Here is a 40,830-nt window from a genome sequence, read left to right on the forward strand (position 1 = left end):
CGGGTGGGTGGCGCAGGACACGCCGTAAACCCGTCCATGGGGGCTCGATGGCGCCATCCATGGCGCCAACGGTCCTGCGCCACCCACCCGCCCGGCCTCTGAAAGTTTCCGGGTGCCGTCCAGCCACGGAGAAGAAAAAGAAAATCAAAATCAAAATCAAATGCTGGTCGCTTCGCTCGCATCCACGCATGGCGTGGATCAAGCGTGTCGACCAAGGTCGACACCTACCGGAAATCGAAGGTCACCGACCGTCACCGGGAAACTGTCAGGGGTGGGGCGGGGGGGGGGGGGGGGGGGCGGGGGGGGCCGCGGGGGGGGCCCCCCCCCCCCCCCGGGGGGGGGTTGGGGGGGGGCCCCCCCCCCCCCCCCCCCCCCCCGCCCAACAAACAGAAAAGCCAGAGCCGGCTGTTGCTCCGGCTCTGGCTTCGGCTGTTGCCTCTGCAGGTGCCGGGCCGCAGGCCCGGCCGATCAACTCACACCACTGGTTCGCGCAGGACGGGGTTGTCCCAGCCCGGGCGTGGTGCGAAGCGGTCACCGTGGCGCTGCTGCAGCGCCTTCAGGCGCTCCACGATGGCATCGGCACCCACCGCACGGATGTGCTGGATCGGACCGCCGCGGAACGGTGCGAAACCGGTACCGAAGATCACGCCCGCATCCAGCAGGTCCGCGTCGGCCACCACGCCTTCGTGCAGGCACGCCACCGCCTCGTTCAACAACGGCAGGATCAGGCGATCTTCCAGATCGGCAGGCGCCTGATAGTCGCGCGCCACGTCCGGCTTCTTGGCCCGGCCGTTCTCCCAGGTGTAGATGCCCTGGCCATCCTTCTTGCCGCGCTTGTCCGGTTCCACTGTCTGCAGCGCCGCCGGAATCTGCAGGCCCAGGAACGGGGCCAGTTCCTTGCCCACGCCAGCGGCCACGTCCAGGCCCACGGTGTCGATCAGTTCGATCGGGCCCATCGGCATGCCGAACTTCACCGCCGCCTTGTCGATCACCGGGCCCGGAATGCCTTCAGCGTATGCGGTGGCCGCTTCCAGCATGTACGGGAACAGCACGCGGTTGACCAGGAAACCGGGCGTGCCGGCCACCGGCACCGGGAACTTGCCCAGCGCCTTGCAGAAGGCTGCCAGGCGACGCTCGGTTTCGGCCGCCATGCCGTCGTGATGGATGATCTCCACCAGCGGCATCTGGGCCACCGGGTTGAAGTAATGCAGGCCGGCGAACTGCGCCGGGCGCTGGATGTGATCGCGCAGCTCCACCAGCGGAATCGACGAGGTGTTGGTGGTCAGCAACGCGTCGAGCTTCATCTTCGGCTCCAGCGTCTGGTACAGCGCACGCTTGGCTTCCGGGTTCTCGATGATCGCTTCAATGACCAGATCGGCCTGCGCCACGCCATTGCCTTCCAGGTCCGCACGCAGGCGCGCGGCGACGGCCGGGCGCTTGCTCTCGTCACGCACCTTCTTGGCGAACAGTGCCTGTGCACGTTCCATGGCCGGGTCGATGAAGCGCTGCTCGCGGTCCTGCAGGGTCACTTCAAAACCCTTGTAGGCGGCCCACGCAGCAATGTCACCGCCCATCACGCCGGCACCGACCACGTGCACGTGGCGGATGCCGGAATCGCCACCGCCCAGGCCCTTCAGGCGTTCGGTGAGGAAGAAGATGCGGATCAGGTTGCGCGCGGTCGGCGTGCTGGCCAGCTTCACTACGGCGCGTCGTTCGGCATCCAGGCGTGCCTGCACCGGCTTGCCGCCGCTGCGCTGCCAGGTGCTGATCAACGCATACGGCGCCGGGTACTGGTCCTTCTTCGCCTTGCGCGCGACCTGCTTGACCATCTGCGGGGCCAGCAGCTGGCGTGCCGGCCAGGTATTGGTCGCCCAGGCCAGCGCACGCTGCTTGAACGGGCGGGTGGTGCCGGACAGTGCCAGCGCCACGGCGGTATCGAGCACGACGGCCGGTGCCACCACCTTGTCGACCAGCCCGATGCCGCGTGCGGCCGAGGCCGACAACGTGCGTCCGGTCAGCATCATGTCCATCGCCGCCGGTGCGCCGACCAGCTGCGGCAGGCGCGCGCTGCCACCCCAGCCCGGGAAGATGCCCAGTTGGGTTTCCGGCAGGCCGATGCGGGTGGAACTGTCATTGGATGCAACGCGATAACGGCAGGCCAGGGCCAGCTCGGTACCGCCGCCCAGGCAATGGCCATGGATGGCGGCCACGGTCGGGCAGGGCAGTTCTGCCAGCTTCTGGTAGGTCGACTGGCCGCGGCGGATGGCGTCGTTGACGGTGCCGCGGCGATCGAACTCCTGGAACTCCTTCAGGTCGGCACCGGCGATGAAGCCTGCCTTCTTGAGGGACTGGATCACCACGCCCTTCGGTGGGTCCATGGCGATGCGCTCCAGCAGGTCGCCCAGCTCCAGCAGCACATCCTGCGACATTGCGTTGACACTGCTGTCCTGACGATCCAGGGAGAGGACCACCACGCCATCGTCGCGGATCTCGGGGTGCCAGTGGCTGAAGCGGAGACCATCGAAGCTTGAGAGCATGGACGTTCCATCCGGTTGTGTATGGAGAAGGGGGCTATGATCCAGAGGTTGTTTCCCCCGCGTCAAATCCCAATAGCAGGGGTGTGGCGCCCCGGATCGCAGGCCTTGGACCGGAACGTTAACGGAACGGTGGTTAAAAGCTGGTGCGGCGCCAGGTGATCGGCGACTGAACTTTTCCCGGGATTGGCAGTCTCATTGCCCGACGTCGGTTGGGCTGACAGGAGTGCGGCCCCTCATGGCCGATGTTGATACACCTCAGGAGCTGGATCTGGAACTGGTCCGGCGCGTGCAGCACGGCGAGAGTGCCGCCTTCGATGTCCTGGTGCGCAAGTACCAGCATCGGGTCGTGGCCCTGGTCGGTCGCTACATCGCCGACTGGAGTGAATGTCAGGACGTGGCCCAGGACACTTTCATCCGTGCCTACCGTGCGATTGGAAGCTTCCGCGGCGACGCCCAGTTCTCAACCTGGTTGCATCGGATCGCCGTGAACACCGCCAAAAACCACCTGGCTTCGCACAATCGCCGCCCGCCGACCGATGACATCGACATCGGTGACGCCGAGCAGTTCGACAGCGGCACACGCCTGCGCGACACCGACACGCCCGAGCGCGAGTTGATGCGCCAGGAACTGGAACAGACGGTGATGAAGGCCGTCAACGCGCTGCCGGAAGAACTCCGGTCGGCAATCACCCTGCGCGAGGTGGAAGGCCTGAGCTACGAGGAAATCGCGCAGAAGATGGGGTGCCCGATCGGCACCGTGCGTTCCCGGATCTTCCGGGCGCGCGAGGCGATCGACACCGAACTCCGGCCGCTGCTGGACATCGGCAGTGCCACCCGCGAGAAGAACCGTATATGACCCGCATTCCGAACAACGAATCGCACAACCACCAGTCTCCCGCCGGGCAACGCCTGGACGAACGCCATCGCCAGCAGTTGTCGGCGCTGGTCGACGGCGAGCTGGGGGCAGACGAGGCGCGCTTCCTGGTGCGCCGCATGGAACACGATCCGGAACTGGCTGGCTGCCAGGAACGCTGGCAGCTGCTGGGTGATGTCATGCGCGGTCAGGCGTCGCTGCTGGCACCGGCCGGTTTCAGCGCCGCCGTGGCTGCCGCCATCGCCGCCGAGCCCGCACCGCTGGCCGAGCCGAAGCGTCAGGCCCGCCGTAGTGGTTGGCGTGCATGGGGCGGCGGTGCGCTGGCCGCTTCGGTTGCCGCCGTAGCGCTGTTCGTCGGCCGCGAAAAACTGCAGGAGGCGCCGCCGGTGGATGTCTCCGTACCGCAGGTGATCGCCAGCCAGGCGCAGTTGCCGCCGGCATCGGAGCAACCGGCTGCCGTCACCGAGGCGTCGGTGGACACTGCTGCGATGGCCGTGGCCAGCGTGCCGGCGGTGGCCATGGCCGCCGCCAGCCGTCGCCAGGATGTGCGCCGCGCCAGCGCCACCCGCAGCCAGCAGGCCGCACGCGTGGCCCAGCGCGATGACGCACCGCTGCGCGCGGTTGCCAGCCAGGCGCCGCTGACCCCGACCATGCCCGCCGGTAGCGCGCGCAATCTGCCCTTTGGCGAGGTCGGCAATCTGCAGGCACGGCCGTGGCCGCGCTCCAGCCTGGCGCCCGCCGCCGGTGGTGCCCTCAATGCCAGTTTCCCGGCCCATGCCGGTGGCGCTGCGTTCTATCCGTTCGAGCCACGCCTGCAGGACGACCTGCCGGCGCCGCAGCGCCCGCGCGACTGAGCCGGGTAACGTCACACGCCCCGCCGCCAGCGGGGCGCTTCTTTCCCTTTCCATCCGACCCGGAGGTTGCCGTCCGATGACTCCCCGACTCCGCACGCATGCCATTGGCCTGTTCGCCCTGACCCTGCCGCTGGTGGCCTGTGCCCAACCGGCGGCGCCTGCCGCCCAGCCGCAGGCCGCCGCCGCTGCTGCGGCCCCACGCGCACCGGCGCAGCCGTTGGTCAGCGGTCTGCCTGACTTCACCAACCTGGTTGAGCAGGTCGGCCCCGGTGTGGTCAACGTCGACACCACCATCGTCCGCAGCAACCGCCAGGCGCGGGGCGGCATGGGCCCGGGTGATGACGAGATGCCCGAGTTCTTCCGCCGCTTCTTCGGCCCGGATTTCCCGATGCCCGGGCAGGGCCCTGGCGGGCAGGACGGCGGCCCCAGCATCAAGGGCCGCGGCATGGGCTCGGGCTTCATCATTTCGCCTGACGGCTACGTGCTGACCAATTACCACGTGGTCGCCGACGCCAGCGAAGTGAGGGTCAAGCTCGGCGATCGTCGCGAGTTCACCGCCAAGGTGATCGGCAGTGACCAGCAGTACGACGTCGCCCTGCTGAAGATCGACGGCAAGAACCTGCCGACCGTGCGCGTGGGGGATTCCAACAGCCTGAAGCCCGGTCAGTGGGTTGTCGCGATCGGGTCACCGTTCGGCCTCGACCACTCGGTTACCGCTGGCGTGGTCAGTGCCCTCGGCCGCAACACCGGTGGACCGGACCAGCGCTATGTGCCGTTCATCCAGACCGACGTGGCGATCAACCAGGGCAATTCCGGCGGCCCGCTGCTCAACACCCGTGGTGAAGTGGTCGGCATCAATTCGCAGATCTTCTCGGCCTCGGGTGGCTACATGGGCATCAGCTTCGCGATCCCGATCGATCTGGCGATGAGCGCGGTCGAGCAGATCAAGAAGACCGGCAAGGTCACCCGTGGCCAGCTCGGCGCGGTGGTGCAGGAAATCGACGGCTTGAAGGCGCAGGCGATGGGCCTGCCCGACAGCCGCGGTGCGCTGGTCAACCAGATCGTGCCGGACAGCGCTGCGGCCAAGGCCGGGGTCAAGATCGGTGACGTGATCCGCACGGTGAACGGTGCGCCGGTCAACAGCTGGTCCGATCTGCCGCCGCTGATCGGTGCGATGGCACCGGGCAGCCGCGTCAACCTGGGCGTGATCCGCGATGGCAAGCCGCGTGACCTGAGCGCGACCCTGACCGCTCTGGCCGAGGACGCGCAGGGCAATGCCCGCAGCCCGTCCGCAGGCAATGACACGGCGGCTCCGCAGGCCGGCGCCAATGCCCTGCTGGGGTTGGACGTTGCCGACTTGACTGCGCCGCAGCGCAAGCAGCTGGGCCTGGAGGCGGGCGAAGGTGTCCGCATCACCGCCGTGAAGGGCGAGGGCGCCCGTGATGCCGGCCTGTCCGGGGGCATGGTGATCCTGCAGGTGGCCAGTACCCCGGTCGGCAGCGTTGAAGCCCTGAACCGCGCGCTGTCCGGCTACAAGAAGGGCGATGTGGTCATGCTGCTGGTCCGTACCGGCAGCGGCAACAGCGCCTTCGTCGCGGTCAAGGCCGGCCCGTAACAACCGATGGCCGCCTTCACGGCGGCCCTCGTGGTGTCCCCGAAGCCCCGCCCTGGCGGGGCTTCGGCCATTCCGGGGCCGTGCCGGCAGGCTAACCACGCGGCTGCCCTCCGGGCATGCGATAATCGACCGTTACCCTGACGACGCCGCGCGCCGCCGCCACCTCTCTATGTCCTCTGATTCGATGCGGAACATCCGCAACTTCTCCATCATCGCCCACGTCGACCACGGCAAGTCCACGCTGGCCGACCGCATCATCCAGCTCTGTGGCGGCCTCCAGGCCCGCGAGATGGAAGCGCAGGTGCTCGACTCCAACCCGATCGAGCGCGAACGTGGCATCACCATCAAGGCGCAGTCGGTGTCGCTGCCGTACGTGGCGAAGGACGGCCAGACCTACCACCTGAACTTCATCGACACCCCCGGCCACGTCGACTTCTCCTATGAAGTCAGCCGCTCGCTGGCCGCCTGCGAGGGCGCGCTGCTGGTGGTCGATGCGGCCCAGGGCGTGGAAGCGCAGTCGGTGGCCAACTGCTACACCGCGGTGGAGCAGGGGCTGGAAGTGGTGCCGGTGATCAACAAGATCGACCTGCCCACCGCCGATATCGAGCGCGCCAAGGCCGAGATCGAGGCCGTGATCGGCATCGATGCCAGCGACGCCGTGCCGGTCAGCGCCAAGACCGGCCTGAACGTGGTCGACGTGCTGGAAGCGATCGTGCATCGCATTCCGCCGCCGGTGCCGCGCGATACCGACAAGCTGCAGGCGCTGATCATCGACTCGTGGTTCGACAATTACCTGGGCGTGGTCTCGCTGGTGCGCGTGATGCAGGGCGAGATCAAGGCCGGTGACAAGCTGCAGGTGATGTCCACCGGCCGCAACCACCAGGTCGACAACGTCGGTGTGTTCACCCCCAAGCGCAAGGTGCTGCCGGCACTGCGCGCGGGCGAAGTGGGCTGGGTCACCGCCAGCATCAAGGACGTGCACGGCGCTCCCGTCGGCGACACCCTGACCCTGGCCGGCGATCCGGCACCGAAGCCGCTGCCGGGCTTCCAGGAAATGCAGCCGCGCGTGTTCGCCGGCCTGTTCCCGGTCGATGCCGAGGATTACCCGGACCTGCGCGAAGCGCTGGACAAGCTGCGCCTGAACGATGCCGCGCTGCGCTTCGAACCGGAAAGTTCCGAAGCGATGGGCTTCGGTTTCCGCTGCGGCTTCCTCGGCATGCTGCACATGGAAATCGTGCAGGAACGCCTGGAACGCGAATACAACCTGGACCTGATCAGCACCGCGCCGACGGTGGTGTATGAAGTCCTGAAGACCGATGGCACGATCATCAACATGGACAACCCGGCCAAGCTGCCGCCGGTGAACCATGTGCAGGAGATCCGCGAGCCGATCATCCGCGCCAACGTGCTCACCCCCGAGGAGTACATCGGCAACATCATCAAGCTGTGCGAAGAAAAGCGTGGTAGCCAGCTCGGCATCAACTACCTGGGCAGCCAGGTGCAGATCAGCTACGAGCTGCCGATGGCCGAAGTGGTGCTGGACTTCTTCGACAAGCTGAAGTCGGTCAGCCGTGGCTATGCTTCGCTGGACTACCACTTCGTGCGCTTCGATGCCGGTCCGTTCGTGCGCGTGGACGTGCTGATCAATGGCGACAAGGTCGATGCGCTGTCGCTGATCGTGCACCGCAGCCATGCCGATCGTCGTGGCCGCGAGCTGTGCGAGAAGATGAAGGACCTGATCCCGCGCCAGCAGTTCGACGTGGCCATCCAGGCCGCCGTCGGCTCGCAGATCATCTCGCGCACCACGGTCAAGGCCATGCGCAAGAACGTTCTGGCCAAGTGCTATGGTGGCGACGTTTCGCGCAAGAAGAAGCTTCTGGAAAAGCAGAAGGAAGGCAAGAAGCGCATGAAGCAGGTCGGCCGCGTGGAAATTCCGCAGGAAGCCTTCCTGGCCGTGCTGCAGATGGACAACAAATAAGCCCCGAAACCGGCCTTCGGGCCGATCGTCCGGTGACGTTGCAAAGGACCCTGAATGAAACTGTTTGAGATCCTCCTGGTCGTGCTGACCCTGGCCTCCGGCCTGATCCTGCTGGCCGACAAGCTGTACCTGGCCAAGCGTCGCGCCCAGCGCGCCGGCCTGCTCGACACCGAGCCGGTGCTGGTGGACTACTCGCGAGCGTTCTTCCCGGTGCTGGCGATCGTGCTGATCGTGCGCAGCTTCATCGCCGAGCCGTACAAGATCCCGTCCAGCTCGATGATGCCGAACCTGCTGATCGGCGATTTCATCCTGGTCAACAAGTTCTCCTATGGCCTGCGCCTGCCGATCACCAATACCCGCTTCGTGCCGGTCGGCGATCCGGCCCGTGGTGACGTGGTGGTGTTCCACTTCCCCGGCCATGGCGACAACGACCCGGCCAAGGGCGAGAACTTCATCAAGCGCGTGATCGGCGTGCCAGGCGACACCGTCGTGTTCGAAGGCGACGGGGTGATCCTCAACGGCGAACCGCTGAAGTACGACAACAAGGGCATCTACGCTGGCCACAAGGGTCAGGGCGAGGGCGCCAACCTGCTGGTCGAGCACCTGCCGGGCCGCACCCACACCGTGCTGGAGACCGATTATCCGCGTGGCCAGGGCCAGTGGACCGTGCCGGCCGGCAAGTACCTGGTGATGGGCGACAATCGCGACAACAGCGACGACGGCCGTTTCTGGGGCCTGCTGCCGGAAGAGAACCTGCGCGGCAAGGCATTCCTGATCTGGCTGAACTGCCAGGGCTGGTTCTGCAAGGACGGCTTCGAACCGTCGCGGATCGGCTCGAGCATCAACTGACTTCACATCCACTCGCGTATCTGGGGAGAACGCAATGAAGACGATGAACACGCAGCGCGGCATGACCCTGACCTCGTTCCTGACGGTCCTGATCGTGGTTGGCTTCTTCCTCTACATCGGCATGAAGCTGTTCCCGATGTACCAGGAGTATTACGCGGTGCGCTCGGCGATGAAGAGCCTGGCCAAGGAACCGGGCATCGGCAGCATGGCGCCGGCCAACATCCAGGAACTGTTCTTCAAGCGGCTGTACATCAACTACTCGGACAACGTGAAGCCGGCCAACGTCAAGTTCGACCGTCGCGACAATGGCTGGACCCTCAAGGTCAACTACGAAGTGCGCCGCCAACTGGTCGGCAACCTGGATGTGGTTGGCAAATTCGATTCTTCCCAGGACCTGACCCGTAGCGGTGCCGAATAAATCTTTCCAACGTGAAGACCTGATCGGTCACGCCTTCCGCGATCCAGACCTGCTCAAGCAGGCGCTGACCCATCGCAGTGCCGGCGCGCCGCATAACGAGCGGCTGGAGTTCCTTGGCGACAGCATCGTCAACATGATGGTCGCCGAGGCGTTGTACCTGCGCTGGCCCAAGGCGGACGAAGGCGCGATGACCCGCGCCCGCGCCGAGCTGGTGCGCGAGGGTGCGCTGGCGGTGATCGCGCGGACCCTGCAGCTGGGTGACCGGCTGACGATGGGCCCCGGCGAAATGAAGTCCGGCGGCCATCGCCGCGACTCGACCCTGGCCGATGCATTCGAGGCCGTGGTTGCTGCGATCTACCTGGACGTGGGTTTTGAAGCCTGCCGGGCGATGGTCCTGCCCTGGTTTGCCGCCTCGATGGAGGCGCTGCCGGCCACCGGGCGACCGGAGAAGGACCCCAAGACCCGCCTGCAGGAATGGCTGCAGGGCCGACAGAAGGCGTTGCCACAGTACGAACTGGTGTCAGAATCCGGTGACGACCACGCCAAACACTTCCGGGTACGCTGCAACGTAGCCGACCCCGCCGCCAGCACCGAGGGCGAAGGCTCCTCGCGGCGGATTGCCGAACAACAAGCGGCTGCGGCCGTCCTTGAACAACTGGATTCCAAGTGAGCGAACAAACTCCCCATCATTGCGGCAGCGTGGCCGTCATCGGCCGCCCCAACGTGGGCAAATCGACCCTGACCAATGCCTTGGTCGGGGCCAAGGTCAGCATCGTGTCCAACCGGCCGCAGACCACCCGTCACCGCCTGCTGGGCATCGCCACCTATCCGGAAGGGCAGCTGGTGCTGGTCGACACGCCCGGCCTGCACAAGGTGCAGAAGCGGGCGATGAACCGGGTCATGAACCGCGCTGCCCGCGGCTCGCTGGAAGGCGTCGACGCCGGCCTGCTGGTGATCGAAGCCGGTCGCTGGGACGAAGAGGACAGCCTGGCCTTCAACGTGCTGCGCGACGCCGGTATCCCGGTGGTGCTGGTGGTCAACAAGATCGACCGCATGAAGGACAAGGGCGCACTGCTGCCGTTCCTGCAGGAAGTGACCGCCGGCCGTGATTTCTCGTCGGTGCATCCGATTTCGGCGCAGAAGCGCAACGGCCTGGAAGCCCTGGTCCGTGACGTGCTGGCGCTGTTGCCGGAAGCCCCGCCGATGTTCGGCGAAGACGAGATCACCGACCGCAGCCAACGCTTCCTGGCCGGCGAACTGGTGCGTGAACAGCTGATGCGCCAGTTGGGCGAAGAGCTGCCGTACGCCACCACGGTGGAGATCGAGCGCTTCACCGAGGACGGCAACCTGCTGCGCATCGGTGCGGTGATCTGGGTCGAGCGCGAAGGCCAGAAGGCGATCGTGATCGGCAAGGGCGGCACCCGCCTGAAGGAGATCGGGGCCAAGTCCCGCCTGCAGATGGAGCGTCTGTTCGGGGCCAAGGTGTTCCTGGAAACCTGGGTGCGCGTGCGTGAGGGCTGGTCCGATGACGAGGCCGCGCTGAAGGCCTTCGGCTACGAATAAGCCGCGACGGTCGCTTCGATGCTGATCGAGGACGACACCGGCTTCGTGCTGCATGCGCGGGCCTATCGCGAGACCAGCCTGCTGGTCGAGGTATTGAGCGCCGAGCACGGCCGGATCGGCCTGCTCGCGCGCGGTGTTTCCACGGCCAAGGGCCAGGTGCTGCGAGCGGCCCTGCAGCCACTGCAGTGGATCCGCTTCAGCGCGCTGCAGCGTGGCGAACTGGCCCAGCTGCGCGGTGCTGAGGCGCTGGATGTGGCGCCGCGCCTGCTCGGCCAGGCCATGCTGGCCGGGTTCTATCTCAGCGAGTTGACCCTGCGCCTGGCACCGCGCCAGGACCCGCTGCCGGAGTTGTACCTGGCCTTTGGTGAGGCGCGTGCGCGCCTGGCCGTGGGGGCCGGACTGGCCTGGACCCTGCGCCGTTTCGAACGCGAGCTGCTGGCGGCGCTGGGCGTGGGTTTCGATCTGGAGACCGCCAGCGATGGCCAGCCGATTGACCCGGCGGCGCGCTATGAACTGGACCCGCAGGAAGGACCGCAGCGCCTGCTCAGCGAGCGTGGCGGCGAGCGTCGCGCAGCGGCTACCGGCTCGGCACTGCTGGCCCTGGCAGCCGACGACGAACCGGAAGCCGCCGATCTGGCCAGCCTGCGCCTGCCGATGCGGCGGGTGCTGGCCCATCACCTCGGGCCACGCGGCCTGAAATCCTGGGAAATGCTCGAGCAGCTCGCGCCCAGGCGTTGAGGGTAGGGTGCCCGGCAGGGCTGCGCCCTGCACCTGCCGAATCAACGTCAACGTCAACGGCAAAAGCTGGCTATCCGTGGGTAGGCGGGGTGGGCCCGGTAGCGGGGGACGCCGTAAACCCATCCCTGGGGGCTTGGCCGCGGCATCCATGCCGCGGACACCCCCGCAACCGGACCCACCCCGCCTTCGACAGATCTCCGCAATCTGTCGGGATGGCATGGCCTGCTCTTGGTAGGTGTCGACCTTGGTCGACACGTAGATCCACGCCATGCGTGGATGCTCTTCGATCCAATATCGAAATATTCGATTTCGATGGAGATTCATCCACGCATGGCGTGGATCTACCAGCATTCGGGGAATTGTCGAAGGCGGGGCGCTGTGGGTTTGCGGGGTGTGAGCCGCATGGATGCGGCGACCAAGCCCCCATGGATGGGTTCACGGCGTCCCCGCAAACCCACAGTGCCCCGCCATCCCGCAGGAAGCCGCTTTGGCTGTTGCCGTTGCTCCGGCTGTTGCCTCTGCAGGTGCAGGGCGCAGCCCTGCCGACCAACCCTCAGTGCAGCAGGGCAGCCACCGCCGCGCGGAACCCCGCCTGTGCCTGCCCCGATTCGGGCGTGTGATGCAGCTGCCGTACCGCACGTGCCAGTCGCGCTGCACCCACGAACCCGCAGCTGGCCTGCAACCGGTGCAGCTGGCTGCGCAGCTGGCGCTCGTCATGCTGGTCCACGGCCTGTTCGACCGCATCGCGCACGCCCGGCAGTTCGGCCAGGAACAGCTCGCGCAGGGCGATCAGGTGGTTGCGTTGGCCATTGAGCGCGGCCAGGGCGGCGGTTTCGTCCCAGTCCTCCAGGGCCAGCTCGACCGCCGCCGGCGGCACCGTGGAACCGGCGGGGCTGTTGACCAACGCGCGACGGACCGCCTTCAGCAGTTGGTCGCGGCCCAGCGGTTTGACCAGGGTGTCGCTGAAACCCGCCTCGCGCAGGCGGGCGTGAATGGCAGCATCGCCGTCGGCGGTATGCGCCAGCGCCGGGGTGTCCGGGTGCGAGCGGCGCAGCTGGTGCAACAGCTGGGCACCGTTGCCATCCGGCAGGTTGACGTCGATCAGCCACAGATCGTGGGCACCGGGCTCGGCGCGCGCCAGGGCGCTGGCCAGTGAGTCGGCGGTGTCCACATCCGCTGGTAACGTTTCCAACGCCGCTTTGAAAAAACCACGGCTGATGATGTCGTCCTCGACAAGCAGGAAGCGGGGTCGACTGGCCCGCGGGGTCATCTGCATCAGGGCTGCCTCCATGTCAGCTGGGGTCAATCATCAAGCACGGCGGCGGCGGGCGCAAGCGGCCAGCGGCCCTGCTGGTCAGGATCTGCGACAATACGCCCCCACTTTTGCCCGCAGCCTGTTGCCACGTGGCCCGATCCCGCTCCCGTATCGACCGTACTCCCTTCCAGACCGAGATCCTCGACCTCAGCCATGATGGTCGCGGTGTTGCCCGCCGTGAAGGCGAGGGCGGCAAGGTCACCTTCATCAGCGGCGCCCTGCCGGGCGAAGTGGTGATGGCCGAACAGACCGCCCGCAGCCGCCACTTCGATGAGGCGCGCACGGTGGAAGTGCTGCAGGCCTCGCCGCAGCGGGTGACCCCCAAGTGCCCGCATTTCGGCACCTGCGCCGGCTGCGTGCTGCAGCACCTGGACGAAGACCAGCAGATCGTCGCCAAGCAGCGCGTGCTGATGGATAACCTGGAGCGCATCGGCCATGTGAAGCCGGGCACCGTGCTGCCGCCGCTGGTGGGTGACAGCTGGGGCTACCGCCGCAAGGGCCGGTTCTCGGTGCGCCGGGTCGAGAAGAAGGACAAGACCCTGGTCGGCTTCCGCGAGCAGGACCCGCGCTTCGTCGCGGACCTGCAGCAGTGCCTGACCGTGATCCCCGAGATCGGCACCAAGGTGGAGGTTCTGTCGACCTTCATCGAATCCCTGGATGGCAAGCGCGACATCCCGCAGATCGAGTTCATCGCCGGTGACCAGGCCGTGGTGCTGACCGTGCGCCACCTGCAGCCGCTGAGTGATGCCGATCGTGCCGCCTGGGCGGCCTTTGGCCAACAGCACGGTTTTGTCATCTACCTGCAGTCGGGCGGCGTGGATACCGTGCAGCCGCTGGACGGGCAGAGCGTGGCGCTTTCGTTCCGGCTGGCGCCGTGGGATGTCGAACTGGCGTTCCGTCCGCTGGATTTCATCCAGGTCAATGCCAAGCTCAACGAGAAGATGATCGCCCACGCGCTGGACCTGCTTGAACCGGGTGCCGACGAGCGGGTGCTGGACCTGTTCTGTGGCCTGGGCAACTTCACCCTGCCGCTGGCGCGCAAGGTGCGCGAAGTGGTGGGCGTGGAAGGCGACGCCGGGCTGGTGGCGCGTGCGCGTGAGAACGCCGAGCGCAACGGGCTGGCCAACGCGCAGTTCTACAGCGCCGACCTCACCCAGGACCAGCGCAGCACGGCCTGGATGCGCCAGGGCTTTGACAAGCTGCTGCTGGATCCGCCGCGTTCGGGCGCCATCGAAGTGCTGCAGCAGCTGCCGTTGAAGCAGTTCAAGCGCATCGTCTATGTCAGCTGCCATCCGGGCTCGCTGGCCCGCGATGCAGGCTATCTGGTCAACGAACAGGGCTTCACCCTGGTCAGCGCCGGTGCGATGGACATGTTCCCGCATACCGCGCACGTGGAAAGCATCGCGGTGTTCGAAAAGCGCTGATGCCTGCAGCGCCGGGGGCTGCCCGGCGCCTGCCTTGCCGCTTGCAGGCAGGCAATGCGGTCAGTCGGCCGGGGCGTTCTGCCACTGGCCGTCCACGCGCACGAAGGCCATGGACTGCTCGCCATGCTCGCTGCCGTCGCCGGCGCGCACGGTGCATTCGATGGCGGCCCTGTCGCTGGCGACCTCGCAGTTCCTCACGTCCTGCACCTGCAGGGTGCCGGCAGCCTGTTCGAAGCGTGCGCGCAGGGCTGGGTCGGCCTGCTGCTGCGCCTGCCCGGCGATCCGTTCCCGCAGCAGCACCTGCACTCTTTCGCGGGGCGGTGCCGGTACGGGCACATTGCGCTGGTCAGGCAGTGTCCACGCGCCATCCACCAGCGCCAGCCGCAGCAGCTGTGGTCGCGAGTTGATGCCTGCGCTGGCGGTGGCGATGCAATCGACGGCGTCGCCGGCCTCGGCGGGGGCACAGCTGTCCAGGGTCTGCAGACGGGGCCGGAACGTCTCGGCAACCATGCGACTGCTGTCGCTGGCGGGGCGATCGGCAACGGCCTGGTCGAACATCCGGTCCATCGCAGCCTGTGCCTGCTGCAGCGAAGGTACGGTCGCCGATCCGGCGCTGGCAACGGCGCACGGCAGCAGCGCCGACAGGGCAAGACAGCGACGAAGGCGATGGGAAAGCGTCATGAGCGACCATTCCATGGTTGGGGGGCCGCGCAGTGTAGTCCTGCCCGTCGCCGCGCCGATAGGCAGCGTCTGGCGTGAGCCGCATACTGTGCCCATGGGCATCGAAATCGAACGCAAATTCCTCGTCACCCATGATGGGTGGCGCACTGCCGCGCACCGGGTCATCCCGATGGCGCAGGGCTACATCAACGATCTGGGCGCGCTCGACCGCGGCACCCAGAACGCGTCGGTGCGGGTCCGCATCGAAGGCGACAAGGCCGCGCTGAACCTGAAGTCGCGCACCCTGGGCCATACCCGGCAGGAGTTCGACTATCCGATTCCGGTGCAGGATGCGCGCGACCTGCTGGCGCTGTGCGTCGGCGGCCTGATCGACAAGCGCCGGCATCTGGTCGAGTACGCCGGCCTGACCTGGGAAGTGGACGAGTTCCTCGGCGACAACGCCGGCCTGGTGGTCGCCGAAGTCGAGCTGGACAGCGCCGACCAGGTCATCGACCTGCCGGACTGGATCGGCGCCGAAGTGACCGACGACGCCCGCTACTACAACGTCGCTCTGGCCAGCCGCCCCTATTCACAGTGGTGAAACCCTCCGTCCCCTTTTTTCGAGGGTGTCGGCCCCCATGTCGGGGGGATGAGAATCGACATCTACTCCGACGTGGTCTGCCCCTGGTGCTGGATCGGCAAGCATCGCTTCCAGCAGGGTGTGCAGTTGCTGGGCGCCGATGCGCCCGAACTCGAGATCCACTGGCAGCCGTTCCAGCTTGACCCCGATGCGGACGCCACCCCGGTGCCACTGCGCGAGGCCTATGTGCGCAAGTTCGGCGGTGCCGAGCGCACCGAGCAGATTCTGGGCCAGACCCAGACCGCTGCGCGGGCCGAGGGCCTGCCGATGGACTTCAGCCAGGGCCAGGTGCGGGTAACCACGCTGCCGGCGCATCGCCTGTTGTGGCTGGCTGGCCAGCACGGCGTGCAGGAGGCCGTCGGTGAGGCGCTGTTCCGCGCCCATTTCGAGCATGGACAGAATCTGGCCGACCCGGCGGTGCTGGTCGCGGCCGGCGCCGCCGGTGGCCTTGCCGCAGACGAGATCCAGCAGATGCTGGCCGGCGATCGTGGCCAGGCCGAGGTGGAAGCGGGCCTGGCACAGGCCCGCGCACTGGGTATCTCCTCGGTGCCCACCTTCGTCATCGACGGCCGCTGGGCGGTTTCCGGAGCCCAGCCCCCGGAAGCCTTCGCCAACGCGCTGCGCCAGATCGCCGCCGAGCAGGCGGCAGGGCAGGGCGCGGAGGGTGCCCCGGAAGGCGGCGACGACGCCTGCGGCGCGGACGGCTGCAAGGTCTGACCGACCCGCAGAAGGGGACGGAGGGGGGGAGTCCCATCCGGCACCAGTGGGTCGATTGCGCCTTGATCCCCTCCGTCCCCCTTTTTGACCACTGCGCCTGTTGGCCGGTTCTGCGACAATGCGGCACTGCGCCATGCGGGCGCCCGTTGTGGAGATCGACCATGCTGCTGATCGGCGTTGCCGGTACTGAACTGACCGCCCAGGAACGTGAGTGGCTGCAGCACGATGCTGTGGCCGGGGTGGTGCTGTTCAAGCGCAACTTCGCTTCGCGGCAGCAGGTGACCGAACTGTCCGCGGCGATCCGCGCTGCCGCACCGCGCCCGCAGTTGATCTGCGTGGACCAGGAAGGCGGTCGCGTGCAGCGCTTCCGTGAGGGCTTCAGCGAACTGCCGCCGCTGCAGGACATCGGTGTCCAGTACGCCAGGGATCCCGACGCTGCGCTGGCATTGGCCGAGCAGCACGCCTGGCTGATGGCCAGTGAGGTCCGTGCCAGCGGCGTGGACCTGAGCTTCGCCCCGGTGGTCGACCTCGGCCGTGGCAATCGCGCCATCGGCAATCGTGCCTTCAGTGAAGACCCGCAGGTCGTGGCCGCGTTCACCGCCGCCTACGTACGCGGCATGCATGCGGTCGGCATGGCCGCCACCCTCAAGCATTTCCCCGGCCATGGCACCGTGCTGGAAGACACCCACGTGGATACCGCGATCGATCCGCGTGCGCTGGATGAACTGCGCGCACAGGATCTGGTCCCGTTCACGGCCGGTATCGCCGCCGGCGCCGATGCGGTGATGATGGCGCACGTGATCTACCCGCAGGTCGCACCGGAACCCGCTGGTTACTCGCCGCGCTGGATCCAGCAGATCCTGCGTGGCGAGCTCGGCTTCCGCGGCGTGGTGTTCTCCGATGACATCGGCATGGCCGCCTCGCACAGCGCCGGTGGCGTGCCGGCACGCGTGCACGCACACCTGGATGCCGGCTGCGATGTGGTGCTGGTCTGCCACCCGGAGCTGGTCGATGAAGCCCTGCACGCGGTGCAGGGACGCTCCCTCAATACCGCTGCGCTGCTGGGCCTGCTCGGCCGCGGCGCGCTTGGCTGGGATGGCCTGCTGGCCGATGCCCGCCATGGCGACACCCAATCCCGTCTGCTGCAAACCCTTGGAAGAACCGTCTGATGCCGAACCTCACCATTTCCCAGGCCCTGGCCCAAGCCGACCTGCTGGTCGACCGCCCCACCATCGACAAGGCCATTGCCGGCATCGCCGACGCCATCGCGCGCGACTACCAGGGCGAGGTGCCGCTGTTCCTGTCGATCATGCACGGTGCGCTGCCGTTCGCCGGCCAGCTGGCACTGGAGCTGGGCGCGCGTGGCCAGGACGTGCAGTTCGATTACCTGCACGCCACCCGTTACCGCGGTGAGACCACCGGCGGCGACCTGGTGTGGAAGCACAAGCCGGCCACGGCGCTGTTCGGCCGCCGCGTGCTGCTGGTCGATGACATCCTCGACGAGGGTTACACCCTGCAGGGCGTGCGTACCTGGTGCCTGGAGCAGGGCGCGACCGACGTGCGTATTGCCGCGATGACCGTGAAGAAGCACGATCGCGCGCTGCCGGATGTCACCGCCGACTATGCCGGCATCGAGCTGCCGGATCGCTACGTGTTCGGTTTCGGCATGGACGTCAACGAAACCCTGCGCTGCGTGCCGGCCATCTACGCGATGAAGGAATAACAACGCGGCCGCCTGCGGCCTGCGTTTCCTGCCGCCGGCATCCTCGGGTGCCGGCGTTCTTTTTTCTCTGGAGTGCTTTCCATGCAACAGATCGCCCTGGCCGTGATTGGCGGTACCGGTGTCTACAACCTGGCCAAGCTTGACGACGTGCAGACCCACGAAGTCGACACCCGCTTCGGCAAGCCGTCCGGCCCGGTGCGGGTCGGGACATTGCTCGGTCATCGCGTGGCCTTCCTTGCACGCCATGGTGAAGGCCATTCGTTGCCGCCGCACAAGATCAACTACCGGGCCAACCTGGCCGCGCTGCAGCAGATCGGCGCGCAGCGGGTGCTGGCGCTGAACACGGTCGGTGGCATCGGTGACGATTTCGGGCCGCGCGTGCTGGCCTGCCCGGACCAGGTAATCGATTACACCTGGGGCCGCATCAGCACGATCTGCGAAGAAGAGGGCACCGACGTGGTGCACGTCGACTTCGGCCATCCGTATACGCCGATGCTGCGCAGCAAGATCCTGGCGGCGGCGAAGGTGACCGGTGTGAAGGTCCACGATGGTGGCTGCTATGGCGCGACCCAGGGGCCGCGGCTGGAAACCATCGCCGAGATCGCGCGCATGCGCCGCGATGGCTGCGATCTGGTCGGCATGACCGGCATGCCCGAAGCGGCGCTGGCGCGTGAGCTGGGGCTGGATTACGCCTGCCTGGCGATCGTTGCCAACTGGGCCGCCGGGTGCGGTGATGGTGAGGAGATCACCATGGCCGAAGTGCTCGCCAATGTGCAGGCCGCCAGCAACGGACTTCCGGAACTGGTCGGCGAATTGGCGCGGGGGTGATTGTCTTCGCGTAACAAGCTTTGCATACTCAGCTTGTGCGCGGGTTCAGCGTACACCACCCATTCATTGCATAAGGTCACGCATCACCATGCCGAACGGTACCGTCAAGTGGTTCAACGACGCCAAGGGATTTGGCTTCATCTCGCCGGAGGACGGCAGCGCCGACGTCTTCGCGCACTTCTCCGCGATCAACTCCAAGGGCTTCCGCAGTCTGCAGGAAGGCCAGAAGGTCACCTACGACGTGACCCAGGGCCCGAAGGGCGCCCAGGCCTCGAACATCGTTCCGGCCGAGTGATCCACTCGATAGTGCGTTGAAAACCCCGCTTCGGCGGGGTTTTTTTTGCTGGCCGTGAAGATGCTCTTGCGGCGGGAGCGCGCGCGCCAACAGATGCCATGAAAGCTGAGCGCTGCCACCACTGCCGGCTCTCCTGCGAAGTAAAGGAGGAGGCAGCCGCGCAGAGGCTGCCGGGGGACATTCGCAGGAGAGCCGGCGGTGGTGGCGGAGCCCGGCACATCTGCTCGGAAGAGGGGCAGCTGATGTACCGCCCCTGCGCCGGTGGCACAATGCGGGCATGACGGAACGACTGCGCATCGCCGTGATTGGATACGGCACCGCTGGCCAGGCATTGGCCATCCTGCTCACCCGTGATGGCCACGAGGTGGAGATCTTCGAACGCGTGCCGACCCCCGGGCCGGTGGGTGCGGGATTCCTGCTGCAGCCCAGCGGACTGCAGGTGCTGTGGCAGATGGGCCTGCTTGAGGCCGTGCGTGGCTACGCCATGCCGGTGAGAAGGCTGTATGGCGATACGCCGTGCGAGCGCGCGGTGATGGACATGGGCTATGACGGCCTGGATGCGCGCCTGCACGGCATGGGCATGCAGCGCGGGGCGTTGTTTTCGGTGCTGGACCAGGCGCGTGAAGGCGCCGGCGAGCTGCACGTGGGCACGACCATCGTCGAGGTCGATCACCAGCAGGGACGGCTGCGCGACAGCGACGGTCGCACGCACGGACCGTTCGATCTGGTGGTTGCCGCCGACGGCGCCGCCTCTACGCTGCGCAACGCCGTCGACGGTGGTGCGGCGCTGGACCGGGTGTACCCGTGGGGCGCGCTGTGGTGCCTGTTGCCGGCCGAAGACTGGCCGCACATGCAGCAGCTGCGGCAGCGCTACGTCGCCGCGCGCAAGATGATCGGCCTGCTGCCGGTGGGCACCCGACCCGGTGACGACACGCCTCGCCTGAGCTTCTTCTGGAGCCTGCCGCGTGCGGATTTCGACCGCTGGCAGGGCGACGGCATGGCGCCGTGGCTGGAAGAACTGCATGCGCTGTGGCCACAGGCGGGCGCGCGCTTCGCGCATCTGCGCGACGCCGGTCAGCTGGCGCGTGCGGTGTACCGCGATGCCGTGATGAAGCGTTGGCATCAGGGGCGGCTGGTGCTGGCAGGCGATGCAGCACATGCGATGAGCCCGCAGCTGGGGCAGGGCGTGAACATGGCGCTGCTGGATGCACTGGCACTGCGCGACGCGTTACGCACCCACGGTGGTGGCGAACCGGCATTGCAGGCCTACCAGGCGCAACGACGTGCGCATGTGGCGGTCTATCAGCGCTGGAGCCGCTGGCTGACGCCGCTGTTCCAGTCCGATCGCGATGCGTGGGCAAAGGCGCGCGATGTGCTGTTGGGACCGATGGGACGACTGCCTGGCGGGCGCGGGCACATGCTGCGCGTGCTCAGCGGCACCCAGCACGGGTGGCTGGGCGCGTTGCCGCTCGATCCGGCATTCATCCAGGCGCTTGCCGCTGCGCCCCTGCCGCTACAGAGCGTGGAAATGCCAGCGACCGCGTGAAGCCTTTCGTTACGGCATTTAACGATTGCCTCACCCCGTTTATGCGACAAGAGATGAGCACGCGGCAGCCGCGTCGCCCGCTTTCCTTTTCGTGATCGATCATCGCGTGGCCCGGGTGGCGCCGCCGTCGCTGCCTGCTGCGGCCCGGATGCGCCGCACGATGCACGAGGAGGATGCCATGTTGTTCGCGGTCGAGAAGCTGGAATCGGAAATCTGCAAGCTGCGCGGTCTGCTGCGGATGCTGCACGAGGACCAGCCCGACGTACTGGAAGATGTGTTCGAGTTTCATGTCGGCAGTCTGATCAGCCACGCATCACCGGAAAGCCACGGCCATATCCGCGCCTGCGCGCAGGAAATGCTGATGGCGATACAGGCACTGCCGCGCCACGCCGACGAGGCGACGCAGGATTTCAGCCTGATGCACGGAATCGCCGCCCGCCCGTCGTAATCCCGCGCAGGTCTCGACGCGTCAGCGAACCGGTAGCGGCACTACGCTGTCTTCCACACAGGCGAGCAGCTGTTCGCCCGGCGCCAGTACAGGCACCACACCGGCGGTGAATGCCGAGAATGCCGGCAGGATGGTCACGCCCTGGCGCAGCCAGAACGCGGGGAAGCGCCGACGCAGTGCCGGCAACGCAACCTGCGGATGCACATGGCCTGCCAGCACGTGCGCGGAGGCATCGGCCAGCGGCTCGTGCCGCAGCAGGAACGGTCCCCATCGCGCGTCGTCATGCATCTGCACCTGCAGCGCCGCCTTCGGTAGATCCCGGTCGTGATTGCCGCGCACCACGTGGATGTCCAGCGCCGCGTGCTGCTCTCGCCAACCGAGCCATTGCTGATACCAGGCCGCGCGATGCGCCGGGCCGTGCAGGACGTCGCCGAGGATCCATAGTTGTCGGCACTGGTGCATGGTCACCAGGTCCTGCAGGCGCTGCAGGTCATTGCCGGTGCCGCCCGACGGCAGGGCGATTCCCGCACGCCGGAACACGTCCGCCTTGCCCAGGTGCAGGTCGGCGATCAACAGCGCGCGCTGCGCCGGCCACAGCAGCGCCCGGCCGCCGAGCAGAAGCATCGACTCACCTCCCAGCTGCAGCGGAAGATCAGCGGCCATGGCGGCGCTCCAGCTGCTGCGCGGCACGCTGCACGCGCGTGCGCCAGTCTTCATTGCTGAACTGCCCACGCAGGCGTTCGGCCCACAAGGGAAATGCCAGCGGGGTCAGTGATGAGGGCCGCTGCAGGGACAACGAACGTGTGGCGATGCGTGCCAGCACCTGCTGCAACCCGGGCAGGTCGAGGCTGTCGTGCAGTACTTCCTGCTCGGCCAATGCCAGCAGCAGATGCTCCGGGTCGTGCTCGCGCAGCACGTCATGCAGCAGTCCGGCGGAAGCCTGCAGCTGGCGCAGCGAGCGTGGCATGCCACCCGGCAGGCTGGGCACCAGCAGGCCCGCTACGCGCGCGATGCCGCGGAACTGGCGGCGCGCCAGCTCGCCCAGGTTCACCGCTTCGCGCAGGTCCTGCAGCAAACCTGCAGCATCCAGCATTGCCCGCCAGTCCTGTTCCTGCAGATCCACCGGCGTTGCCGGAGCGAGCACCAGGCCATGGTCATTCACTGCATAGCCGATGCTGTTGCGTTGGCGACGGGTGCAGCGAAGGGCCAGCAGCGCGGCCAGTGCTTCATGCACATGGCGGCCCGCAAAGGGATAGACGAACAGGAACTGGCCTTCGCGTCGGCGCACGTCTTCCACCAGCAGGTGGTCGGGCGATGGCGCCGCAGACAGCTGCGACTGCAATGCCAGCAGCGGCGCAAGCCACCGCGACTCCGCGCTCTGGTCGACGCCTGACAGCACCTTTTCCAGTTCGCGGCCAAGCGGCATCGACAGTGGCAGTTGACCGCCCTGCCAGCGCGGTACCACGCCATCACCACCACCGCGCGCCACGCGCACGAACGCGGTCATGTCGCGCAGCTGCACCAGCTCCAGCAGCCGCCCCGCAAACTGGAAACGGTCGCCGCGGCGCAGGCGGCTGGCGAACTGCTCTTCCACCGCGCCCAGGCTGCCGCCACGCAGGAACTGTACGCGCACGCTGCCGTCGCTGCTGATGGTGCCGATCGACAGCCGATGGCGCAGCGCCTGGCGGCGATCGGGCATGCGGTACACGCCGTCGGCATCGCGTACCACCTTATGGAACTCCGGGTACCGGGACAATGCACGTCCGCCCTGCACGATGAAATCGATCACCGCATTCCACTGTGCGTCCTCCAGCGCGGCGAAGGCATGCGTGCCACGGACCTGTTCCAGCAGTGCATTGGCGTTGAAGCCGCCCGCCAGCGCGCGGCTGACGGCGTGCTGGGCCAATACGTCCAGCGACAACGTGGGAGGACGTCGCGCTTCGATCACCCCGTCATGCAACGCGTGCCGGGCCGCCGCGTACTCGGCCAGTTCCAGCGCATGGCTGGGAATGCACAGTATCTGGCCGCTGGCACCGGGCCGATGGCGCGCACGCCCTGCGCGTTGGCGCAGGCGCGCCACGCCCTTCGGGCTGCCCAGCTGCAGCACCTGGTCCACTTCCGGAAAGTCCACGCCCAGATCCAGGCTGGAAGTGGCCACCACGCACCGCAGCGTGCCCGCACGCAGTCCGTCCTCGACCTGCTGTCGCAGCGTGGGATCCAATGATCCATGGTGCAGGGCGAGCGTGCCGGCATCTTCCGGCCACACGGCTGCGAGGGCCTGGTGCCACAGTTCCGCCTGCGCACGGGTATTGGTGAAGAGCAGGCTGCTGCGTGCACGGAACAGCGCGTCGAGCACGCGCGGAAGCTGGGAAAGGCCAAGATGCCCGGCCCATGGAAAGCGTTCGCCGGGTTCGGGCAGCAGGCTGCGGATCGTCACCGGCCGCTGCCGTGCACCTTCCACGATCGTTGCCTGTGGACGGTGTGGCAGCAGTACGTCGCGTGCCTGTGGCAGGTTGCCCAATGTGGCCGACAGCCCCCACAGCTGCATCGCCGGCGCTGCATCACGCAGCAGCGCCAGATTCAACTGCAGCAGCACGCCACGCTTGTTGCCCAGCAGTTCGTGCCATTCGTCCACCACCACGCAGCGCAGTTGGCGTATGCGCTCGAGGGTGTCGGGATAGCTGAGCAGCAGCGCCAGCGACTCCGGCGTGGTGACCAGCACGTCGATGCGACCTTCGCGGGCCAGGCGCCGGTCGCGGTTGCTGGCATCGCCGCTGCGCAGCCCCACGCGCCAGCCCAGGCCAAGGCCGTCGATCGGTGCCTGCAGCGCACGTGCGGTATCGCTGGCCAGCGCACGCAGCGGCGTTACCCACAGCACCTGCAGCGGGCGTACCGCGCTGGCGCGACGCGGTGCGGGGGGCGGGTCGAGCATCGCCTGCAACAAGGGGCCGCCGAACATGGCAAGGGTCTTGCCGCTGCCGGTGGGCGTGTGCAGCAGGCCAGATTCGCCCGCCAGGTAATGACGCCACATCGCGCGCTGGAAGGGCAGGGGGCGCCAGCCGCGGCTGCCGAACCATGCGTGCAGGCGCTGCAGCGCATCGCTGCGCTTCATCGCGCCAGCGCCTGCAACTGGGCCAGGTGGTCGGCTTCGGCAGCCGGCTTGTCGTGGCGCCAGCGCAGGATGCGTGGAAAGCGCACGGCAATGCCGGACTTGTGGCGCGCGCTGCGGTTGACTGCTTCGAAACCAAGTTCGAACACCTGTTCGGCACTTACGCTGCGCACCGGGCCGAAGCGTTCACGCGTGTGTGCACGTATCCAGCGGTCGAGGGCGAGGATTTCCTTGTCGTCCAGACCGGAATAGGCCTTGGCTACTGGAACCAGTGTTTCGCCGTCCCAGACGCCGAAGGTGTAGTCGGTGTACAGCGTGCTGCGCCGACCATGGCCTGCCTGCGCGTACAGCAACACTGCATCGATCGTCAGCGGTTCGACCTTCCACTTCCACCAGTCGCCACGGCGACGCCCGGACTGGTAGACCGAATCACGACGCTTGAGCATCAGCCCTTCCACGCCACGCTCGCGCGATGCTTCGCGCAGCTGCGCGGCATGCTGCCAATCGTCGGCTGGCACCTCAGGCGACAGCTGGATGCGCGGATCGCCGAGCGTGCCGATCACCTCGGCCAACTGCACGCGTCGCTGCTGCAGCGGCAGTGCACGCAGGTCCTCGCCGTCGCGCTCAAGCAGATCGTAGGCGAGCACGCGTACCGGCGTGTTGCGCAGGGTGGCGGCGCCGGGTTTGCGGCGCTGGATGCGGGTCTGCAGGGCGGTGAATGCACGCGGCAGATTGTCGGCGTCGTCCCATGCCAGCAGCTCGCCATCGAGCACGCAGCCATCGGGCAGAGACGCTGCCGCCTGCTCGATCTCCGGGAAGCGACCGTCCAGCCGTTCTTCGCCGCGCGACCACAACGCCACCTCGCCCTGGCGCCGCAGCAACTGCAGGCGGATGCCATCCCACTTCCATTCCAGCAGCCAGTGGCTGATGTCGCCCAGCCGCTCGGTGGGCTCCCCTTCCAGCGGCGAAGCGAGGAAGAACGGGTAGGGCTGCTGACGATCGGTCGGCAGTTCTTCGGCAGACAGCAAGGTGGTAAGCAGGCCGGGGGAGGGCACCCAGTCGCCGAGCATGCGCTGGGCGATGCGGGCGATATCCAGCCCGGACCACTCGGCCAAGGCCTGCTGCACCACGCGCTGCGACACGCCAACGCGCAGGGCGCCGGTCAGCAGCTTGTTGAAGACCAGGCGTTCGGCCGATGCCAGCAGTCGCCAGCCGTCGACTACGGCGGCACGACGCACCGGCTCCGGCTGGTTGGCAACGGCAAGCAGGTGGTGTTCGATCCAGTCGGCCAGAGGCCGATCCTCGGCTTCGGTGGCCGGATCATCCAGCAGCAGGGTAAGCGTTTCAGCAAGGTCGCCGACCTGCGCGTAGCTGTCTTCGACCAGCCAGGGGGGCAGGCCGGATTCGTCGGCGATCCACGCCCGCAATTCGCCGCTGCCGGCAATCTTCCGCCGCGCGCCGCCCACTTTGCCGCCGCTGAGCAGGTACAGCGCCCACGCTGCGTCATGCGGGCGTGCGTGCTGGAAGTAATCGATCAACGCCGCGCGCTTGTCCAGTGTCGCCGTGCTGCGATCCAGCCGCTGGTACAGCGCGGCGAAGGCCTTCATTCCTCGCCTCCGAAATCGGTGCGGAACGCTTCGGCGGCGACGCCGCGTTCGCGCAGGTACGGAATCAACGCATCGGTGTTGCCGTGGGTGGCAATGACCCGCTGCGCGCCGGTCTGGGTGATGGTCTGCAGCAGCGCTGGCCAATCGGCATGGTCGGAGATCACAAAGCCACGGTCGACGTTGCGTCGGCGGCGGTTGCCGCGCAACTGCATCCAGCCCGAGGCGAAACCGAGCTGGTGACGGCCGAACCGGCGCAGCCACGGCGTACCGGCGGCCGAGGGTGGGGCCAGGATCAGCTGGCCGGCCGCATCGGGCTGACGCCCCTGTTCGGCAACGGTGAGCGTGTCGAGCATGGGCACACCGGCCTGGCGATAGACGGCCACGCCGTTGGCGATGGCGCCATGCAGCCAGGCAGGCTGGTCATCCACCGCACGCAGCTCGGCAAGCACGCGTTGCGCCTTGCCCAGCGCATAGCAGAGCAGCACTGCCGCTTCGCCCCGCTGCGCGCACTCGCGCCGCCAGGCGGCGATCTCGGCCGCCACGGCACGAGTATCGGGCCAGCGGTAGATCGGCAGCGCAAAGGTCGCCTCGGTGATGAAGGTATCGCAGGGCACCACTTCGAATGCAGTGCAGGTCGGGTCCGGCTGGCGCTTGTAGTCGCCCGACGCCACCCAGACCTGCTCACCATCGTCGATGCGCACCTGCGACGAGCCGAGCACGTGGCCGGCGGGATGCAGCGATACCTGCACCCGGCCCAGCGCGAACGGCACGCCCTCGGCATGCGCGTGCAGCGGCACATCGCCCAGGCGCCAGCGCAGAATCGGCACGCTGCCGGTGCTGCAGTGGTACTCGCCCATGCCCGGACGCGCATGGTCGCCATGGCCATGGGTGATGACCGCGCGCGGTACCGGCCGCCAGGGATCGATATGAAAATCGCCTGCCGCGCAGTACAGCCCTTCCGGCCGCAGTACTACCAGATCGTCTTTGCCTGCCATGCCGTCACTGTGGCGGTCCGGTCGTGCACGTGGCGAGAATCGGCCTGAACGCGGGGTTGCCGGGCGATACGGCACAATCGGACCGCACACCTCTTGCCGGCGGGGAAGGAACCGATGAGTGGACCGAGCTTCAACAGCAGCGCCCCCTACGAAACCCATGTGGTGCTCAACCAGCCGCCGCCGTTCGCCGGCCGGCAGCTGTGGACCGACGACATCGCATTGATGGAGGCCGTGCAGCGCGAGGGAGCGGCGGCGTTCGCACCGCGGTTGGCGGTGTACGGAGGGCTGGCCGGCGACGCGCTGTACCGCATCGGCTTCGACGCCAACCGCGATCGCCCACGCCTGCGTACCCATGATGCACAGGGCCATCGCATCGATACCGTGGAATTCCATCCGGCGTATCACCAGTTGATGCAGACGGCGAAGGAACATGGCGTGGCAGGGTTGTCCTGGCACGAGCCGCAGCCCGGCGCGCATGTCGCGCGCGCTGCGCTGAGCTACCTGCACCACCAGGCCGAGGCCGGCACCAGCTGCCCGTTGACCATGACCCACGCCGCGGTAGCCGTGCTGCGCGGGCAGCCGCATCTGGCCGAGTGGTCGCGCAAGGCCGCCGCACCGGTATACGACCCGCGCGATGTGCCAGTGGCCGACAAGGCCGGCATCACCCTGGGCATGGGCATGACCGAGAAGCAGGGCGGTTCGGATGTGCGCGCCAACACCACCCGCGCCGAACCCATCGACGGCGAGCGCTATCGGCTGATCGGCCACAAATGGTTTTTCTCCGCACCCATGTGCGATGGCTTCCTGGTACTGGCGCAGGCGCCGGCCGGATTGACCTGCCTGCTGATGCCACGGCGCCTGGCCGACGGCGATCGCAATGCATTCCGCCTGATGCGCTTGAAGGACAAGCTGGGCGACTGGGCCAACGCATCCAGCGAAGTGGAGTTCTGTGGCGCACAGGCCTGGCGTGTGGGCGAGGAGGGACGCGGGGTGGCCACCATCATCGGCATGGTGATGATGACCCGGCTGGACTGCATGCTGGGCGCGGCGGCGGAAATGCGCATGGCGCTGGCGCAGGCGCTGCATCACGCGCGGCATCGGCGCACCTTCGGCAAGCCACTGATGGACCATCTGCTGATGGGCAACGTGCTGGCCGATCTGGCGCTGGAATCGGAAGCGGCCACGGTGCTGGCGATGCGCATCGCACGCGCGGTCGATCGCGCTGGCAGCGATCCGGCCGAGGCCGCGCTCGCGCGGCTGGGTACGGCCTTGGGCAAGTACTGGATATGCAAGCGCGCACCTGCGTTCGTCAACGAAGCGCAGGAATGCCTGGGCGGTGCCGGCTACGTGGAGGAATCGATGTTGCCGCGGCTGTACCGGCAGGCACCGTTGAATTCGATCTGGGAAGGCAGCGGCAACATCCAGTGCCTGGATGTGCTGCGCGCGCTGGCGCGCGAGCCGGAGGTGCTGGCGGCGCTGCACGGTGAACTGGAGGCGGTGGCCGATCGTGATGCGCGTTATGCGTCGGCACTGCAGCAGTGGCGCGATGCGGCGGCGCCGGAGGAGGCACAGGCACGGGTCTTCTGCGAACGCACTGCCTTGCTGCTGCAGGCGGCGCTGTTGCTGCGTGCACGCAGTCCAATGGCCGAAGCGTTCATCCGCAGCCGGTTGCACGGCGAGCATGGGTTGGCATTCGGCACGCTGCCGGCGGGGTTGGATGTGGCGGCGATGCTGGCGCGTGCGCTGCCGTAGGTGACGGCCAACGGCGAAGCCCCTCGTGGTGGGCGCTGCTGGAGTGTGAGCAGGGCCGCGCGGGTGGGCTGCGCAGGGGGCGCCGTAAATACGACCATTTAGGCTCGGTCGCGCCATTCATGGCGCTTACGCCCCTGCGCAGCCCACCCGCGCGGCCTTGGACGGTTTCCGTGCGCGCCCAGCACGGAATCAACAGAAGAAGCGAAAAGCAGAAAAGCCGCGGCGATGCCGCGGCTTTTCCGGTTGCGCCGGGCGATGCCCGACGAACGCGAAGGCCTTAGTGCTTGGCTTCTTCCTTGGCGGCAGTGGCCTTGGCGTCGTCAGCAACATCGCGGGCCTTGTCGGCAACCTTCTGCGCGGCATCGGCCGTGGCGTCGCTGGCGTGGGCGGCGGCATCGGTGGCTGCGACCTTGGCCTTGTCGGCGGCGGTGGCGGTCGCGGCTGCGGCGCTGTCCAGCGCCTGCTGGGTATCGGCGGCAGCCTGTTCAGAGGCGGCAGCGGTCTTGTCGGCAGCGTCGCGGGTGGCGGCAGCGGCCTTGTCGACGGCATCGCGTGCGGCGACACCGGCGCTGTCGGCGGCCTGCGCGGCATCCTGCTTGGCCTGTTCGGCTTCCGGGCCCTTGCAGGCAGCCAGTGCGAGCAGCAGGGAGGCGGCCAGCAGGGTAGTGGTCAGCGGACGGATCTTCATGGCGGTCTCCGGTACTGCAATGGATGGGGACGCCAGCCTATTCATACCGTTGTGAAGACCTAGTGGTGACCTGCGCACGGAACTGCGCGCAAAGAAAAAGCCGCTGGCGAACCAGCGGCTTCTTCAGAACAGCTTGAAGAAAGAAGTTATTACTTCTTGGCTTCTTCAGCAGCGTCCTTGGCCTGCTCAGCGGTAGCTTCGGCAGCCTTGGCGGCGTCCTTGGCTTCGCCAGCAGCGGCGTCGGTGGCAGCGCCAGCAGCCTGGGCAGCGGCGTCGACCGAAGCGTCAGCAGCGGTGGCGGCGGTGTCAGCGGCCTGCTGGGCAGCGTCGGCGGTCTGGGCGCCAGCAGCGGCGGCCTGGTCGGCAGCAGCCTGGGCTTCGGTGGCGGCCTGGTTGGCCGAAGCAGCGGCGTCCTGGGCAGCTTCCTGCTTCGAGCAGGCGGCCAGAGCCAGAGCCAGGGACATCGCGACCAGCAGCTTGTTGATGCTCATTGTGTAAATCCTCGTCGTTAGAATTAGGCAACGCGCATGCTGCGCGCCGACAACATGATGACAAGCCAAGATTGGGTGTCAAGCGATCCCGCATTCATTTTTGCGAAATAGACGTTAAACCCTTTCAGATCAACTCGATGGCGATAGCCGTCGCTTCGCCGCCGCCGATGCACAGGGTGGCAATGCCGCGCTTGCCGCCGCGCGTGCGCAATGCGTTGACCAGAGTGACCACCAGGCGTGCGCCGGAGGCGCCGATCGGATGGCCCAGCGCGCAGGCACCGCCATTCACGTTGAGCTTGTCGTGCGGGATGCCCAGTTCGCGCATCGGTGCCATCGCCACCACGGCGAAGGCCTCGTTGACTTCGAACAGATCGACCTGGTCCAGCGACCAGCCGGTCTTCGCCAACAGGGTGTGGATGGCACCGATCGGGGCCGTGGTGAACCACTCCGGCTCCTGCGAATGGGTGGCATGGCCGACGATGCGCGCCAGCGGCTGCAGGCCGCGTGCGGCAGCATCTTCTTCGGTCAGCAGGACCACGGCGGCAGCGCCGTCGGAGATGCTGGAGGAACTGGCGGCGGTCACGCTGCCGTCCTTCTTGAAGGCCGGGCGCAGGGTCGGGATCTTGGCAATGTCCGAACGACCAGGCTGTTCGTCGCTGGCGACCTCGACTTCACCCTTGCGGGTGGCGACCTTCACCGCAACGATCTCGTCGGCGAAGGCGCCGTTGGCCTGGGCTGCCTGCGCGCGCTTGACCGATTCGATGGAGTAGGCGTCCTGCTCTTCGCGGGTGAACTGGTACTTGTCCACGGCGCATTCGGCGAACTCGCCCATGGCCTTGCCGTCATAGGCATTGACCAGGCCGTCGTGGGCCATGTGGTCCACCGCCTGGAAGTTGCCGAAACGGTTGCCGGTGCGCGAATTGGGCAGCAGGTGCGGCGCGTTGGACATCGACTCCATGCCGCCGGCGACCACGACCTTGGCCGAACCGGCCTTGATCAGGTCATGCCCGAGCATGATGGCCTTCATGCCCGAACCGCAGACCTTGTTGAGGGTGGTGGCGCCGACCGACAGCGGAATACCGGCGGCGATCGCTGCCTGGCGGGCAGGGGCCTGGCCGAGATTGGCCGGCAGCACGCAGCCCATCAGGACTTCGGAGACGTCGCTGGCAGGCACGCCCGACTGTTCCAGCGCGGCGGCGATGGCGGCCGCGCCGAGGGTCGGGGTCGGAACGCCGTTGAACTGGCCGAGGAAGGAGCCGATGGCGGTGCGCTTGGCGGCGGCGATGACGATGTTGGACATGGCAATCTCGTTGATGCGTGAGCAATGTTCGGAAAGGAGACGACGGGCGTTGGATACGGCGCCGTTTCCCGGCAGACTGCGTGGGGGCCGGCCCAGTATAGAGGGTCGGCGAAGACTGCCGCTGGGCAGTACTGGATGCCTGCCCGGATGGCGGCAGGCCAACGTTCATGGGAAGGAAACGATGGAACGTAAGACGATGGGAAGGTCGGTCCTGGCATCGGCGCTGGCGGTGGCGCTGTCGGCGTGTGGCGGTGGAGGCGGCGGCAGCAACGTGCGCATCGACCCGCCCCCGACCACGCCTCCGGTCACGCCCCCGGTCACCCCGCCTCCCGCTGCCAGACCGCTGGAGCCGGCCGTGGATGCGCATCTGGCACAGACCAACGCGCGTGCCGCACAGGCCACCGGCGCGACCGGTCGCGGCGTGCGCATCGGCATCGTCGATTCGGGCGTGCTGCGCAGTGCCGAGGCGCTGAACGGACGGGTGGTGGCCAACCTCAACTACATCGACCCGAGCCGCAACAATCTCAACGTCGATGACGTGCTCGGCCATGGCACGGCCGTCGCCAGCCTGGCGGCCGGTGTACCGGTGGGGGTCTGGCCCGGCGGCATCGCACAGGGGGCGGAGATCGTCTCGGCACGCATCATTTCCGACACCACGCCCAAGGATGACGGCAGTGGCCGGGGCAACTCCTTCAGCGGCACGCTGGGCGTGGCCGGGGTCCACCAGGACCTGATCAACTACGGCGTGAAGGTGATGAACAATTCCTGGGGCGGCCTGTACTGGACCGACCTCGGCACCACTGCGCAGGTCGCGGGCGAATACCGCCCCTTCATCATAAATCACGGTGGCCTGGTGGTGTTCGCCGCAGGCAACGAAGGGCGCGACCAGCCCAGCAGCGTGGCCGCGCTGCCCAGCCAGCGTGGCTTCGGCGGATCGCTGCCGGCAGCGGATCTGGAAAAAGGCTGGCTGGTAGCTACTGCGATCGATCCGAACAAGCCCGGTGAACGTGCGCCGTGGGCCAATGCCTGTGGCGACGCCGCGCGCTATTGCCTGACCGCTCCCGGCAGCGCGGTGTTTCCGGAGCCGGGTACCGGCAAGTACCTGTGGAACTACGGTACGTCCTTCGCCGCGCCGCTGATCTCCGGTGCTGCGGCGCTGGTCTGGCAGCGCTATCCCTACTTCGACAACGACCTGGTACGGCAGACCCTGCTCGGCACCGCCACCGACATCGGTGCGCCGGGCGTCGATCCCATCTACGGCTACGGCATGCTCAACGTCGGCAAGGCGGTGAACGGTCCCGGCCGCTTCGACTGGGGCGATGCCACGGTCAATGTCGACGCGGCCTCTTCGGGCTCGATCTGGAGCAACGACATCGCCGGCGCTGGCGGCCTGATCAAGCGCGGCGATGGCCGGCTGGAGCTGAGCGGCAACAACAGCTACAGCGGTGCGACCCGCATCGAGCGCGGCAGCCTGGCCCTGCGCGGTGGCGCCGTGATCCGTTCCAACGTGAGCGTCTCCGGTTCCGGTGGTGCCTCGATGGCCGGCCTGCAGTTCATGCCCGGCACGCCGCGGGTGATCGGCAACGTCGACAACGGCGCCAGCGTGGTGCTGGTCAACGCCAACACCACCGCGACCATCGAAGGCAATTACAGCCAGCGGCCGGATGCGCAGCTGATCGTCGCGCTGGGGGTGAACGCGCTGCAGGTGACCGGCACCGCGCGCCTGGCCGGTGGCGTCGTGGTCGATGGCATCGTGTCCGGTTACGTGCCGCAGGTCGGCAGCCGCCAGGGTCTGGTCCATGCCAACGGCGGTATCAACGGCACGTTCACCACGCCGGTGGCCAACACCGGCGCCAACGGCCTGACCCTGCTGCAGGCGCAGTACGGCTATGGCAGCAACGACGCGTGGATGGACCTGACCCAGGTCAACGTTTCGGCAGCCGCATCGGGCCTGGGCGCCAATGCACAGGCATCGGCACTGCGGGTGCAGTCGGCATTCACCGCGCTGGACCGCAATGCGGATCTGCAGGGCTCGGCGTTCGGCGTGGCCGCAGGCGCGCTGCAGCGTACGTCTGGCGGAACCGATGGCCTGTCGGCGAGCCTGGAGAGCCTGTCCGGACAAGCGCATGCGCGCGCTGAAGCGTCGACCTTCGACAGCGTGGACATGTCGCGCCGCGCGGTTGCCGAGCGCTTCGACCGCGTGCAGGCTGCGCCGAAGCTGCGTGGCGCCTGGCAGAGCGCGCTGGGTGAAGCCGGGCAGGGCAGCTTTGCCGGCAACGCCGCCGACAGCCAGGGCTGGATGGCCGGCCAGGACGTGGCACTGGGCAGCAACGGCCTGCTGGGCATGGCCTTTGGCGAAACCCGCAGCAACGGCGGCAGCAACTTCAGTGGTGATCGTGGGCGTGACCGCCAGGCGCAGGCGCAGTTGTATGCCGGCTGGAACCTGGGGCGTGGCTATGCGCTGGCCCAGTTCGGCACCGGCCAGTTCACCCGGGAACTGGATCGCCAGTTGCTGCTGGGTGCCGGTGCCTACGGTGTGTCCGCGCGCTACGGCGGACGTTTCAGCAGTGCCAGCGTTGAAGGCGGCTATCGCTTCGGGCGCATCGGTGCGTCGTTGACACCGTACCTGGGAGCCAGCAGCACCCGTCTGGACACCGATGGCTTCAGCGAGCAGGGCGGCTTCGGCTTCGGCCTGCGCGGTGAGGCGTCGCGTGCACAGCGCAGCCAGATGCTGGCGGGCCTGCGGGGTGAGCGGCAGTGGGGGCGCTGGACGCTGCGCGGCCATGCCGAATGGCAGCAACGGCTGGATGGCGGTGAGCAGGCCTGGCAGGCAAGTTTCGTCGGCGTTGATGCCTGGGCGCCGTTGGCCGGTGTTGACGCACCGCGTGGCAGTGCCTTGTTCGGCCTGGCGCTGGAATCGTGGTGGGGCCGCAATGGCCGCCTGAGCCTGGGCATCGACCAGCGCGTGGGTGGCGATGATGCACGTCAGGCGGCGCTGCGCTACAGCACCGGTTTCTGATCATGGCGCCGGGCGTGCTGCCCGGCGCGTACATCCGGCGGTGCCGACCCACGGTCGGCACGCGTCCGGTTGCCGGGGGCGGCGCTCAGCCGCCGCGCAGGTCGCCCAGGCGCGGTGTGCTGCGGCCCAGCGGCATCTTCAGCTTGCCGATCGACAGGATGCGCGCTTCTGCGATCCGGTCAGCCGCGCGCTGCGGGGCAATGTTCTCGCGCTGCGACAGTTCGAAGATGCGCGTCAGGTTGTGGTAGATGCTGCGGATCAGCCGCATCGCGCGCTCGCGGTTGTAACCGTCGATTTCCAGCGACACGTTCATCACGCCACCAGCGTTGACCGCGTAGTCGGGGGCATACAGGATGCCGCGCGCATGCAGCTCGTCGCCGATCTCCAGGCTGGACAGCTGGTTGTTGGCGGTGCCACAGATGATCTTCGCCTTGATCCGCGGCAGCGTGTCAGCGTTGATCGCGCCTTCCAGCGCGCACGGCGCGAACACATCGGCGTTCACTTCGTGGATCTCGTCCGGCTTGACTGCCTCGGCGCCGAAATCGTTGACTGCACGATCCACCAGCGCGCTGTCCAGATCGGTCACGTACAGCTTGGCGCCACGGTCGCGCAGCAGCTTCACCAGTTCCATGCCGATATGGCCCAGGCCCTGCACCGCGATGCTGGTCTTGCCCACTTCCTCATGGCCGAACTTGAAGCGCATCGAGGCCATCAACGCCTGCAGCGCGCCATAGGCGGTGAACGGCGCCGGATCTCCCGAGCCGCCATGGACCTGGTGCACGCCAGTGACGAACTGGCTCTCCAGGTAGATGTTCTCCATGTCGTTGACGTCGGTGCCGACATCCTCGGCCGTGATGTAGCGACCACCCAGCGAATCGACATAGCGGCCGAACGCGCGGAACAGCACTTCGGTCTTGTCGACCTTGGGGTCGCCGATGATCACCGCCTTGCCGCCACCGACATTGAGACCGGCCAGCGCATTCTTGTAGGTCATCGTGCGGCTCAGCCGCAGCACATCGGCCAGCGCATCGTCGGTGCTGGCGTAGGGGCGCATGCGCACCCCGCCCAGGGCAGGGCCCAGGGTGGTGTTGTGGATGGCGATGATTGCCCGCAGGCCGGCATCCTGGTTGTGGCAGAACACCACCTGTTCGTGGCCGGTGGTTGCGAGGGTTTCGAATAGCATGGGGTCTCCGATGGCGCGATCTGCGGTGAACTGCGGCGAACTGCCAATGAACGGTAGGGTCCGAAAACAAAAAAAGCGACGTCGTCGGTACAGGGGGACGGGTCGCGCGGCGCCATTCTAGTCCATTCGCCCGGGATATGCCGTCGACGCCGGACGCGCCCGGGTTAAAGAAGATGAAAGTGCGGCCGATGCTGCGACGACGGCAGGTCGCCGGATGTGATGAAGGCGCAGGGGCAGGCAGTGGCAGCAGGACAACGACAGGATGGGCGGCGATGACCGCAGCGTGGTGGCGATCTGTGCTCCGTTGGCTGTCGCAGCTGACCGGGCAGGCCCCGGCACGCCTGGCCGCAGCCCCCCGCCAGGCCGTGGCGGCCGCGGCGGCCAGCCTGCAGGGCGACGCCTTGCCGGCGGCCGAGGTCGCCGCCCACCTGCAGCGCGGACTGCACGCGCTGGCCCTGTATCCGCGCTTGGCAGGCGAACCGGCGGCGGTCAGCGCATCGGGCCTGGCCGAAGCGGTGGACCGCGCGCTGCAGGACCGCGACTGGGCTACCCGGCAGCTGCCGCGGCGCCCGCAACTGCTGCCGCAGCTGATCCAGACGGTCAATGACGACGTTGCATCGGCGCGGGTGATGGCGGCGATCATTGGCCAGGATCCGGTGCTGACCGGCAACCTGCTCCGGATCGCCAACAGCCCGGCCTACAAGGTGCACGAGCGGCCCGTGGAAAGCCTGCAGCGGGCGGTGACCCTGGTCGGCACCGAAGGTGTGCGGCAGATCATCAGCGCCGTGCTGGTGCAGCCGGTGATGCAGGTGCAGTGCGAGGTGTTCCCGCAGTTCAGTTCGATCATATGGGAGCACGCCCTGCTGGCGTCGCGCGCGGCCGCCGACCACGCCCGCACGGTCACCTTCGGCGATGCCTTCGCTGCGCAATGGCTGGGCCTGGTGCAGGGCCTGGGCGCGGCGCTGGTCATGCGTCAACTGCTGCAGGAAGCACAGGTGCGTGGCGAAGAAGTGGAGCCCGCGCTGGCCCTGCAGTTGCTGCAGCAGTGGTCACTGCCGTTGGCGCAGCGGGTGGCAGCAGCGTGGGAACTGCCCGAACCGGTGCATCAGGCCCTGGCGCCTGATGCAGACGGTCCGCTGGCCGACAGCCTGCGCCTGGCCAGCGCCGCTGCGGCGGCCAGCCTGCTGTGCCGGCACGGGCATGCCAGCCAGGGCCGCATGCTGGCCTTGCTGGAACAATTGCCGGCAGCGCCGCCACACGCGCTGCGCTGGATCTGGCGGCGCCTGCACGGGCGCAATGTGGAAACCCTGGACGAAAGCCTGCACGGCGATGGCGAGGGGAACGCCCCCTGACGTTACAGCTGGGATTCCAGCGGCAGCCAGCTGATCACCCGTGCCGTCCAGCGTTTGCCGAGGCTGCTGCCGGGCTCGGCATCGACCCAGTGCGGCGGCGGCTCGCGCTGCAGCCAGCGCAGCTCATCATCAGCGCCGAGCGCAAGCCACCAGCTGTGTTCCGGGCTGGCCAGGCGCAGGTATTCCGCGCGCAGCTGTGCGCCCAGCACCGGGTCGTCGAACAGCACGCCCATCTCGGTGTTGAGATAGGCCGAACGCGGATCGAGGTTGAACGATCCGACGAACCCGCGCCGGTCGTCGACCAGCAATGCCTTGGTGTGCAGGCTGGCGCCGCTGCTGCCGAACAGGCTGCCGTCACCGGCCTGGCCGTTCGCCTTCAGTTCGTACAGCTGCACGCCTGCCTTCAGCAGCGGCACCCGGTAGCCCATGTAGCCACCGTGCACGGCAGCCACATCGTTGGCCGCCAGTGAGTTGGTCACCACGCCGACCTGGGCGCCGCGGCCGGCCATCGCCGAAAGGCCGTCCAGCCCTTCGCTGCCGGGGACGAAGTACGGCGAGATCAACAGTGCCTTGTAGCGCGTCGACTGCAGCTGTTGGACCAGCTCGGTGACCAGCCAGTCGTCGTGTGCATCGCCGTGGTGCTTCATCGGTGGATCGGACACGATCCGTACCTGCCTGCTCCAGTGCAGCGGCTCCGGGCTGGCACGCTGGCGCTGGCGCGACTCGGCCACGCGCTGCAGGTACGGTTGGGCCTGCGCATGCAGCGCGTCCAGATCGGACTGGCGCACCAGCTGGCGCAGCTGTGCATCGGTATAGGTCGCCAGCGCCGAGATCGGAATCGCCGCGTCGCTGTTCCAGTAGTCGTCGAAGATCTGGTTGGCCTGCTGCACGGCCGGGCCGGCCACCACCAGGTCCAGGTCCTGGAAATTCACGTCGCTGCGCGCGCTGAAGTACTCCTCGCCGATGTTGCGGCCACCCACGATCGCGATGCGGCCATCGGCGATCCAGCTCTTGTTGTGCATGCGGTGGTTCACGCTGAAGGCGCGTTGCACCAGCTCCAGCGTGCGGGCCATGCCGCTGCGGTTGCGGAACGGGTTGTACAGGCGAAGCTCGATGTTGGGATGCGCATCGAGCGCCATCATCAGCGCATCCTTGTCCTTGGCATTCATGTCATCAAGCAGGATGCGCACGCGCACGCCACGTTCGGCAGCGTCGTACAGCGCCTTGGCCATCAAGTGGCCGATCAGGTCGTCGTGCCAGATGTAGTACTGCAGGTCCAGGCTGCGGCCGGCGTGCTCGGTGATCATCGCGCGGGCAGCGAACGCATCCATGCCATCGCTGAGGAAGGCTACGCCAGACTGCCCGGGATGGGCGGCCTGCAGGGGCATCATCTGCCGATCGATGGGCGTCTGCGCAGGTTGCAGCGGCAGTATCTGCGACGCTTCGCCGCGCGCCTGCGGGGCCAGGTGGTCGGCCAGCAGCAGGCCGGACAGCACCAGCAGAAGCAGGGCGGCGATGATGATCGCGGCCACGCGCAGCAGGCGTCGCCATAAAGGTTTGCGCAGACTCATGACGCCGATGGTAGATCCTGGCTACGCATGGCGGTAGATCCACGCCATGCGTGGATGAACTGCCACCGGTAGATCCACGCCATGCGTGGATGGGCTGTCACTGGTAGATCCACGCCACGCGTGGATGAGCTGTCACCGGTAGATCCACGCCACGCGTGGATGAGCTGTCACCGGTAGATCCACGCCACGCGTGGATGAGCTGCCACCCCAGTAGATCCACGCCATGCGTGGATGAAGCGCCGTGACTCAGAACCGCTCGTCGCTGCCCAGATAGCGCCACTGGCCCACGGCCAGCGGGCCCAGCGCCACCCGGCCGATGCGCAGGCGGCGTACGGCCACCACCTGCAGGCCGGCAGCCGTCACCGCAGTCCTCAGGCCCTTCGCGGTCAGTCCCTTGCCTGCAAAACGCAGGCGCTGCTCGCTCTGCCAGCTGACCTTCGGGCCGCCTGCTTCATGCTGCAGCCGGGCCATCAGCCACGGGCCACGTTCCGGGCCGCCTTCAGCCACTTCGACCAGGTACTCCTGTTCGGTGCGGCCCAGGTTGCGCTGCAGGTGCGCGAGCACCGCCGGATCCTGGCTGACCACCACCAGCCCGTTGTCGTCGGCCGGCAGCGAGGATGCCAGCTGCAGACCGTGGAAATGCCGTTGCAGCGGACGGATGTCGCTGGCATCCAGTTCGCTGCGGGTCTCGGTGCGGATCAGCGCGCACAGGGCATCGGCTGGCACGCCCGCCGGTTTGTGCAGCAGCATGCTGGCGCGCTCGGCCTTGCTGTCGCTGGCCTGCTCGGCCACCACGATGCTGGCGCTCTCGTCCACCGGGCGCTGCGGCTGTTCCACCACTTCGCCATCGACGCTGACCCAGCCGCCCTCGATATAGCGCCGCGCTTCACCACGCGGGATGCCGAGCAGGGCGGACAGGCGTTTGTCGAGTCGGGTCGGTTCCATGGCGAAAGGTCGGGCAGGGGGCGCGCAGTGTAGCCGCTACGCCGGCTCAGCGCTGGCCGCGGTTGGCCAGCTCGGTCAGGTACAGGCGGGTATCGAACTCCAGCTGCAGGTAATCCGGCTCCATGTGCTGGCACAGCTGGTAGAAGGCCTTGTTGTGGTCGGCCTCCTTCAGATGGGCCAGCTCGTGCACCACGATCATGCGCAGGAAGGCGGCTGGCGCCTGCCGGAACACGGTGGCGATGCGGATCTCGCGGCTGGCCTTGAGCCGGCCGCCGTGTACACGGGAAATGGCGGTGTGGGTGCCCAAGGCATGCTTGATGACCTCCAGCGTGTTGTCGTAGCAGACCTTGTTGAGCGGCACCGACTTGCGCAGGTAGCGATCCTTCATGTCCTGGGTGTAGTCGTACAGCTGGCGGTCGCTGCGCACCTCATGCGGGTCGGGGTAGCGCTGCTGCAGCCAGGGGCCGAGCTTGCCCTGTGCCAGCAGATCGCTGACCTGGGCGACCAGGGGTTCGGGGTAGCCGGTGAGGTACTTCAGGACAGCCATGCAGGGGCGTCGGCGCGTCGGTAGAATGGGGCATCCAGATTACACGCGGTACGTATCGACCATGGCAAAGCCCAACGCGCTGCAGGAACAATTGCTCAAGGCCGGCCTGGCCAAGAAGTCGCAGGCCAGTGCCGCCGCGCGTGAACAGGCCAAGGCCCGCCAGGGCAAGGCCGAGTCGACGTCGGCGGAGGTCCAGCGTGAAGCTGAACGCGCGCGCGCCGAGAAGATCGAGCGTGACCGTGCGCTGGCTGCCGAGCGCAACGCGCAGGCCAAGCAGGCTGAGCGCAAGGCGCAGGCCAGGCAGATCATCAGCGCCCACGCCGTGCCGCACAAGGGCGAGGACGAGTACCGCTTCAGCGATGGCGCGGTGATCCGCACCCTGTTGATCGATACCAAGCTGCGCAAGGCACTGTCGGTGGGCGTGCTGGTGATTGTGGCCCATGGCGATGGCTACGCGGTGCTGCCACGCACGGCAGCGGAGAAGGTGCGTGAACGCGCCCCGGAAGCCATCATCGTCGACCATGGCACGCCCGGCTCCAGCGCCGAGATCTCCACCGGCAACGCCGAGGACGACGCCTACTACGCACAGTTCCAGGTCCCCGACGACCTGGTCTGGTAAGAAGATGGGGACGGAGGGGATTACGTCGTTTCTGCCACAAACGACGTAATCCCCTCCGTCCCCTTTTCTGCTCAGGTTGCTGAAGCGCTGCGGACGCAGATGCCTTTTCCGTGGGTGTATTGTCCCCATATCAGGCGACACACCTGCGGAGGATGGCCATGGCTACCGGTTGGGCCGGAGATGGCGCGGTCCAGGACCAGATCGACGCCACCGTCGACGATGCGATTGCCCGCGCGCGGCGCCAGCTGCGCCAGGGCCCGGGTCTGGAACACTGTGAGGAATGCGACGCGCCAATTCCCTTGGCGCGGCGTCAGGCAGTGCCTGGCGTACGGCTGTGCGTGAACTGTCAGCAGGCGCACGACGAAGAGGAACAGGCGCAGAGTGGCTACAACCGCCGGGGCAGCAAGGACAGCCAACTGCGGTAAGGGTGTTCGGCAGGGCTGGGCCCTGCACCCGCGGTAGTGCCGGCCTCTGGCCGGCAACTTTAAATGCAATAGCAACAGCAACAGCAACAGCAAGAGCGGCATTCCGTGGGATGGCGGGGTGGTGTCGGATTGCGGGGACGCCGTGAATCCATCCCTGGAGGCTTGGCCGCGGCATCCATGCCGCGGACACCCCGCAATCCGACAC

General features: G+C 67.5%; 37 protein-coding genes. 23 read left to right on the forward strand and 14 right to left on the reverse strand.

All coding sequences use genetic code 11. The features are described 5' to 3' along the window. Nucleotides 1-473: 473 nt before the first annotated feature. A complete protein-coding gene (locus M2299_RS19155; RefSeq protein ID WP_025877101.1) occupies nt 474-2,537 on the reverse strand; it encodes a 3-hydroxyacyl-CoA dehydrogenase NAD-binding domain-containing protein in 2,064 nt (687 codons plus the stop codon). Between the two features lie 235 nt (nt 2,538-2,772). Here M2299_RS19155 and rpoE point away from each other — a divergent pair, with 235 nt between their 5' ends. The 9 genes from rpoE (at nt 2,773) to recO (ending at nt 11,426) form a co-directional block, all read left to right on the forward strand. Further along, nucleotides 2,773-3,393, forward strand: a complete 621-nt coding sequence (gene rpoE, locus M2299_RS19160; protein WP_280884841.1) for an RNA polymerase sigma factor RpoE — start codon at nt 2,773-2,775, stop codon at nt 3,391-3,393. Further along, on the forward strand, nt 3,390-4,265 hold the full coding sequence (locus M2299_RS19165; RefSeq protein ID WP_280884842.1) for an RseA family anti-sigma factor: 876 nt from the start codon (nt 3,390-3,392) through the stop codon (nt 4,263-4,265). The genes rpoE and M2299_RS19165 overlap by 4 nt, the downstream gene beginning before the upstream one ends. 76 nt (nt 4,266-4,341) lie before the next feature. Continuing rightward, nucleotides 4,342-5,880: a DegQ family serine endoprotease gene (locus tag M2299_RS19170; RefSeq protein WP_280884843.1), complete on the forward strand. Its 1,539-nt coding sequence runs from the start codon at nt 4,342-4,344 to the stop codon at nt 5,878-5,880. Between the two features lie 184 nt (nt 5,881-6,064). Continuing rightward, entirely contained in the window at nt 6,065-7,858 is a 1,794-nt protein-coding gene (lepA, locus tag M2299_RS19175; protein ID WP_080148860.1) for a translation elongation factor 4, read from the forward strand. A gap of 54 nt (nt 7,859-7,912) precedes the next feature. After that, on the forward strand, nt 7,913-8,707 hold the full coding sequence (gene lepB, locus M2299_RS19180) for a signal peptidase I (protein WP_025877111.1): 795 nt from the start codon (nt 7,913-7,915) through the stop codon (nt 8,705-8,707). Nucleotides 8,708-8,741: 34 nt separating this feature from the next. Next, nucleotides 8,742-9,125 (forward strand): DUF4845 domain-containing protein, encoded by a 384-nt coding sequence (locus M2299_RS19185; RefSeq protein ID WP_025877113.1) that lies wholly within the window; start codon nt 8,742-8,744, stop codon nt 9,123-9,125. Beyond that, a complete protein-coding gene (gene rnc, locus M2299_RS19190) occupies nt 9,115-9,795 on the forward strand; it encodes a ribonuclease III (RefSeq protein WP_032977092.1) in 681 nt (226 codons plus the stop codon). Before M2299_RS19185 ends, rnc begins: the two co-directional genes overlap by 11 nt. Continuing rightward, a complete protein-coding gene (gene era, locus M2299_RS19195) occupies nt 9,792-10,688 on the forward strand; it encodes a GTPase Era (protein WP_025877117.1) in 897 nt (298 codons plus the stop codon). The genes rnc and era overlap by 4 nt, the downstream gene beginning before the upstream one ends. A gap of 18 nt (nt 10,689-10,706) precedes the next feature. Further along, complete coding sequence (gene recO, locus M2299_RS19200) at nt 10,707-11,426, forward strand: DNA repair protein RecO (protein ID WP_180830849.1); 720 nt, start codon at nt 10,707-10,709, stop codon at nt 11,424-11,426. 553 nt (nt 11,427-11,979) lie between these two features. Here recO and M2299_RS19205 read toward each other — a convergent pair. Beyond that, entirely contained in the window at nt 11,980-12,702 is a 723-nt protein-coding gene (locus M2299_RS19205; protein WP_025879186.1) for a response regulator, read from the reverse strand. 128 nt (nt 12,703-12,830) lie between these two features. On the opposite strand from M2299_RS19205, the gene rlmD reads away from it, so the two are divergent. Continuing rightward, nucleotides 12,831-14,165 (forward strand): 23S rRNA (uracil(1939)-C(5))-methyltransferase RlmD, encoded by a 1,335-nt coding sequence (gene rlmD / locus M2299_RS19210; RefSeq protein ID WP_280884844.1) that lies wholly within the window; start codon nt 12,831-12,833, stop codon nt 14,163-14,165. A gap of 60 nt (nt 14,166-14,225) precedes the next feature. On the opposite strand, the gene M2299_RS19215 is transcribed toward rlmD, so the two are convergent. Beyond that, entirely contained in the window at nt 14,226-14,846 is a 621-nt protein-coding gene (locus tag M2299_RS19215) for a hypothetical protein (protein WP_280884845.1), read from the reverse strand. A gap of 94 nt (nt 14,847-14,940) precedes the next feature. Here M2299_RS19215 and M2299_RS19220 point away from each other — a divergent pair, with 94 nt between their 5' ends. The 8 genes from M2299_RS19220 to M2299_RS19255 all read left to right on the forward strand — a co-directional run bounded on the left by M2299_RS19220 (nt 14,941) and on the right by M2299_RS19255 (nt 21,022). Beyond that, on the forward strand, nt 14,941-15,426 hold the full coding sequence (locus M2299_RS19220; protein WP_025879183.1) for a CYTH domain-containing protein: 486 nt from the start codon (nt 14,941-14,943) through the stop codon (nt 15,424-15,426). Between the two features lie 48 nt (nt 15,427-15,474). Further along, nucleotides 15,475-16,182: a DsbA family oxidoreductase gene (locus M2299_RS19225; RefSeq protein ID WP_280884846.1), complete on the forward strand. Its 708-nt coding sequence runs from the start codon at nt 15,475-15,477 to the stop codon at nt 16,180-16,182. A gap of 161 nt (nt 16,183-16,343) precedes the next feature. Next, nucleotides 16,344-17,351 (forward strand): beta-N-acetylhexosaminidase, encoded by a 1,008-nt coding sequence (gene nagZ, locus M2299_RS19230; protein WP_025879181.1) that lies wholly within the window; start codon nt 16,344-16,346, stop codon nt 17,349-17,351. Next, on the forward strand, nt 17,351-17,905 hold the full coding sequence (locus M2299_RS19235; RefSeq protein ID WP_025879180.1) for a hypoxanthine-guanine phosphoribosyltransferase: 555 nt from the start codon (nt 17,351-17,353) through the stop codon (nt 17,903-17,905). Before nagZ ends, M2299_RS19235 begins: the two co-directional genes overlap by 1 nt. 81 nt (nt 17,906-17,986) lie before the next feature. After that, nucleotides 17,987-18,733 carry an S-methyl-5'-thioinosine phosphorylase gene (locus M2299_RS19240; protein ID WP_025879179.1) on the forward strand — a complete coding sequence of 249 codons (747 nt, stop codon included), beginning with the start codon at nt 17,987-17,989 and terminating at the stop codon, nt 18,731-18,733. An 88-nt stretch (nt 18,734-18,821) separates the two neighbouring features. Beyond that, nucleotides 18,822-19,028: a cold-shock protein gene (locus M2299_RS19245; RefSeq protein ID WP_019183439.1), complete on the forward strand. Its 207-nt coding sequence runs from the start codon at nt 18,822-18,824 to the stop codon at nt 19,026-19,028. A gap of 277 nt (nt 19,029-19,305) precedes the next feature. Continuing rightward, nucleotides 19,306-20,574 carry an NAD(P)/FAD-dependent oxidoreductase gene (locus M2299_RS19250; RefSeq protein ID WP_099785012.1) on the forward strand — a complete coding sequence of 423 codons (1,269 nt, stop codon included), beginning with the start codon at nt 19,306-19,308 and terminating at the stop codon, nt 20,572-20,574. Between the two features lie 178 nt (nt 20,575-20,752). Further along, a complete protein-coding gene (locus tag M2299_RS19255; RefSeq protein ID WP_025879177.1) occupies nt 20,753-21,022 on the forward strand; it encodes a hypothetical protein in 270 nt (89 codons plus the stop codon). A gap of 21 nt (nt 21,023-21,043) precedes the next feature. On the opposite strand, the gene pdeM is transcribed toward M2299_RS19255, so the two are convergent. The 4 genes from pdeM to M2299_RS19275 are packed head-to-tail and all read right to left on the reverse strand — an operon-like array spanning nt 21,044 to nt 26,733. Next, nucleotides 21,044-21,685, reverse strand: coding sequence for a ligase-associated DNA damage response endonuclease PdeM (gene pdeM / locus M2299_RS19260; protein WP_099786110.1), 642 nt, complete (start codon nt 21,683-21,685; stop codon nt 21,044-21,046). Next, on the reverse strand, nt 21,675-24,134 hold the full coding sequence (locus M2299_RS19265; protein ID WP_280884847.1) for a ligase-associated DNA damage response DEXH box helicase: 2,460 nt from the start codon (nt 24,132-24,134) through the stop codon (nt 21,675-21,677). The genes pdeM and M2299_RS19265 overlap by 11 nt, the downstream gene beginning before the upstream one ends. Continuing rightward, nucleotides 24,131-25,738 carry an ATP-dependent DNA ligase gene (locus M2299_RS19270; protein WP_099785008.1) on the reverse strand — a complete coding sequence of 536 codons (1,608 nt, stop codon included), beginning with the start codon at nt 25,736-25,738 and terminating at the stop codon, nt 24,131-24,133. Before M2299_RS19270 ends, M2299_RS19265 begins: the two co-directional genes overlap by 4 nt. Then, entirely contained in the window at nt 25,735-26,733 is a 999-nt protein-coding gene (locus M2299_RS19275; RefSeq protein ID WP_032977105.1) for a ligase-associated DNA damage response exonuclease, read from the reverse strand. Before M2299_RS19275 ends, M2299_RS19270 begins: the two co-directional genes overlap by 4 nt. Before the next feature lie 114 nt (nt 26,734-26,847). On the opposite strand from M2299_RS19275, the gene M2299_RS19280 reads away from it, so the two are divergent. After that, nucleotides 26,848-28,485 carry an acyl-CoA dehydrogenase family protein gene (locus tag M2299_RS19280; protein ID WP_099843265.1) on the forward strand — a complete coding sequence of 546 codons (1,638 nt, stop codon included), beginning with the start codon at nt 26,848-26,850 and terminating at the stop codon, nt 28,483-28,485. Between the two features lie 277 nt (nt 28,486-28,762). Here the strand turns inward: M2299_RS19280 and M2299_RS19285 are convergent, their stop codons facing one another. The 3 genes from M2299_RS19285 to M2299_RS19295 all read right to left on the reverse strand — a co-directional run bounded on the left by M2299_RS19285 (nt 28,763) and on the right by M2299_RS19295 (nt 30,964). Continuing rightward, complete coding sequence (locus tag M2299_RS19285; protein WP_025879171.1) at nt 28,763-29,173, reverse strand: hypothetical protein; 411 nt, start codon at nt 29,171-29,173, stop codon at nt 28,763-28,765. 149 nt (nt 29,174-29,322) lie between these two features. Next, complete coding sequence (locus tag M2299_RS19290; protein WP_025879170.1) at nt 29,323-29,664, reverse strand: hypothetical protein; 342 nt, start codon at nt 29,662-29,664, stop codon at nt 29,323-29,325. A gap of 124 nt (nt 29,665-29,788) precedes the next feature. Then, entirely contained in the window at nt 29,789-30,964 is a 1,176-nt protein-coding gene (locus M2299_RS19295) for a thiolase family protein (RefSeq protein WP_025879169.1), read from the reverse strand. Nucleotides 30,965-31,145: 181 nt separating this feature from the next. Here M2299_RS19295 and M2299_RS19300 point away from each other — a divergent pair, with 181 nt between their 5' ends. Continuing rightward, nucleotides 31,146-33,983: a S8 family serine peptidase gene (locus M2299_RS19300; RefSeq protein ID WP_099843263.1), complete on the forward strand. Its 2,838-nt coding sequence runs from the start codon at nt 31,146-31,148 to the stop codon at nt 33,981-33,983. 85 nt (nt 33,984-34,068) lie between these two features. Here M2299_RS19300 and M2299_RS19305 read toward each other — a convergent pair whose 3' ends face one another. Beyond that, nucleotides 34,069-35,166, reverse strand: coding sequence for a Glu/Leu/Phe/Val dehydrogenase dimerization domain-containing protein (locus tag M2299_RS19305; protein ID WP_025879167.1), 1,098 nt, complete (start codon nt 35,164-35,166; stop codon nt 34,069-34,071). A gap of 272 nt (nt 35,167-35,438) precedes the next feature. Between M2299_RS19305 and M2299_RS19310 the strand changes: the two genes are divergently transcribed. Further along, complete coding sequence (locus M2299_RS19310; protein ID WP_059064774.1) at nt 35,439-36,518, forward strand: HDOD domain-containing protein; 1,080 nt, start codon at nt 35,439-35,441, stop codon at nt 36,516-36,518. Nucleotides 36,519-36,520: 2 nt separating this feature from the next. Here the strand turns inward: M2299_RS19310 and M2299_RS19315 are convergent, their stop codons facing one another. The 3 genes from M2299_RS19315 to M2299_RS19325 all read right to left on the reverse strand — a co-directional run bounded on the left by M2299_RS19315 (nt 36,521) and on the right by M2299_RS19325 (nt 39,581). Beyond that, on the reverse strand, nt 36,521-38,089 hold the full coding sequence (locus M2299_RS19315) for a phospholipase D family protein (RefSeq protein WP_099843261.1): 1,569 nt from the start codon (nt 38,087-38,089) through the stop codon (nt 36,521-36,523). A gap of 246 nt (nt 38,090-38,335) precedes the next feature. Beyond that, complete coding sequence (locus M2299_RS19320) at nt 38,336-39,034, reverse strand: RNA pseudouridine synthase (RefSeq protein WP_025879164.1); 699 nt, start codon at nt 39,032-39,034, stop codon at nt 38,336-38,338. 46 nt (nt 39,035-39,080) lie between these two features. Beyond that, the gene (locus M2299_RS19325; RefSeq protein ID WP_059064772.1) at nt 39,081-39,581 is read right to left on the reverse strand and encodes a M48 family metallopeptidase; all 501 of its coding nucleotides are present in this window, start codon (nt 39,579-39,581) and stop codon (nt 39,081-39,083) included. A 61-nt stretch (nt 39,582-39,642) separates the two neighbouring features. Between M2299_RS19325 and M2299_RS19330 the strand changes: the two genes are divergently transcribed. Beyond that, entirely contained in the window at nt 39,643-40,200 is a 558-nt protein-coding gene (locus M2299_RS19330; protein ID WP_100436750.1) for a DUF2058 domain-containing protein, read from the forward strand. A 158-nt stretch (nt 40,201-40,358) separates the two neighbouring features. Beyond that, nucleotides 40,359-40,625, forward strand: a complete 267-nt coding sequence (locus M2299_RS19335; RefSeq protein WP_025879161.1) for a DksA/TraR family C4-type zinc finger protein — start codon at nt 40,359-40,361, stop codon at nt 40,623-40,625. The last annotated feature ends 205 nt before the right edge of the window (nt 40,626-40,830 follow it).

This window comes from Stenotrophomonas sp. 1278 (assembly GCF_029892765.1).
Classification (GTDB): domain Bacteria; phylum Pseudomonadota; class Gammaproteobacteria; order Xanthomonadales; family Xanthomonadaceae; genus Stenotrophomonas; species Stenotrophomonas indicatrix.

Coding starts and splice junctions, on each gene's coding strand:
- M2299_RS19300 (WP_099843263.1), top strand. CDS start 31,146: ATGGAACGTAAGACGATGGGAAGGTCGGTCCTGGCATCGGCGCTGGCG.
- lepB (WP_025877111.1), top strand. CDS start 7,913: ATGAAACTGTTTGAGATCCTCCTGGTCGTGCTGACCCTGGCCTCCGGC.
- M2299_RS19225 (WP_280884846.1), top strand. CDS start 15,475: ATGAGAATCGACATCTACTCCGACGTGGTCTGCCCCTGGTGCTGGATC.
- M2299_RS19205 (WP_025879186.1), bottom strand. CDS start 12,702: ATGCAGATGACCCCGCGGGCCAGTCGACCCCGCTTCCTGCTTGTCGAG.
- lepA (WP_080148860.1), top strand. CDS start 6,065: ATGCGGAACATCCGCAACTTCTCCATCATCGCCCACGTCGACCACGGC.
- M2299_RS19185 (WP_025877113.1), top strand. CDS start 8,742: ATGAAGACGATGAACACGCAGCGCGGCATGACCCTGACCTCGTTCCTG.
- M2299_RS19335 (WP_025879161.1), top strand. CDS start 40,359: ATGGCTACCGGTTGGGCCGGAGATGGCGCGGTCCAGGACCAGATCGAC.
- M2299_RS19255 (WP_025879177.1), top strand. CDS start 20,753: ATGTTGTTCGCGGTCGAGAAGCTGGAATCGGAAATCTGCAAGCTGCGC.
- M2299_RS19265 (WP_280884847.1), bottom strand. CDS start 24,134: ATGAAGCGCAGCGATGCGCTGCAGCGCCTGCACGCATGGTTCGGCAGC.
- nagZ (WP_025879181.1), top strand. CDS start 16,344: ATGCTGCTGATCGGCGTTGCCGGTACTGAACTGACCGCCCAGGAACGT.
- M2299_RS19170 (WP_280884843.1), top strand. CDS start 4,342: ATGACTCCCCGACTCCGCACGCATGCCATTGGCCTGTTCGCCCTGACC.
- M2299_RS19330 (WP_100436750.1), top strand. CDS start 39,643: ATGGCAAAGCCCAACGCGCTGCAGGAACAATTGCTCAAGGCCGGCCTG.
- M2299_RS19250 (WP_099785012.1), top strand. CDS start 19,306: ATGACGGAACGACTGCGCATCGCCGTGATTGGATACGGCACCGCTGGC.
- M2299_RS19295 (WP_025879169.1), bottom strand. CDS start 30,964: ATGTCCAACATCGTCATCGCCGCCGCCAAGCGCACCGCCATCGGCTCC.
- M2299_RS19155 (WP_025877101.1), bottom strand. CDS start 2,537: ATGCTCTCAAGCTTCGATGGTCTCCGCTTCAGCCACTGGCACCCCGAG.
- M2299_RS19290 (WP_025879170.1), bottom strand. CDS start 29,664: ATGAGCATCAACAAGCTGCTGGTCGCGATGTCCCTGGCTCTGGCTCTG.
- M2299_RS19310 (WP_059064774.1), top strand. CDS start 35,439: ATGACCGCAGCGTGGTGGCGATCTGTGCTCCGTTGGCTGTCGCAGCTG.
- M2299_RS19215 (WP_280884845.1), bottom strand. CDS start 14,846: ATGACGCTTTCCCATCGCCTTCGTCGCTGTCTTGCCCTGTCGGCGCTG.
- M2299_RS19220 (WP_025879183.1), top strand. CDS start 14,941: ATGGGCATCGAAATCGAACGCAAATTCCTCGTCACCCATGATGGGTGG.
- rpoE (WP_280884841.1), top strand. CDS start 2,773: ATGGCCGATGTTGATACACCTCAGGAGCTGGATCTGGAACTGGTCCGG.
- M2299_RS19270 (WP_099785008.1), bottom strand. CDS start 25,738: ATGAAGGCCTTCGCCGCGCTGTACCAGCGGCTGGATCGCAGCACGGCG.
- M2299_RS19240 (WP_025879179.1), top strand. CDS start 17,987: ATGCAACAGATCGCCCTGGCCGTGATTGGCGGTACCGGTGTCTACAAC.
- M2299_RS19325 (WP_059064772.1), bottom strand. CDS start 39,581: ATGGCTGTCCTGAAGTACCTCACCGGCTACCCCGAACCCCTGGTCGCC.
- M2299_RS19305 (WP_025879167.1), bottom strand. CDS start 35,166: ATGCTATTCGAAACCCTCGCAACCACCGGCCACGAACAGGTGGTGTTC.
- M2299_RS19275 (WP_032977105.1), bottom strand. CDS start 26,733: ATGGCAGGCAAAGACGATCTGGTAGTACTGCGGCCGGAAGGGCTGTAC.
- M2299_RS19285 (WP_025879171.1), bottom strand. CDS start 29,173: ATGAAGATCCGTCCGCTGACCACTACCCTGCTGGCCGCCTCCCTGCTG.
- pdeM (WP_099786110.1), bottom strand. CDS start 21,685: ATGGCCGCTGATCTTCCGCTGCAGCTGGGAGGTGAGTCGATGCTTCTG.
- M2299_RS19280 (WP_099843265.1), top strand. CDS start 26,848: ATGAGTGGACCGAGCTTCAACAGCAGCGCCCCCTACGAAACCCATGTG.
- M2299_RS19245 (WP_019183439.1), top strand. CDS start 18,822: ATGCCGAACGGTACCGTCAAGTGGTTCAACGACGCCAAGGGATTTGGC.
- M2299_RS19235 (WP_025879180.1), top strand. CDS start 17,351: ATGCCGAACCTCACCATTTCCCAGGCCCTGGCCCAAGCCGACCTGCTG.
- M2299_RS19320 (WP_025879164.1), bottom strand. CDS start 39,034: ATGGAACCGACCCGACTCGACAAACGCCTGTCCGCCCTGCTCGGCATC.
- M2299_RS19315 (WP_099843261.1), bottom strand. CDS start 38,089: ATGAGTCTGCGCAAACCTTTATGGCGACGCCTGCTGCGCGTGGCCGCG.
- M2299_RS19165 (WP_280884842.1), top strand. CDS start 3,390: ATGACCCGCATTCCGAACAACGAATCGCACAACCACCAGTCTCCCGCC.
- recO (WP_180830849.1), top strand. CDS start 10,707: ATGCTGATCGAGGACGACACCGGCTTCGTGCTGCATGCGCGGGCCTAT.